We start from the raw sequence: 47,267 nt of genomic DNA on the forward strand, positions 1-47,267 counted from the left end.
ATTTTAGAATCAACTAGTTGTAAAGCATAAAGGGCTCTTAACTTATCTTCTACGCTTATCTCTTTGATTGTTGCCATATTTAAAAGTACTTAACTGGATTTGTATTTTCTTCTGATAAAATAATTCCACTCGAAAGCGAATTGGGTGCAAAATTAGTGATTTTTTCTTTAAGAAAATCAACTATGTAGTTTTTTGTAAATCTTTCGCTTTCAAAGTGGCCAATATCGGCCAAAAGCATTTGATTTTCAGCTTCATAAAACTGATGGTATTTCAAGTCGGCTGTCAAATAGGCATCGGCTCCCGACAGTTTTGCATTTTGAATCGCAAAACTACCACTTCCGCCTAAAACCGCCACTTTTTTGATAGGTTTTCCCATAAAAGCACTGTGTCGGATGCCACCACATTGCAGTTTGTCTTTTACCATTTGCAAAAATTCGGTTTCTGAAAGTGCCTTTTCTAATTCACCTATCCGTCCTAAGCCAATATTTTGGTGCTGGTTTTCTAACGAATAAATTTCGTAAGCAACTTCTTCATAGAGGTGATTGGCAAATAATGCTTTTAATACCTTGCTTTGTAAGTGCTTTTCAAAAGTAACTTCAATTTTTGTTTCGGCCGCTGTGACCAATTCAAAACGTTCGCCAATTACTGGATTTGATGCTTCATTACCTTTATAGGTTCCGATACCTGTTGATGAAAAGCTACAATCTGCATAGTTGCCGATAGTACCAGCGCCAGCTTCAAATAAGGCATTTCGAATTTTTTCGGCCTGATCCACAGGAGCATATGTTATCAATTTCTGAATATAATTAGGTTTTGGAAGCAATACTTTTGATTGTACAATTCCTAAGGCCTTACAAAAAATAGCATTGACGCCGTTTTGATGATTGTCTAATGCCGTGTGAACCGCATAAATTGCAATGTCATTTTTTATCGCTTTCATTACGACGCGTTCCACATAATTTTTACCGGTAATTTTTTTTATCCCCGAAAATAAGATGGGGTGAAAACTTACAACCAAATTGCATTTTTTGCGAATGGCTTCGTCAATGACACCTTCTAAGGCATCATGACATACTAAGATCCCTGAAATATCTGCAGCCGGATCTCCAACAAGTAGTCCCACATTGTCAAAATCTTCGGCATAACTTAAAGGCGCCATTTCTTCAAGTATAGAAAGTATTTGGGTAAGTTTCATAGGTTTAATTTAATAAATAACACCTACAAAAATAACGAATTACTCCTTAGAATTATGATCTTAAAGAACATAAACTTTATTTTACAGATATTTTATTATACTTTCGTGGTATGATTTGGTTACGAAAGATACTTTTTCCTTTAGCACTGTTGTATTGGTGTGTCACTTTTCTCCGAAATTGGCTCTACGACAAAGGCGTGCTTAAAAGCCATTCATTTGATATTCCTGTTATTATTGTTGGTAATTTAAGCGTTGGCGGCACTGGAAAAACCCCACAAATCGAATATTTGATCCGATTGCTGTCTGAGGATTATCAAGTAGCAGTTCTGAGTAGAGGATACAAGCGCAAGACAAAAGGGTTTCTTCTGGCGGATGAAACCGCAACAGCTGCTTCAATTGGCGATGAACCTTTTCAATTGCATACTAAATTTTCTAGGGTTCAAGTAGCTGTTGATGCGCAACGCAAAAACGGTATCCAACAACTCTTGCAAGTAGCGAAGCGACCGGATGTTATTTTATTAGACGACGCGTTCCAACACCGGAAAGTAAAGGCGGGCTTATCGATTTTACTTACCGCCTATGATGATTTGTTTTGTAAAGATTTTATTTTGCCCTACGGGAATTTAAGAGAATCGGCTTTAGGAAAAAAAAGAGCCGATATGATAATTGTCACTAAATGTCCCAGCAATTTGTCCGATCTTGCACAACAAGAAATCATCAAACAATTGCAGGTAACGCAACCGGTTTACTTTTCAACAATACATTATGACGATCATATAGTAAGTGCAGAAAACACTTGCAGTATATTAGAAATTCAACAGGAAAGTAAAGTCTTAGTGGCCGGTATTGCAAAGCCAAAATTATTTTTTGATTATATAAAAAAGGAACAAGACGAGTGCCTTACTTTTCCAGACCACCATCATTTTTCAATAACCGATTGTGAGAAAATTATAGCAAGTGCTCAAGGCAAAAAAATAGTGACTACTGAAAAAGATTTTGTGCGACTAAAAGGTTTGTTGCCTCCATCGCAATTGTATTATTTGCCTATTCGTACCATGTTTCTAAACGGAACTAATTTTGATACTACAATTAAAAATTATGTGGGAAAAAGTACAAGAAACGGTTAATTTTATCCAAGAGAAAACCAATTTTATTCCAGAATATGGTGTGATTTTAGGTTCAGGATTAGGCGGATTTACAGAAGATATTACCATAGAATATGTGTTGGACTATTCTGCCATTCCTAATTTTCCCGTTTCAACCGTACAAGGTCATAAAGGAGCATTAGTATTTGGACAGATTCAAGGTAAAAAAGTTGTTGCCATGCAAGGACGGTTTCATTATTATGAAGGCTATGATATGAAACAAGTAACGTTTCCGGTTCGTGTAATGAAGAGTCTTGGCGTACAAAAACTAATTGTTTCTAATGCTTCAGGTGGCGTTAATCCATTATATAAAGTTGGGGATGTCGTTGTGATCACCGATCACATCAATATGTTGCCAGAGCATCCTTTGCGCGGATACAATGACGAGCGTTTTGGTCCGCGATTTGTAAACATGAGTGCTCCCTATTCACTAGCTATGATTGATGAGGCTTTTGCTTTGGCTAAAGAATGGAATATAGTGTTACAAAAAGGGATTTACTTGGCGCTACAAGGACCAACATTTGAAACCCTTGCCGAATATAAAATGGTAAAAGCAATGGGTGCCGATTGTGTGGGAATGTCTACAGTTCCCGAAGTTATTGTTGCGCGACACATGGATATGGAGTGTTTCGGAATTTCGGTGATTACAGATATAGGCGATGAAGCCAATATCGATGAAGTGAATCACGAAGAAGTATTAGAAGCTGCAAAAAAAGCGGAACCCCAAGTTCGAAATTTAATTAAAAACCTTATTATTCGTTCGTAGCTAAATACGAAAGAATGACGTCATAAAAATAGTCTGGTTCAAACGGTTTTGTAATTACTTCATTCATTCCAAACGATAAAAGTGTTTCTTTATTTTCATTCAATGAAATGGCAGTTAGCGCAATAATTGGAGTTTTGCTATCAAATGTTCGAATGGCAGAAGTAGCTTCAGTGCCGCTAATACCGGGTAAATGAACATCCATCAATATAAGATCATACTGTTGTGTTCTAGTATTTTCGATAGCTTCTTCACCGCTATCTAATATCACACAGGATATTCCCTTTTTTTCTAACATTTTTTGGGTAATCATCTGGTTGATTTTGTTGTCTTCAACCAACAATACTATTTTTTTGTTACCGTCGGCAATACTTGCCTTGGGAGCAATTATTACTTCGCTTTTTTGTCCTTTTTCAAACAACAGTTCAAATGAAAATGTGCTTCCATTTCCACTTTCACTAGTTAAATGAATGGTGCTATCCATTAACTCTAGAATTTTTTTCACGATAGAAAGGCCTAATCCGGTACCGCCATAAGTTCGGTTAATTTCTACGGAGCCCTGACTAAAACTGTCAAAAATTGTTTTCTGTTTATCTAGAGGAATACCAATTCCGTTATCCTTGATTTCAAAATGCAATTTGATGTGATTTTGATCTTCATGAAGGTTTTTTATTGTAAACCATACGACGCCATTTTTACTAAATTTAATGGCATTATTCAATAAATTTATGACAATTTGAGAAAGTTTTGTGGGATCGCCCTTGAGATATTCTGAAATGTTTGAATCAATTTGTAAATGGCATTGGGTATTGTTTTCGTGAATGAATTCTTTGAATGATATGGTAATGTTTTCAATCAGTTCTTTCAAATTAAAATTGATGGTTTCAACTTGTATTTTATCTGATTCTAATCGGTTGATTTCCAAGATATCATTGATAAAATGCAATAAATAACTTCCCGAGAATTCTAGAGATTTTAAATAGTTCAATTGGCTCGCCTTGGGTTTTTCTTGCAACAACAAATAAGTAATTCCATTAATTGCATTCAATGGAGTCCTCAATTCATGACTCACCGTAGATAAAAATTCTGCTCGTGCTTTAGATGCTTGTTCGGCCTTTTCTTTTTCAAAAGTAAGTTCTTTGTTTTTTTCTTCTAACAGTTTATTAGAAGTGTTTCGAATTTTATTGTTTTTATAGAGTGAAAAACTCAACAACGACAAGATGGATATCAAGGCAATACTCAGAACAAAAATTAACTTTGAAAAGCGCAATGTTTTTTGTTGGCTTTGTTTTTCTTTATCCAATTGTTCAATTTTTTTTAATTGCTCATCAAACTGAATTTTATCAATCATATTTTCCGAGGCGTTGGAATAAAGATGCGTGTGAATGGAATCGGATAATTGGGTGTATTTTTTTAGAAAAACTAGGGACTGGTTTGTATTTTTCGTTTTTTCATACGCCACACTTAATTGTTTTAAGATGCGCTTCGTAATGCTGAAATCGGTTTTATTGGCAGCATTGGTTTGATGCGCTAATAAATAATAATTGATGGCTTTTTCATAATTTTCCTGTGCCATTTCAATCTCGCCCAATTGATAATAAGCTTCTATTTTTGTAGTAATGAACGAATCATCGGCGAGATTTTCAATTACCGATTGCAATATTGTAATGGCTATGACATATTGTTTTTTTTCTTTATTGATGATCCCTTTTTGTAGATTAATGAGTTCAATTGCTTCAGAAAAATTGAGCGTTTCGTATAGGGTGGATGCTTTTTCAAAATAGATTTCAGCAACTGCAATTTTATTTTTTTTCAAATAACATTTTCCTAAACCGTAATAGGCTAGTGCTAAATTTGCTGTAGGATTTTTTTTATCAAAAACATTAATTGCTCGAATGTAATTGTCTATTGAAAGTTCGTTTTTATCTACGTCATAGTAAACGTTCGCCAATTGTAAATAGCCAGCGCCTAATTTTGATTTTTGACCACTCTTTTTTGCAAGAGCAATGGCTTTTTCAGTAAAGAATAAGGCTTTGCTTACCGATTTTTTTTCTTCTTTATTAAAGAGTCCAATTTCGAGATAATAATCGGTGCTGTCATTAATCTTGGCTACTTCTTTGTATACAGATTGTGCGTAACTGCTGCCAGTTAATACCACTAAAAATAGTATAAATTGTTTGATCAAAAGGATATAAAATTAATATTACCCTTGCAATTTAAGTGTTTTGTGGCTAAAAAAAAAGTTTATTTTTTCGAAATAAAAGTAATCAAATCGATAATTCGCGAGGAATAGCCAATCTCATTATCATACCAGCCTACAATTTTTATCATTTTATCAATAACCGAAGTCAATTGGGCATCAAACACACAAGAATATGGATTTCCAATAATATCTACTGACACGATAGGGTCTTCTGTATAATCAAGAATTCCGTTTAAATGGGTTGCCGAAGCATTTTTAAAAGCCATATTGATTTCTGCTATGGTTACTTTTCGTTTTACGTTGAACGTAATGTCGGTAAGTGAGCCATCGGCAACGGGTACTCGAATCCCACATCCCCCAATTTTTCCCTCTAATGTTGGAAATATTTTTGTCAAGGCTTTGGCGGCTCCTGTAGTGGTAGGAACGATAGATTGTGCAGCACCTCGAGCTCTTCGTAAGTCTTTGTGCGGTTGATCGTGTAAGCTTTGATCAGTGGTGTAGGAGTGAACGGTAGTGATGTAGGCTTGTTCTATTTCACACAATTCCTGAATGACTTTAATCATTGGAGCGGCATTGTTTGTGGTGCAACTCGCATTTGATATAATGGTTTCGCTTCCGTTAAGGAGGTGCTCATTGACACCTAAAACTACGGTTTTGATGGTTTCAACTTCTGAAGGTGCAGATAGTATGACTTTTTTCGCACCAGCGGTAATATGCGCATGGATTTCTTCAAATGTTTTGTGCTTGCCCGTGGATTCGATAACGATATCTACGTTTGCCGTTTTCCAATCCAAATTTTTGATTTCGCTTTCATGAAAGAAAATATAGGATTTATTTTCGATGCTAATGCTGTGCTCTGTATAGGTAACCTTTTTATTTAAAACCCCGTGAATGCTATCATATTTTACCAAATGTGCCATTGTTTTGCAATCAGCAATATCATTTATAGCCACCACTTCTATGGTAGGATTATTTAACAACAATCGGAATACATTGCGTCCAATTCTTCCAAAACCATTAATAGCGATTCTTACTTTTGTTTCAGGTTTTATATTCATACGGTTGCTTTGCTCTGGTCAATGTTTATGTTTCAAGTTTCAAGTTGAAAAGTTAGTTTTATAAAACGTAATTATTAGAATTCGGGAATTAAAAACTTCCAGCACCCATCATCTAGCTTCCCGCTTAATGAATGTGTTTTTCCGCATGGTAAGACGAACGCACTAATGCACCACTTTCCACATGTCTAAAGCCTAATTCTTTTCCAATTTGTTCATATTTTGCAAACTGTTCGGGCGTAATGAATTCTTTTACCGGTAAATGTTTTTTACTGGGTTGCAAGTATTGCCCAATCGTTACAATATCTACTTTTGCATCTTTTAAATCATGCAACACTTGAATGACTTCTTCTTCCGTTTCACCTAAGCCCAACATGATCCCCGATTTTGTTCTATTAATACCTTGCTCTTTGAGATAGCGAAGTACTTCTAGACTTTTTTCATATTTTGCTTGAATACGTACTTCGCGCGTCAAACGTTTTACGGTTTCCATATTGTGTGAAACAACTTCAGGAGCTACTTCAATGATTCGGTCTAAATTTCGGGTATTTCCTTGAAAATCTGGAATTAAAGTTTCTAAGGTGGTGTTCGGGTTCATTCGGCGAATGGCTTTTACCGTTTCTGCCCAAATAATTGACCCCATATCTTTTAAATCATCACGGTCTACGCTGGTAATTACCGCATGTTTGATGTTCATTATTTTGATCGAACGCGCTACTTTTTCAGGTTCATCCCAATCCACTGTTTCAGGGCGACCGGTTTTTACGCCGCAAAAGCCACACGAACGCGTACAAATATTTCCTAAAATCATAAACGTTGCGGTTCCTTCACCCCAACATTCACCCATGTTAGGACAACTCCCCGAAGTACAAATCGTATTCAGTTTGTATTTATCTACTAAACCACGAAGTTCGGTGTATTTTTGACCGGTAGGCAATTTTACGCGCAACCATTTAGGTTTGGGAGCGGGTGGCGTTATCGATTCTAAAACAGTATTCATGTGCTTCAAATTTGAGCAACAAAGATACAATTAGAATTTTAGAATTTAGAAATATGAATTTAGAAAAAAATCAGATTAATAAAGTTTTATGATTTGTTGGAGAATTAAATAAGAAATGGTACTATTTTTTTTGAATAATCTCTGCCAACAATTTCTTAGCTCGAAGCAATTTTATTTTGATGTTGTTCAAAGGTTCGTCAATTTGATCGGCCATTTCTTGGTAACTCATTTCTTGGAAATAGCGCATTTGAATTACTTCTTGGTAGGCCGGTTTCAATTGTTTAATATATTGCAACAATTGGGCTAAATTTTGCTCGATAATTAATTCGTCTTCGGCAGAATTGGAATCGTCGGCTACAAAATATGCTTGTCGGTCGTTTTCATCGTTGAGGTCAACAAATAATGAGGATTTCTTTTTTCGAAGCAAATCGATGTGAACGTTCTTTGCAATGGCAATAAGCCACGTATTAAAACCATATTCTGGATTGTAGGTGGCAATTTTATCAAAAGCTTTGGCAAACGTTTCAATCACAATATCCTCCGTATCGGTTTCGTTTTCTGTACGTTTTAACATAAAGCCGTAAACTTCGTTCCAGAAAAAATCCAGCAAAAAAGTAAAGGCTACTTGATCGCCTTTTTTTGCCTGTTCAATATTTTTCTGAATAAAATTTGCGTTTATTTCCAATGTATTGGTTTTGAAATGATGTTTTTTACAAAGACATTTAGTTGTGTAAAAATAACAATTAATTCAATCAAGGGGTACCAATACAACACATCTTTTTCCTTTAATTTAGCTGCTGCATACCCAAGTGTGATCCAAGTAAATAAATAACGAAATACTACAATACTTATAATAACAATCCATTGGTATTGGAAAATGAGTAATACTATGGCCAACAAGAAAAAGCTGACTTGTGAAAACAAAAAAATCCCCAATTGAAATTTGTCAAATCCTTTGTAAAAATGAGCAGTAGCTGTGTTTCTTCTTTTTTGTTGTATCCAATCTTTGAAACGGGTTTTGGCTTCAGTGTAGGTAAAACTATCAGCGCTAAACAAGATTTCGGTATTGCTAGATGTGGCTGCTTGATTGATGAATAAGTCGTCATCTCCCGCACGAACTTTCATATGATCCATAAATCCACGTACGTTAAAAAACTCTGATTTTTTATAGGCTAAATTACGACCTATCCCCATATACGGTTTGCCTAATTTTGTCCAAGAAAAATATTGCGTAGCTGTAAGCAAGGCGTCGAAACGAATGATTTTATTTACGAATGAATTTTTTACTTTTTCATATGCACCATACCCTAATACAATGGTTTTCTCTTTGGTAAATTGACTGGATATTTGCAACAACCAATCAGTTGAAACCGGATAGCAATCGGCATCGGTAAAAACCAGGTACTCATTTTTTGCCGCTTTTATTCCGAGTGTTAACGCAAATTTTTTATTGCCCCAAAAAGCTTCGTTGTTTTGAACTTTTACTAATTTGACATTGGCGTATTGTTTTTCATAGCTTTCAAAAAGCTCTAAAGTTTCATCGCTTGAAGCATCGTCAATCAATACAATCTCATAATCGGGATAATTTTGCGATACAATAGTTGGAAAATATTTTTTGATATTTTCTTCTTCATTTTTAGCACAAATAATGATCGAAATGGGTAGTTTTTTTGGTGTTATGTTTTGTTTTTTAGCAAATGAAAAACGGCCAAAAATAAAGACATAATACACCAATTGTAGTAACGTAATTCCTATAAAAACAAGTAATAATATGAACAGCATAGAAATATATGTATCGGTTTTTAATATCCGGCAAAGGTAAATAATTAAATGAAATGGAGCAATTAAATAATGTTTACTTCAGCTTCGATGGCAATGCCAAATTGGTCTAAAATGGTTTGCTGAATCGTTCGCGAAAGCGCTACTAGTTCAGCACCGGTTGCCGTTCCATAATTAACCAATACCAAGGCTTGGTTTTTATGCACACCGGCATCACCAAAACGTTTGCCTTTAAATCCAGCTTGTTCGATTAACCAACCTGCCGGAACTTTTACACTGTTTTCCGAAACTACATAATGCGGCATATCAGGATGTATGGCTTTGGTTTTTTCGTAGGCTTCTTTAGAAATGACCGGGTTTTTAAAGAAACTGCCGCTGTTTCCTAATTCTTTGGGATCGGGTAGTTTGCTTTGTCGAATCGCAATTACGGCATTGCTAACGTCTTTAAGTGTTGGATTTTGTATGTTTTGTTTTGATAATTCGGTTTCAATTGCACCATAGGTGGTGGATACTTTGTGGTTCTTTTTGGTTAATTTAAAAAGTACCGCTGTGATTATGTATTGCTCTTTTAACTCATTTTTAAAAACACTTTCACGGTAATCAAATTGACATTGCGCATTGGTAAACGTTTCAATCTGTAAGGTTTTTCGATTCAATGCTTCGCATGAAAACAGCGTGTCTTTTATTTCTACACCATAAGCTCCAATGTTTTGAATGGGTGTTGTTCCCACGTTGCCTGGAATTAGCGACAGGTTTTCGATACCGCCAAAGTTTTGATCAATACACCAAAGCACAAATTCGTGCCAGTTTTCACCTGCTTGTGCTCTAACAATCACAAAATCTTCATTTTCTTCAATGATTTCTCGGCCTTTTAAATCTACATGAACGACTAACTTTTGGATATCTTGGGTAAGCAGCATGTTACTACCACCCCCTAAAATAAAGAGATCTTGTGCAGAAGTAACAACTTCTACTAAAGTATCAACAGTGTTTACTGCTATGAATTCTTTGGCTTTGGCATCTATCCCAAAAGTATTATAGTTTTTTAACGATTGATTCTGAATGATATTCATGGAATTAATGTAATAGGTGAAGGGTTAAAGATCTAGTTTAACTTAGTTAAAGGGCTTTTCTCAATTCTAGTTCGCTAACAAATTCACTTTTTTTGAAAGTCTCTTTGCCGTTTTTGTATACCAGTACAACAGGTAAACCTTGATATCCTAACGCATTGAATAGCGATTTGTTTTTGTCGGCATCTATACGATGAATAATCACTTTATCTGCCAATTCGGTGTTCATTTTTTCTAAATAAGGGGCCATTTTTTTACAAGGAGCACACCATTCTGCATAAAAATCAATTACCACCACTTTATCGGAAGTCAATAATTTAGCATATGCTTCTTTTGACATTCCTTTCCAAGTGGCATTTGCTTCTGGAAGAGTTTTACTCCATGCCAAATACCCGCCGTCTAATTCAAGTACTTCTTGAAAACCCATGGAATTTAATTTCGCAGCCGCTTTTTTACTTCTGCCGCCACTTAAGCAATAAACAAGTACAGGTTTTGTTTTGTCTAAAGCAGCAACTTTTGTGTCAAAATCATTTCCATTCCAATCAAAGTTTTGGGCATTTTTGATGTACCCTCCAGCATATTCACCTGGGGTTCTCACATCAATGAGTTGTACGTCTGGATTTTTTTCTAAGGCAGCATTAAATTCGGTTACAGTCACAATTTTAAAATCTTGACTTTTTGTACAACTGGTAGTGAATAGCAATAAAATTAATGTGCTGTAATGGATTAATTTTTTCATAAGGAAAATATTTTATAAGTTTTATGGGTTTGCTTTATAATTTCTTCGGTGCGTTCGGGATGGGTGTCTGAAATAAAAATTTGTCCAAAAATATCGTCGTTCACCATATCGATGATTTGTTGAACCCTGTAGGCATCCAATTTGTCAAAAATATCATCAAATAATAAAATAGGCAAGGTGTTGCTTTGATTTTTTACAAATTCAAATTGCGCGAGTTTTAATGCAATTAAAAACGACTTTTGTTGGCCTTGTGAACCAAATTTTTTTATTGGAAATCCATCAATTTCAAAAATCAAATCATCTTTATGAATGCCGGCACTTGTATAGTGGATCATTCTGTCCTTTGACAAGGTGTCGTCTAAAAGATGCAATAAGTCTTTGTCAAATAATTGGCTTTCATAATGCAACGCTATTTTTTCATTTCCACCCGAAATTGTCGCATGATGTTTTTCAAAAATAGGAACAAATTCAGCTAAAAATTGTTTCCTTTTTTCAAATATCAGTTGTCCTGAATGGCTCAGTTGCTCGTTGTAAATCGCTAAATTATCAGCATCAAAAGTCTGATTCAAGGCAAAATATTTGAGCAAAGCATTTCGTTGTGTGAGCGTTTTTTGGTACTGAATCAATACCTGCAAATAGTTAGCATCCAAAGTAGCGATAACACTGTCAATAAACTTTCGACGCGTTTCACTGCCTTCAACAATTAAATCAGTATCGGATGGCGAAATAATTACTAAGGGAATAAAACCAATATGTTCAGAAAGTTTTTCGTAGGCCTTTCCATTGCGTTTGATTGTTTTTTTTTGGCCTTTTTTTAAGCTACAAACGATTTTCTCATCTTTGTTGTTTTTTTCAATTAGGGCGTCAATGACAAAAAATTCTTCTCCGTGTTTTATGTTTTGAATGGCTAAGGGATTAAAATAACTTTTACCATATGCTAAATGATAAATGGCGTCCAATATGTTGGTTTTGCCTACTCCATTTTTGCCCACAAAACAATTAATTTTAGCCTCAAAATCAAATTCTATTTGGGCTAAATTTTTATAATTTAAAAGCGATAATTGTTTTAAAAACACTATATTGGTACTTTAATTGAAGGCTAAAAATAAGATATTTTACAAAAGTATATCGAATTTGTTAAAAATATCTACTAAAATGGTTTTTAATTTTAATAAAAATTATATTTTTGCACCTCATTAAATTTAATATAAATGGCAACATATAACAAAAGAGGATACAAAGCACCAAAACCAGAAGACGCTAAAGTTGAAAATGATTTTGAAGAAGTAATGGATGTTAGCGATAGTACAACCGCTGAAGTATTCAATACATTAGATGCAACCGCTTCTAGAACGGAAGACTGGGTAGCAAAAAATCAAAAATTGATTTTAACGGTTGTTGGAGTAATTGCTTTGGCAACTTTAGGATATGTTCTATACAGCAAATTTATTGTTGAGCCTAAAGAAGATAAAGCTACTAACGAAATTTTTCAATCGCAACAATATTTTCAACAAGCAGTTGATGCTACTACAAAACCAGATTCATTATACAATTTAGCACTTAAAGGTGGTGAAGGGAAATTAGGATTTGTTGGTATTGCTGAAGAATATGCGGGTACAGATGCTGGAAATTTAGCCAATTATTATGCAGGAATTTCGTATTTAAATATTGGAGATTATAAAAAAGCAATCACATATTTAGAAAAATTTAAATCAGAAGATGCGGTTTTAAAACCATTAGCTATTGGTGCTATCGGCGATGCGTTATCAGAATCGAATAAAGTTGACGATGCTATTGCTCACTATAAAAAAGCAGCTGAAGCGTTTGAAAATGATTTTACAACCCCACGTTTCATGTTCAAAGCAGCGCAATTATTATTAGCATCCGGTAAAAAAGCCGAAGCTAATGCATTGTTTGTAGCAATCAAAGAGAAATATGAAACTTCTAAAGAAGGTATGAATATTGAGGTCTTTATTGCGATGACTGAATAAGTATGGCAACAGAAAATAAAAATTTATCCAATTACGATAAAAACACAATCCCAAACGCGAAAGATTTTCGGTTTGGGATTGTTGTTTCAGAATGGAATGAGCAAATCACGGAAGGTTTGTTTCAAGGAGCCTATTCAACTTTAATCGACTGTGGGGCTCTGCCTGAAAATATTGTCAGATGGAATGTGCCGGGGAGTTTCGAATTGATTTTTGGGGCTCGACAAATGCACGAAAAATTAGACGTTGATGCCGTCATTGTGATGGGTTGTGTTATTAAAGGGGAAACCATGCATTTTGAATTTGTTTGTGAAGGGGTAACCCAAGGCATGAAAGATTTGAATTTGTTGTATGATGTGCCCACTATTTTTTGTGTACTAACCGATAATACATTACAACAATCTATTGATAGAAGTGGAGGTAAGCACGGAAACAAAGGAATTGAAGCTGCTGTCGCAGCATTAAAGATGATCGAATTGAATTCGAGTACGAACGCTTAAGACTTTTAAATACCCTAATAGGATTCACGGCAAGTCACTTTTTCGGTGAAAAGCTGTGAATTTTTTTATTTGACGCAATTTTGTTACTAACTTTTCTTTTTTTCCCATTTTATCGGCGTAAAAACCTGCATAAATTTTCATAAATTTGTAGCATAACCTAATACAATACCTCAGATTAATGTCGGGAATTATTCAATTATTACCGGATCACGTAGCCAATCAAATTGCGGCAGGAGAAGTGGTGCAACGACCAGCCTCTGTCGTTAAAGAATTATTGGAGAATGCTGTGGATGCCAAAGCGTCAGACATTAAGTTGATTGTTAAAGAAGCAGGAAAAACCTTGGTGCAAGTAATTGATAATGGACTAGGTATGAATACTACCGATGCCCGTTTGTGTTTTGAGCGCCACGCCACTTCTAAAATTCGTCAAGCTGAAGATTTATTTGATCTACACACCAAAGGTTTTCGTGGTGAAGCCTTGGCTTCTATTGCAGCTATTGCTCATGTAGAAATGAAGACCAAGCAAGATCAAGAAGAATTAGGAAATCATATTGTAATCGAAGGCAGTAAATTAACCACTCAAGAAGTAGCTGTTTTGCCAAAAGGAACTTCGTTTGCTGTAAAAAACTTGTTTTTTAATATTCCTGCCCGACGCAATTTTTTAAAATCGGAAACCGTTGAATTTCGTCATGTATTGGATGAGTTTCAACGCGTGGCTTTGGCCCATCCTTCTGTTTCATTTACCTTGATTCATAACGGGAGTGAATTGTATAATTTGCCCGGATCAAATATGCGACAACGAATTGTTGCTATTTTCGGTGGAAAAACCAATGAAAAATTGGTGCCCGTTTCGGAAGATACCGATCTTATAAAAATAAATGGTTTTGTTGGAAAACCTGAATTTGCGAAAAAAAGTAGAGGCGAACAGTTTTTTTTTGTTAACGATCGATACATAAAAAGTCCGTATTTGCATCATGCTATCATGAGTGCTTTTGAAGGCTTGTTGAAAGAAGGCAATCAACCCAGTTATTTCTTATACCTTCAAGTGCCTCCGCATACAATTGACATCAATATTCATCCCACAAAAACAGAAATCAAGTTTGATGATGAACATTCTTTATATGCTATATTGCGTTCGGCAGTGAAACACAGTTTAGGGCAATTTAATGTGGCCCCAATTCTCGATTTTGAGCGCGATTCAAACCTCGATACACCCTACCAATACAAAGATAAAACCGCTGATTTTCCTACCATTCAAGTGGATGCTGGATTCAATCCTTTTGCTGCAGATAAACCGTCTAAGTCGCTTTCTTCTTTTGGTAGTTATAGAAAAGAGGCGCCACAAGGCAATTGGGAGAGTTTGTACGTAGGGTTAAAACAGGATACGGAAGAAATTGCCTCCTTCTCGTTTGAAAGTACCGAAGTTACAGGTTCGTTGTTTGAAGAGGAAGCCCCTGAAACTACCGTTCATGCAACCTATCAAATTCACAAAAAATATATCGTGAGTGCGATCAAATCCGGGATGTTAGTGCTGGACCAAGGAAGAGCACACCAAAGGGTGTTATACGAACAATTTTTAACTAATATTACCATACAAAAAGCGTCGAGCCAACAGTTGTTGTTTCCATTGGAATTGTATTTTTCGGCAGACGAAATGCATATATTGCGAGAGATGCAGCCTACGCTGGAAAATACAGGATTTGTTTTTGATGGCTTTACCACTGATGCGGTTCAAATTTCAGGCTTACCGATCTTAATGGTTGATAGCGAAGTTTCTATTGTGTTGGAAGAAATCATCAATAACATACAAAATGAAATTCCAGAAAGTAGTTTTTCCCAAAGCGATACCATTGCCAAATCCATGGCAAAGAGTTTAGCCGTAAAAACCGGTACCTATTTGACCGATAAGGAACAAGAAAATTTGGTTAACTCCTTATTTGCTTGTAAAGAACCTACCATTTCTCCTTTTCAAAAACCCACTTTTATCACCTTTACGGTAGAAGATTTAGACAAACGATTTGCACTATGATGAACAATATGACCGATACTGTTAAACAGTTATTACTTTTAAATATTTTATTTTTTGTTGGGAGTTATTTTGTACCACAAGCTACCGATTTATTAGCGCTACATTATTTTGAAAGTGCTAAGTTTCAATTGTGGCAACCCCTTTCTCACATGTTTATGCACGGTAATCTCATGCATATTTTCTTCAATATGTTTGCATTAGTCTCTTTTGGAAGCGCTTTGGAGCATTTTTGGGGTCCTAAAAAGTTTTTATTCTTTTATTTTTCTTGTGGAATTGGTGCTGCTTTGATCCATTCAGGAGTAAACTATTATTATTTTCACGATGCTTTGAATACGTTAATGGCAAATGGATTTCAAAAAGCAGAAATTTTCAAAATACTTAACGAGGGTAAATTCATGACGTCTTGGCAAGCTGTATTGTCGCCCACAACTTTTGATGCTATGATTGGCGCTTTAACACCTACTGTTGGCGCTTCGGGCGCTATTTATGGTTTGTTAGTCGCCTTTGCCTTTATGTTTCCCAATGCTGAGTTGGCTTTGCTATTTATTCCAGTTCCAATAAAAGCGAAGTATTTTGTACCCGCAATTGTATTGTTAGACTTGTTTTCAGGGGTAACCGGGTATAGTATTTTTGGTGGAGGAATCGCTCATTTTGCGCACGTAGGTGGAGCTGCTGTTGGTTTTTTGATGATGTGGTATTGGAAGAAGAATCAATTCAATCAAAATCGTTGGGATCGATAGTTGAAAAATAACAACAAAGATATAATAGGATGAACATTTTAGACGATGTAAAATTACAATATAGAACAGGGGGAATGGTGCAAAAGTTACTCTTTTGGAACATTGGTCTTTTTGTATTGGCCACCCTCGTCGATGTTGGGTTGAAATTTTCAGGAGTTGCTTTTTCTTATTTTGATTATATCGCCTTATCTTCAAATACGGCAGTTTTTATGGCAAAGCCATGGACAATTTTGACCTTTAACTTTTTCCATGCGGGCGTTTTTCATTTGATTTTTAACGTGTTAATATTGCATTTCTCTGGACGATTGTTCAATACGTATTTTACGGATAAGCAATTATTTGGAGTGTATCTTCTGGGTGGAATTTTTTCTGGATTGACTTTTATTGCATTGTATTTTGTGTTGGGAAAAGTTTCGTTGTTAGTTGGCGCAAGCGGAGCTATTATGGCCCTTTTGATGGCCACTGCAACCTATGCCCCTTTTATGTTGTTGCGCATTCCACTCGTGGGAACTGTAAAACTATGGCATGTTGCTTTTTTTATCTTATTAATGGATTTGATTCAGTTGCCACTAGAAAATATGGGCGGTCATTTGGCTCATTTTGGAGGCGCTCTTTTTGGTTTTATGTATATAAAATTGTTGCAAAAAGGCGTGGATCTGACCAAACCGATTTCGGTATTTTTGGATCAGTTGGTAACGATAGCTAACCCAAAGCCCAAAACACCTTTTCGGAAAGTACATCGAAATACCGAAAAAAAATCGGTACATTCGTATGGTCAAAACAAAGACATGACCCAAAAACAAATTGACGAAATTTTAGATAAAATAAGTCAATCGGGTTATGATTGTTTGACAAAAGAGGAAAAAGAATTTTTATTTAAAGCAGGGAAATAAATACAATGCAGCAACAAAGTTGGTGGTCCAAATTCATTTTTTATTTGAATATAGTATTTACTGTAGCTACTTTCGTTGCTTATACTTTGCCTTTTTTAGCCCCAAAAGCTTTTCCTTTTTTAAGTGTGTTAACACTGGTGCTTCCTTTTTTCTTGATGATCAATTTTTTGTTTTTTCTTTATTGGTTGTTGCAATTAAAGCGTCAAATGTTGTTATCAGGAATACTATTATTATTGGGAATTTCTTTCTTAAATCGATTTTATAAATTTTCGGAAACCAATTTGCCGGAAGAGCCCACCGATATCAAATTGATGAGTTACAATGTACGTTTGTTCAATTTGTATGAATGGTTGCCCACCGATGATGTACCGTTTCAAATATCTAATTTATTACTCGACGAACAGCCCGATATTTTGTGTTTGCAGGATTATTCTCCTAATGAGGATGTCAATGTGAATATGTTTAAGTACAAAACATTAAAACTAGAAGGCGATCGTTTGAAATTTGGTCAGGCAATTTTTTCTAAATTTAGAATTGTTAATTCGGGCGAAATAGAATTTCCCAATTCCTATAACAGTGTTATTTATGCGGATATCGTAAAAGATAAGGATACCTTACGCGTATACAGCATGCATTTGGAATCGGTTAAAATTAGTGCAGATATCAATGAGGAAATGGATGAAAAGCGTTCAAAATTTATTTTCAATAATATCAGTAAGGCTTTCAGTCAACAACAAAATCAATCCGAATTAATTAAAGCCCATTGTGTGTCATGTCACTACCCAAAAATTATCTGTGGTGATATGAATAACAGTGCGTTTTCCTATGTGTATCGCACCATAAAAGGGGAATTAAAAGATGCATTTGAAGAAGCAGGATCCGGTTTTGGAAAATCGTATAATTACAAATATTATCCGGCTAGAATTGATTTTATTTTTGTAGAAAACACTATTGAAGTAAAACAATTTACGTCTTTGGATTACTTTATTCAAAGCGATCATTTTCCGCAAATGGCTCGTTTAAAAATTAATCCAACAACCAATTTATAACGTTTGTTTTTTCAAATAATCTACGGCATATCTCCCTTCATTGAATAAGAGGTCTAAAATGCTTAAATTATTTAAAAACCCTTGTTTTTCTTCAAATACTTGCGTGTAGGCTTCTATTTTTGTGGCGTCTTTTTTACCGTTTATTAAAGGTCTTAAATCGTTAAAATCAATGGCTTCATGGAAATATTCGACTGTTTCATTTGATGTTATGATTATTCCTAAGCTTTTGTTAACCAACTCAAAAATTTCTAAATTCAACTCCATTAAGAAATCATGTTTCTTTTCAAAAATGGGTCTAAAATCATCTTCAAAATATTCAAAGAATGGAGAAGTGCGATAAGCTGCTTCTAAGGATTTGAAATGATTTTTTTGCCAAGCAAAATCGTTTTCAATTCGAACATCTTTGTATTTCTGGTGTTTTTCCGGACTGTGCTTGATCGGTACATTGAGCAATTGAATGCCGTTTGGACTATAAATATACATCCGGTTTCGGTTGGTTTGTTTTTGGAAATTGTCTTCCATTTCAAACATAACCTTATCCGCTTGAACTAATGCAATGTAATGACTGATCGACGGGAAATAGCTTGGATGTATAAGGAGGTTCTTCATAAGTAATGCTATAAAAACATAAATTTCACTAATTAGATTTAGTTATACTAATTAGTGAAATTTTAATGTGTAGTAATTTAAGCTTCTTCGTCTTTCTTCTTTTTCTTGTTTCTAAAATAATCTATGGCAAAATACCCTGCTAAAGCAAACAAGAAATATTTAAAATACGATTGGGGTTGGCCCGTTCCGCTAACAGTAGTGAATAGGCGATCCCAACGGATGCTCCAGTTTTTTAATCCATCATTGATGCCATCAATACTCATCCAAATGAATATGGGTTTTCCAACAATGTGATCAGCGGGTACAAATCCCCAATAACGAGAGTCTAATGAATTATGGCGGTTGTCTCCCATCATCCAATAGTAATCTTGTTCAAATGTATAGGAAGTCGCCACTTTTCCATCAATTTTTATTTCGTTACCCGTAACGAGTAACTCTTTACCTTCGTACTCACTAATGATTTTTTTATAGAACGGAAGTGTTTCATTTGTAAGCGCTACAGTTTTACCCGCTTCAGGGATATAAATTGGACCTAAGTTGTCAACATTCCAGTTTTTAGAACCTGGAAAGATGGCGGGGTCTGTTTCTTTGTGGATGATACGTTCTACTTTAGTAATTCCAGGGATGTTTTTGATGCGCTCTACCGACTCTTGTGGTAGGGCACTAAATAGTAACGTGTCGTTTGCAATTTGACCAAAAGCATCTGTAATATGAAGTTCTTGTTTGATGTAATCCAAATTTACTTGGGTTTTTCCATCCCAAGCCACTTTGTACGAATATTGTGGTTTGGCTCTTTCTGGAAGAATCGATTCTTTACCATTGACAAAGACAATTCCATCTTTAATTTCAATTTTATCTCCAGGAATAGCCGTACAACGTTTTACATAATTTGTTTTTTTATCGATAGGCTTGTCGTACCTTTTGTCAGCTGCTTTATACATATGAAACAACGTATCTGCAGGCCAGTTGAAAACAACAATATCGTTGCGCTCAATTTTTTGCAAGGCTGGAAATCTAAAATAAGGGAGTTGTGGTTTTTGAGCATACGATTTTATTTTGACCACTGGGAGGGTATCATGCACCATAGGCGCAGCGATAGGTGTCAAAGGCGTTCTTGCTCCGTAATGAAATTTACTAACAAAAAGGAAGTCACCTACCAATAAGGATTTTTCTAACGAAGAAGTTGGAATCGTAAAAGGTTGTATAAAATACGTATGTACTAAGGTGGCTACTACAATTGCAAACGAAAGTGATCCTAACGTGTCCATTGTTTTATTTGGAGCTTTTAAGTCGCGTTTTTCACGATATGTAACGTCTTCGGTGTAATTTACATAGGCAATATAAAGGCCTAATGTAAACACTCCCAATAGCATATCAAGTGTCGATTTTTTTCCAAAGGTTCTCAATGTTTCTATCCAAATAATTGGAAATAAAAACAAGTTGATAACGGGTATAAATAGGAGTAGTACCCAATATTTTGGGCGATTGATGATTTGCATTAAAACTATGCCGTTATACACCGGAACAAAAGCTTCCCAAGCTTTTCTACCTGCTTTTACATATAATTTCCAAGTACTAATTCCGTGAAGTACTTGTGCGAATGCGATTAAAAGTAACCAACCTGTTGTTTCCATTTCAATATCGTTTAATGGTTATATTTGCTATTTTTGTTTATTTTTGGTCTAATCCCAATACGTCTTTCATGGTAAATACCCCTTTTTTGTCCACTAGCCATTCGGCGGCAATTACTGCTCCAAAAGCAAAACCTTCTCTACTGTGAGCAGTGTGTTTGATTTCGATTTGATCGACTTCACTATCATAAAAAACACTATGCGTTCCAGGAACAGTTTCAATGCGTTTGGCTTCAATATGAATTTCGTTACTTATAGGCGTTTCTAGCGTCCAATTGTTGTAATTGCTATGTTTAATTATATCTTCTGCCAAGGTTATAGCAGTTCCGCTGGGTGCATCCAGTTTTTGTATATGATGAATTTCCTCCATGGAAACACTGTACTGTTTCAAGTTGGCCATCATTTGGGCTAAATAAGCATTCAATTCAAAAAATACATTTACACCCAAACTAAAGTTGGAGCCATAAATAAAACTCCCATTTTTTGCTTTACACAAATCAACCATTTCTTGATAGCGATTTAGCCAACCGGTAGTTCCCGAAATTACTGGAATTCCTAGATGAAAACAGGTTGAAATATTTTCAACAGCACTACTAGGAATGCTAAAATCTATTGCTACGTCTGCCAAGCTTAAACTTTCAAATGAAATGTTTTTGTCTTTTCGTAACACAATTTCATGGCCACGTTCTAAAGCTATTCTTTCAATAACTTTTCCCATTTTCCCATAACCTAAAAGTGCTATTTTCATCTGAAATTTGTTGCTTTATTACAAAAATGTTACCTAATTATTTGTTAAAATTGATATGATAAGCTTACGCCATAATTGTATTTAAAATCCAAATCATTTTGTTTTAGATCCGGTTTTAAAGTCAAATTATCGTTAACATTGAATTGCATTAAATGGGCATCAACATTAGCATCGACAATATTCAGTATATAGAGTACACCCGTTATCAATGTTGATAAATCTCTATTTCTTTGGTGAAATTTTTGCCCGCGAATAATCCAATCGTTACTTTTTCCGCCATAAATAGGGTGGTTAGGGTCGGCTGTACCGGCCAATCGTTTTTTGTATTCATCGCGATACAGATGATATTTGTCTTGGTTCCAAGTGTAGGAATATAAACCAATGCCAAGACCAATGTATACAATTGGAATCTTCCAATACTTTTTGTTGTAGGCTTGTCCTAATCCTGGAAATACAGCCGAAAAAAAGGCAGCTTTTGCAGGCGCATTCGGATTGATTACCATTCGTGTAGTGTCTGCAGGGCGTAACGAAATTTCTTTCTGAGCCATTCCAAACATAGGAAACAACATCACGGTAAAAAGTAATATGTACGATAGCTTTTTCACTAAGCCTGAATTAATTTTAAGATGCGATTAAAGTCTTCTTCAGAGTGAAAGGGAATCGTAATTTTTCCTTTCCCATTTCCAGCTACTTTTACCTCAACTTTAGTTCCAAAATAAGTAGCAATTGCTTTTTTCTCGGTTTCTTTAATGTCAAAGGAAGTTCCTTTGCCTGACTTAGCGGCTTTTGGTTTTAAACTGTCTTGGTAACTTCTAACTAATGCTTCCGTTTCTCTAACCGATAGATTTTGCGTCACTACTTTGTGATAAATATCGCTTTGAATATCTTGATTTTCAATATTGATTAATGCTCTTCCGTGCCCCATAGAAATAAAGCCATCTCGCATTCCTGTTTGAATGATGGGGTCTAATTTCAATAAACGCAAATAATTAGTAATCGTAGAACGTTTTTTACCCACACGCTCACTCAATTCTTCTTGAGTAAGATTGATTTCTTCTATCAATCGTTGGTAGGATATCGCAACTTCAATTGGATCTAAGTCATGGCGTTGTATGTTTTCTACCAAAGCCATTACCAAAGATTCATTGTCGTTTGCTAAGCGAATGTAGGCAGGGATTGTTTTTAAGCCAATGAGTTTAGAAGCGCGCAAACGGCGTTCTCCTGAGATTAATTGATAGGTATTGAATTCTAATTTTCGAACCGTAATGGGTTGAATTACGCCTAATTCCTTAATTGATTTGGCTAATTCTTGTAAGGTATCTTCGTTAAAATTGGTCCGGGGTTGAAACGGATTAATTTCAATAGCTTCTATATCTAATTCAATAATATTTCCTACTACTTTATCAGCATTTTTATCCGAAGCCGATTTGATATCGTTTTCTGGATCTCTCAATAAAGCTGATAAACCTCTACCTAAGGCTTGTTTTTTTACCGCTTTTGTCATCTCTTTATTATTGATTTTTTTTAATGATTTCTTCTGCTAAATTCAAATAATTTGAAGCCCCTTTACTCGTGGCATCATAATTAATAATGCTTTCGCCAAAACTAGGTGCTTCACTCAATTTAACATTTCTATGAATTATCGTGTCAAAAACCATGTTGTTAAAATGTTTCTGAACTTCTTCTACTACTTGGTTGGATAAACGTAAGTGCGAATTGTACATGGTTAATAACAATCCTTCAATATCCAAACTAGGATTGTGAATTTTTTGAACACTTTTGATGGTATTTAATAATTTTCCTAAGCCTTCTAAGGCAAAATATTCACATTGTATAGGGATTACAACACTATCTGCAGCAGTTAATGCATTTAAAGTTAACAAACCAAGGGAAGGAGCGCAATCAATAATGATGTAATCGTATTTGTCTTTGATGCTTTCCAAAGCTTGCTTCAGCATGTATTCTCGATTTTCTTTATCCACCAATTCGATCTCGATGGCTACTAAATCAATATGAGCCGGAATAACGGATACATTAGGTGCAGAACAAGCAACAGTTGCTTCTTCGGGTGTAGCGCTGTGCTCTAATACTTGATAAGAACCAATTTCAACCCCTTCCACATCTATTCCTAAACCCGAACTCGCATTGGCTTGAGGGTCGGCATCGATTAAAAGCACCTTTTTTTCTAAAACACCAAGCGACGCTGCTAAGTTAACAGAGGTTGTTGTTTTGCCTACTCCACCTTTTTGATTGGCTATTGCAATGATTTTACCCATTTGATTATAAAAAAATTTAAGTCGTAAAAATACAATTAATTATCGTTTTTTCAAGGCAATTTTGTTAACAATGGGTTAAAGTTCTGTCGACTTCTTTTAATGCCTATAAAATAGGAATTTTAAAGATAAATTCTGCTTGGTACAGGTTGTATTAAAAAGAAAAAACACGAAAATTATTCGTGTTTTTTCTTTTATTTATCTCTTTTAGGAGTGTTTTTTTTAATGCGTTTGTCTTCTTTTTTTTCTTTAGCCGTTCTCAAAGGTTCTTTCTTTGCCGTTTTTTTTGCATCTTGACTTTTTGCCATAAGGTTTAGTTTTTCGTAAATGTAACATAAAAGACTATGCCGAATGATTTTGAACCTAATTATTTCAGTAAACCCAAGTGAATTCGATTAATCTTCCAATAAAACGTCTAAAATACTAATGGCGGCTTCACTAATTTTTGTTCCGGGTCCAAAAACCGCTACAGCACCGGCATCAAATAAAAATTGGTAGTCTTGTGCTGGGATTACGCCACCCACAATGACCATAATATCTTCTCGGCCATACTTTTTAAGTTCTGCTATAACTTGCGGAACTAAAGTTTTATGTCCCGCTGCTAAAGAAGATACACCCAGTATGTGCACGTCGTTTTCAACAGCTTGTTTTGCAGCTTCTTGCGGCGTTTGAAACAACGGACCAATGTCTACGTCAAAACCTACGTCGGCATACCCTGTTGCTACTACTTTCGCTCCGCGATCGTGGCCGTCTTGACCCATTTTTGCAATCATTATGCGAGGACGACGTCCTTCTTTCTTTGCGAAGGCATCGGCTAATTGTTTTGCTTTTTCAAAACTTTCATCGTTTTTTATTGCTGCACTGTACACGCCACTAACTGATTTAATTTGAGCTTTATATCGTCCAAAAACAACTTCTAAGGCATCACTAATTTCCCCTAATGTTGCTCTGTTTTTAGCTGCTTCTACGGCTAAAGATAGTAAATTTTCTGTATTGTTGTTTCCTTGTAAATGGGAAGTTGCACATTCTGTTAATTTTGTTAAACAAGCTGTAACTTTTGCATTATCACGAGTCGCTTTAATTTGTTCTAATCTTTCGATTTGTTGTTTGCGCACCATTTGGTTGTCTACATCCAAAATTTGAAGTGGATCTTCTTTTTCTAAACGGTATTTATTAACGCCAACAATGATGTCCTGACTGCTATCGATTCGAGCTTGTTTTCGAGCAGCAGCTTCTTCAATACGCAGTTTTGGAATACCTGCTTCGATGGCTTTGGTCATTCCGCCCAGTTGTTCTACTTCTTCGATTAAAGCCCAAGCTTTTTCGGCAATTTCTGCCGTTAAACGTTCTACATAATAACTCCCTGCCCAAGGATCAACCGTTTTGCAAATTTTGGTTTCTTCTTGTAAAAAAATCTGAGTATTTCGAGCTATTCGAGCCGAAAAATCGGTAGGTAAAGCAATCGCTTCATCTAAAGCATTAGTGTGTAACGATTGGGTTCCTCCAAAGGCGGCTGCGGCTGCTTCAATAGTTGTTCGTGCAACGTTATTAAACGGATCTTGCTCCGTTAAACTCCAACCCGAAGTTTGGCAATGCGTTCGTAAAGCTAATGATTTATCATCTTTAGGGTTGAATTGTTTTAATAGTTTTGCCCAAAGCATTCGTCCGGCACGCATTTTGGCAATTTCCATAAAGTGATTCATGCCAATTGCCCAGAAAAAGGACAGGCGAGGAGCGAACGAATCAATATCCATTCCAGCTGCTAAACCTGTGCGGATGTATTCTAAACCATCTGCTAAAGTGTATGCCAACTCAATATCGGCTGTAGCTCCCGCTTCTTGCATGTGGTAACCCGAAATCGAAATCGAGTTGAATTTCGGCATATTTTTACTCGTATATTCAAAAATATCGGCAATAATTTTCATCGAAGGCGTAGGTGGATAAATGTAGGTATTGCGCACCATGAATTCCTTCAAAATATCATTCTGTATTGTTCCAGACAACAGGTTTGGAGCAACGCCTTGTTCTTCTGCTGCCACAATGTAGAAAGCCATAATGGGTAAAACGGCACCGTTCATGGTCATTGAAACCGACATTTCATCCAAAGGAATTTGGTCGAAAAGCACTTTCATGTCTTCCACCGAGTCTATGGCTACTCCTGCTTTTCCTACATCACCAACCACTCGTTCGTGGTCTGAGTCGTAACCTCTGTGTGTGGCTAAATCGAAGGCAACGGATAACCCTTTTTGTCCAGCGGCTAAATTTCTTCTGTAAAATGCATTGCTTTCTTCAGCAGTAGAAAATCCTGCATATTGACGGATGGTCCAAGGACGACGCACGTACATAGTAGCGTAAGGTCCGCGTAAATTAGGTGCAAAACCAGCTCCAAAACCAAGATGTTCTAGATTAGAAATATCATCTTTGGTGTATAATGGTTTTAACTCGATGTTTTCGGCGGTAGTGAAATGGTTAAAATTAGTGCTGTTCCCTTTTCTCTTTTCCCTTTTCCCTATTTGTAAATGTTGGATATTTTTTCTCATGCTTATTGCTCTTGAGATAATCGTTCTTGTTCTACTTTTTCAGCCAAGCGTTTTTCGATAATTGGAGTGATTAATGTTTTTCTGGCGTTTTGCTTTACGAAAGGAAACAATTCCAAATCGTGTTTCATGTGATCGTTTTTGTTGGGATACTTATTCGTTCCTAATAAAACTTCATGGCCTGAATCGAATAATTCTTGTTCTTTTTGAGCATTTTCGTTTATTTTTCGCTGAATCGTTCCTTCAATTAATTGCGAAATCAATCCGCCATTTTTTTCTATGTCTTTGAATAATTCTAAAGCTTTTTCAGCCAATTGCTCCGTTACGGTTTCAATGTAGTACGCTCCATCAGCTGGATTAGTTACTTTGTCGAAATAACTTTCATTTTTTAATATTAACAATTGGTTCCGAGCAATACGATCACCAAACTCGTTGTCTTTGTGGTATAAGGCGTCATAAGGTAAATTGGCAACCGCATCTGCACCTCCTAGTATGGCCGACATGCATTCAGTAGTCGTGCGCAACATGTTAACGTTGTAATCGTATAATGTTTTGTTACGTTTTGTTGGTGTAGCGATGATATGGCAATCAAAATTATGACTGTATTCTGATGCTAACGTGTTGAATAAAATTCGTAGCGCTCTCAATTTAGCGATTTCAAAAAAGTAATTCGTTCCTACAGCAACTTCAATCGTAATGGGGTGGTTAATGGCTGAAATTCTATTGAAATATTCGTTGGCATGCGCTAAGGTATACGCCAATTGTTGTACGATGTTAGCGCCTGCATTTTGATATATTCCACTTGAAATAACTAAGAAAGGATTCTTAGTATTGGAAGCAATTGTCTGTAATTTTTCAACATCTTTATCAAGATTCTCAAACCAATTTCCATCTTTTTCCAATTGCCCAATGGGGTCAATAAGGATGGAAACACCTGCTTGAGAGTTCGAAGTAAATGTATTGATTTTGTTCACGAAATCGATAGAGAGAAAAGGCAAATGAAAATAATATGTTGTGTTTTCCAATGGAAGTCCCCGCATGAGTTCTTCAATTGAAATTAGATCATTTTCCAAGGTGAATCGGATACTTTCTGCGCCTCTTTTTAAGGTGTCGAGTGCTCGTGCATTTGATTTTTGAATATCGTGGACAAATATATTTTGAATGATGGAAAAAGGCTTATCGGGTGCATCAGCCTCAATTTTTGAGGAGGTTTCATCGTAATGATAAAACGGTTTTACTTTGATTCCTTCTGGACTTTCCCAAACTAGCGTTTCATTGTAATCGGCGCCTTTGAGTTCAAATTGAATTTGTTGTTTCCATTGTTTTGTAGAAATTGGATCAAATTCGGTAAATAAATTAGTAGTAGACACGATTGCGTTCTTTAATTAATACTGTTGGCTTTATCTGATTTTTTATTGTCTTCATATTCAATGATATAAATGTCTTCATTTTCGCGTTTCATGTAATATTTTTCACGTGCAAATTTTTCGACTCTATCATCATTTTTTAAATGCTTAATGCTGGCGCTGTCTTTTTTTATTTCAGCTTTATAATAGTCAATATTGTCTTCTATTTCATCAATCTCTTGATTCAAGACACGATGTTCTAAATAGGAATAATTATCCAAAAACAACATCCAAATCACAAAGAAAATGAGTACTAAAATGTAGCGGTTAGCGATCATTTTTAGAAACGGATATTTGACAATAAGATTCTTCAATTTGTTCATTATACCAGTCTTTGGTTAATTACGGCGCGAACTACATCTATTGCTACAGTATTGTATTTGTCGTTTGGTATGATAATGTCGGCAAACGCTTTTGTAGGCTCAATAAATTGTTCGTGCATCGGTTTTAGTGTCGTTTGGTAACGATTCAATACTTCTTCCATATCGCGACCTCGTTCGGCAATATCACGTTTTAAACGACGAATTAGGCGTTCGTCGGAATCAGCATGAACATATATTTTGATATCAAACAATTCTCTCAATTCAGGGTTGGTTAATATCAAAATCCCTTCTACAATCATAACTTTTCGCGGGTGTGTAACTACTTTATCTTCAGTTCTGTCATGTGTTACAAAGGAATAAACCGGTTGGTCTATGGTTTTACCTGCTTTTAAATCTTTCAAATGATTGACTAGTAATTCAAAATCAATGGCTCGTGGATGATCAAAATTAATTTTTGTACGTTCCTCATACGATAAGTGATGTGTTTCTTTATAGTACGAATCTTGTGAAATAATTCCCACTTCTGTTTCGGGTAATTGATTCATAATTTGATGTACTACTGTGGTTTTTCCACTACCTGTTCCTCCGGCAATTCCGATAATAAGCATAAATGATATCGTATTGATTGTTTTAGCAAAAATAGAAATAATATTCTATGTGTTTTTTGTTTTGATAAGAAAGTTTTACCAAATTGTGCTAATTAAGTATGGTTTTAAAAGAATTGAGATGCATTAAATCGAGATAATTTTAGCATGAATCAAAATAAAATATAATTATTTTAAAAACCTATTTAAATATTTGGGATAATGGATTTAAATAGTATATTTGCATCCTCATTTACGGGGTGTAGCGTAGCCCGGTTATCGCGCCTGCTTTGGGAGCAGGAGGCCGCAGGTTCGAATCCTGCCACCCCGACAAAAAACCTTCTTGTGTTCAGGAAGGTTTTTTTTTGGTCAAAAATGAATAAGTTATTAAAAAATCTAACCTGATTTTAAGAAATAATTTTAATTAAAAACTTACATTTGCTACTCTTTAAAGAATACTATTATGTCAGATACAATTGAAAAAGTAAAATGTTTAATTATAGGCTCGGGTCCAGCAGGATATACAGCTGCTATATACGCGGCAAGAGCAAATATGAATCCTGTATTATATCAAGGTTCGCAACCTGGTGGACAATTGACTACCACAAATGAAGTTGAAAATTTTCCAGGTTATCCGGAAGGTGTTACTGGGCCTGAAATGATGGTGCAATTACAAGTGCAAGCGCAACGATTTGGTTCGGATGTTCGTGACGGATGGGTAACCAAAGTTGATTTTTCTGGCCCTACTCACAAAATTTGGGTTAATGATACCAAAGAAATTCATGCCGAAACCATTATTATTTCTACTGGAGCATCGGCTAAATACTTAGGATTAGAATCAGAACAACATTACTTAAAATTAGGTGGTGGGGTTTCCGCTTGTGCGGTTTGTGATGGATTTTTCTACAGAAATCAAGAAGTTGTTATCGTAGGGGCAGGAGATAGTGCTTGTGAAGAAGCGCATTATCTTTCTAAATTATGTAAAAAAGTTACGATGTTAGTGCGTAGTGATAAATTTAGAGCATCTAAAATTATGGCTGAACGTGTTCAAAAAACGGAAAATATTGAAATATTAATGAATACTGAAACCGATGAAGTATTGGGGGATGGACAAGTGGTAACAGGAGTTCGTGCCAAAAACAGAACAACAGGTGCTTTGACTGAAATTGCGGCTACTGGTTTCTTCGTAGCTATTGGACATAAACCTAATACTGATATTTTTGCCGAATTTATAACATTGGATGAGACGGGTTACATTGTTAATGTTCCAGGTAGTTCGAAAACCAATGTTCCAGGTATATTTGTTGCCGGTGATGCGGCAGACCATGTATACCGTCAAGCGATTACTGCAGCTGGAACAGGATGTATGGCTGCATTAGATGCAGAGCGTTATATTGCCTCTAAAGAATAAGTTTATAAATCCATAAAAAAATCCGACAATTGTCGGATTTTTTTATGGATTTATTTTTCTTTTTTATGGAGCGTTGCGTTGTTTGCGAGTTTTTTAATCGTAATTTTTTGTTCTCCCCAGAGCTCAACAAAGGATTTTCCTGCTGCAGCGATTGAGATAGCAATACTACTATTGATTTCACATTTTGCAGTACCATCTGTTTCCAATTCTACTGTACCTATCACAAATTTAGGAGCCGTCAATTGACTCGAATTGTCCAATCTCATTTTAGCATTTGTTGTACTTCCTTCAATAGTTGCTATACTTTTTTGATACATATCTATCTTACATTCTAGTGAAGTAATCAAACCTTTTAAACGACTATTTTTACTGAGTTCTAAATTCGTACTTTCAGCATTTACATTAATCTCTGCTTCCGCCTTATCGTCTAGCATCAAGGCAAAATAATTTGATTTTATATTTAAGAATGATTTTGAGTTGTGATAGTTTTTAATGGTAATTTTATCAAGCTCAATAGCCGCAAGTGCTTTTATTTCTGCATCGTTTCGAGCCGTAATAAGTTGTAAATCATTTGAATAATTGATTCGAATAGCAAATTTTTTAAAAGCTGTCGGTTCTTTTAATGCATTAATTTTTAGTGCATTTCCAGAAACTTCATAATTGATTATTTCGTGTAAATTATCATCGGCCTCAATTTCAATGGAAGTTTTGTCTCCTTTGACTAAAAAAATTTCAAAATTATCTCCTACTTCGATGGTTTCAAAGTTGGAAATTTCTTTGATGGCTACGGTTACGATTTTAGAACCTTTAATTTTTTCCTTTTTTTGTCCAAAAGAAAAGGAAGTTACAATTAAAGCAACTACTAATAAAGCGATTTTTTTTGACATTTTTTGTGAATATTAATAGAGCAAATATAAATAAAAACATCGGTAAATATACCGATGTTTTTATTTTGTATTTAAAAGATAGATTCTATCAATTGGGTAATAAAGGCAAATACAAATTCGATAATTTGAATAACTAGTTTTATCATAGGGTTGAATTTAGTTTTTTATCTGATTTGAGATTGTAAAATTAATTTTTTTTGTCCTTTGGGTTGTTAATTATATACTAATTATTTGTTAAATTAACTTGTTAATGAAGCAGTTACTGAGTTAGTTCTCAGAAATGCTGCCGCCCGAGCTTTCTGTTTTTATAAGCGTTTTTGGAACTTGATAATAGGAAATTGAACTTCCACTTGAAGCCGTACCTTTTAATTTAATAATGGGTTTAACTTTTGTAAAACTCCCACTAGAAGCATCGGCAACTATTTCATTAGCAGCTAATTGTTTGGCATCGATGTCGCTTCCGCTGGAAGAAGAAGTCTCTAGAAAAAGTGCTTTACCAGAGACAGTTAAACGGCTGCCACTTGATGCATCACAATTTACTTTTTCATATTCTATGACGGCTTCCATTTCGCCACCACTACTTGTATTCAAGGAAAGTGATGCTCCTTTTAATGTGTTCTTCGAATGTATTGTGGATCCACTAGAGGCTTCGAGGCTACTAATTGATGGCATTTTTATATTGACATTAATTGGAGAATCAGTGTTGATGCTGCCTTCCACTTCAATATACAAGGTACCATTTTTTACTTTTGTTGTAACGTACTGTTGTATGTTGTTATCAGTTTCGACTTCAACAGATGCGGTTGATTCTTGTGCAACAATTACACTGACTCCAGAACCTGAAACAATTGCGGTAAAAGATTCTTCTATGTTTCTTTTTTCTTTGGTTATGTTTCCACTGCCTTTAATTCCTGTAAATCGGTCACTGCATGACAGTAGTGAAATGCTTACCAGCAGTACGAGTAGTTTAATTGTGGTTTTCATATTATTTTTTTGATTTGGTTTCTGTTTTCTTTTGTGTTTCTTCAATGGCTATTGTTTCATTGATTTTTTTCTTTACTAAAACACCATTTTCATTATATATAATGGTTGCAGTGGAATCATTTTCTATTTCATTAGACTCCACATCGAGGTGTTCGTTTTCAGAAATTGGGCAGTTCAAACATTTAACCTTTTCGGAATCGACTCTATAAATATAATCTGAAGAACTGTAATGAAGATTAAAAAAATCATCATTTGAAGTGTCATAAGTGTAAAAGTTTTTATCGGTTTTAAAGTGGGTTCCTTTAGGTAAATATAAATATATCGCTATTTCTTGTCCTCGATATTGATCTTTAACATCCGCAATAAGATAGTTGTCTAGTTGCAATACATTGCCATCAATTTTAAAATTGTATTTAATTTTTTCAGCTCTTTTTCTTGCGTCATCTGCAGATTTGCCCTTGGCTAATTTTTCTACTTGTAAATACGCAATGCTCGATTCTGTTTCTATAATTTCAATAGAAATGTCGTTTGAATAGATGATTTCTTCATTTTTTTCATTTTGGGTGATTCTAAAATCCGTTTCATGGAAAACGTTTTTCGAATAGAAATCATTGTTTTTGAACTTAATCAATAATGTATCGCTTGGATTTAAAAGTATGTCTTGTTTTTGTACAGATTTTCCTTCAAAGGCCAATTGAGCGGCTTCGTTGATGCCTAAAGAGATGGCTATTCCAAATGCAATAATCCATGTAGCAAGTAAGGGGTATTTGGCAATGGCACCAATCGATTTCATGTGATTTACCAATAATTTTAAGCCCAAAAGAAGGATGAAAAAGAACGGAATTCCAAACACAAACAGAAATATTATACCTTGAATCCAGATGGGTGTTTCTAGGCCAATTGGTGTTTTTACATGGTTTAATATAAAATTATCAGGCATGTTCGCAGAAAAAATCATGAATACACTGGCTACACAAAATGCAACCAAAGCAATGGAACTAAATAACACTATTATTCCTCCAATAAATTTAGTGAAAACATGAAATAACCTTGTAAATAATTTGCCCACAGAAGAACTCGTTTTGTGAATTCCTTGACGGGTATTTTCGGCAAAATTTTTGGAATTTAGCTTGTCAAATTTATCTGCAATTTCATCAATTCCTTCTTTTACTTTTCGTTCAATATTGGAAATTGTAATGGGTTCGCCCTTCATTTCTAGTTTTTGAGATGTGGTTATGGCTTCCGGAATGATGATGATCAAGACTAAATAAATCAAAATAGGACTTCCAAAGCCTGCAACAACAATAATTACAAAAAGTAAGCGAATCCAAACGGGGTCGATTGTGAAATAATGTCCAAATCCTGAGGCCACTCCTCCAATGATACTGTTTTCCTTATCTCGGTATAATTTTTTAGCTTTTGAAGGTATGCTATAATCAATAGGTTGTGCCGTTTCTTGGTCAATTTTATAGTCTTCGGGTTGTCCCATGATGCTAATTACCGCATCAATTTCTACTAAGCCAATGACTTGTTTGTCGTTCTGGATGCGTTCTTGAAATAATTCGGCAATCCGACTTTCAATGTCTTTCATAATTTCTTCTCTACCTTCCATTGAGAGAGAACGTTTTACCGCATCAAAATAACGCGATAATTTTTGATAGGCATCTTCATCAATATGGAAGAACATTCCACCTAAATTTATACTTATTGTTTTGTTCATGTCGCTTAGTTTTGATTGGTTATTATGTTTACGGCATCGGCTAGTTCTTTCCATGTGCCGTTTAATTCTTGTAAAAATTCTTTTCCTTCATCGGTTAATCCGTAATACTTTCTGGGCGGACCCGATGAAGATTCCTCCCATCGATACGTTAACAAACCATCGTTTTTAAGTCGTGTTAATAAAGGATACACCGTTCCTTCAACGACCAGTAATTTTGCGTTTTTTAGCGTATCCAGAATTTCAGAAGTGTAGGCATCTTTTTCTTTTAGTACCGATAAGATGCAAAATTCTAAAACGCCTTTACGCATTTGCGCTTTTGTGTTTTCAATATTCATACTTTATTTGTTTATTAGTAAGGATTCAATATTGATGCAGTTTTTTTTAACAAAAATACATAACCTATTAATTTCTTATACAAAGATAAGTCTAATGAAAGGTATTGTGTTACGCATAGTACTAATATTTAACATAAAATTAACATTTAACACTATTTGAGTCCAGTCGTACTATTTTGTATCTTTACCCATAAATTATACTATTCATGGAGTTTACACCTGCAAAACTGAATCTTTTTTCTTTTTTTAAATTACCGGCAGCTTTTTGGTCGGGCGTTCGTGTTCGATCGATTTCGAATACATCTTGTGAGGTAACGGTCAAACACCGTTGGTTCAATCAAAATCCGTTTCAATCCATGTATTTTGCGGTGCAAGCTATGGCGGCCGAAATGACAACGGGTGTATTAGTCATGCTCCACATCAAAGCGAGTGGAAAGAATGTTTCCATGTTGGTGGCGCAAAATAAAAGTGTATTTACCAAGAAAGCTACTGGGAGAATTACGTTTGTATGCTCACAAGGTGATGCCATTAAAGCTGCTATAAATGAAGCCATAGCTTCCAAGGAAGGAAAAACCATTTGGTTAACATCTATTGGGAAAAATGCAAATGGCGAACAAGTTTCTGAAATGCAATTTGAATGGACATTGAAGGTAAGATCCTAAAAATAAACATGAAACTATTCCTAAACATTCGTTAATTTCTTTCATACCTTATCAATTGATTGTAACTTTGAGAAAAAGGAAATAAGATGACTATTTTAGTTACAGGTGCGACGGGTTTAGTAGGACAAGAATTAGTAGGGTTGTTGTTGCAAAATGGACACACGGTCCATTATTTGTCAACTTCGAGAACTAAGTTAGTTACTACGCCACATTACAAAGGTTATTATTGGAATCCAAAAACAGCCGAAATAGATGTTGCAGCATTTGATGGTGTAGTAACTATTGTTCATTTAGCGGGAGCAAGTGTTGCCCAAAGATGGACGGCAGGCTATAAAGAAGAAATTATTCAAAGTCGCGTACTTTCAACGCAGTTATTGTACAAAACACTCCATCAAATTTCGCACAATGTAATACAAATTGTTGCCGCTTCTGCTGTCGGTATTTACCCCAATAGTCTGACCTCAATTTATCATGAGACGGACTTAGATATAGATGATTCTTTTTTAGGCAATGTAGTCAAACGATGGGAAAATGAAGTAAGTCAGTTTGAAAAACTAGAGTTGGTCGTAACAAAAATTAGAATAGGTATTGTATTGGCTAAAAATGGAGGTGCGCTGCAAGAAATGGCAAAACCAATTCGCTTCGGTTTTGGTGCTGCTTTTGGTTCGGGAAAACAATACCAGTCATGGATACACATTCACGACCTAGCTGCTGTTTTTTATTTTGTGATCCAAAACAAGTTGGCAGGAGTGTACAACGGTGTTTCTCCCTATCCTGTTACCAATGAAGATCTTACCAAAGCAATTGCAAAAACACTCGAAAAACCTTTATTTCTTCCAAATGTTCCTCAGTTTGTAATGAAATTGATATTGGGAGAAATGCACGAAATACTATTTTCAAGCCAACATGTGAGCAGCAGAAAATTATTGGATGAGAATTTCCAGTTTAAGTATGCATCTCTAGACAAAGCACTTTTGGATCTCTTAAAATAAAATTTTTGATTTATTTTACTGACAATTTGACATTTTTAAACATTTGGCAATACATTTGCATTTCCATTTACTAAAGTAAAAATGTTTAAAAAAATAGTTAAAAATATGAGTCAGGAAAGTACTGAAAACATCGAAAAGGAGAACATTAATGAAGAAAATGTTTCAGAAAATCAAGGAATTCCAACCCCTGAATTATCTCTAGAAGAACAACTACAAGAAGAATTGAGCAACGAGAAGGATAAATTTTTGCGACTTTTTGCTGAATTTGAAAATTACAAAAGAAGAACAACCAAAGAGCGTATCGATTTATTTAAAACCGCTAATCAAGAAGTTTTGCAAGCCATGCTTCCTGTTTTAGATGATTTTGATAGAGCATGGGTCCAAGTATCCAAATCAGAAGATGAAGCTTTAGTGACAGGTGTTCAATTGATTCACGATAAATTGCGATCTATCTTAGTGTCTAAAGGATTGGAAGAAGTAGAAGTGAAAACAGGTGACGTTTTTAATGCTGATTTTGCCGAAGCCATAACTCAAATTCCTGCTCCAAATGATAAGATGAAAGGGAAAATAGTAGATGTTATTGAAAAAGGATATAAATTAGGAGATAAAATTATCCGTTTTCCTAAAGTGGTAATCGGTCAGTAAAAACGCGATTACAGCGATTTAAATCTTATATATTTTAAAATGAAAAAGGACTTTTACGAAATATTAGGCATTTCCAAAAATGCAACTGCAGATGAAATAAAAAAAGCCTACAGAAAGAAGGCAATTGAATTTCATCCTGATAAAAATCCAGGTAATAAAGAAGCTGAAGAAAAGTTTAAAGAAGCCGCAGAAGCTTATGAAGTGTTGAGCGATCCTAATAAGAAAGCAAAATACGATCAATATGGGCATCAGGCTTTTGATGGTGGTGGTTTTGGTGGTGGTCATCACATGAATATGGATGATATCTTCAGTCAATTTGGGGATATTTTTGGTGGTGCTTTTGGCGGCGGTGGATTTTCAGGTTTTGGCGGTGGTGGGGGTCAACGTCGTGTAAAAGGAAGTAATCTTCGCATCAAAGTGAAGTTAACTTTAGAAGAAATCGCCAACGGTGTAGAGAAGAAAGTGAAAGTAAAACGAAAAGTTCAAGCTAAAGGCGTAACGTATCGTACGTGTCCTACTTGTAACGGTTCGGGTCAAATAATGAAGATTGCCAATACCATTTTAGGAAGAATGCAAACGGCAACTACTTGTCACATCTGTAGTGGTTCGGGCCAAATTTTAGATCAAAAACCAGCCGGAGCCGATGCGCAAGGGATGTTGTTAGATGACGATACGGTTTCAATCAAAATTCCAGCGGGAGTAGTTGATGGTATGCAATTGAAGGTAGCTAATAAAGGAAACGAAGCACCCGGTAGTACTAGTATTCCTGGGGATTTAATAGTAGCCATTGAAGAAATCGAGCACGAATTTTTAAAACGCGAAGGTGAAAATCTTCATTATGATCTATACATAAGTGTTGCCGAAGCAGCTCTTGGGGTTTCAAAAGATATTGAAACCGTTTCGGGTAAAGTACGTATCAAATTAGAAGAAGGGATTCAGTCGGGTAAAATTTTACGATTAAAAGGCAAAGGAATTCCAAGTTTAAATTCGTATGGAAACGGAGATTTACTCGTTCATGTGAATGTTTGGACGCCTAAAAATTTAAATAGCGAACAAAAACAATTTTTTGAAAGAATGTTAACCGATGAAAATTTTATTCCTAAACCAGAAAAATCAGATAAATCTTTTTTTGAAAAAGTAAAAGATATGTTTTCATAATTAATATGATAAAAAAGCAGTGCTCTTTTTGGTAACTCTTGAGCATTTCTAAATTATAAAAAATCCCCATCCATTTGTAATAAAGGGTGGGTTTTTTTGTAACAATAATGGGGTTACTACTACTAATTATAGAATAAAAATCACAATTGTATGGGCACTATTTTAGAAGTACAAAATGTAGTGAAACAATATGGCGATTATACCGCTTTGAATAACGTTTCATTACAGGTTCCTTCCGGAAGTATTTACGGACTTTTAGGACCTAATGGCGCAGGGAAAACTTCCCTAATTCGTATCATCAACCAAATCACCATGCCCGATAGCGGTTCGGTTTTGTTAGATGGTGAGCCCTTAAAACCCGAACATGTTAAGTATATTGGCTACATGCCCGAAGAACGCGGTTTGTACAAAACCATGAAAGTAGGGGAACAGTGTTTGTATTTGGCCCAACTCAAAGGCATGCCTCTTTCGGAAGCAAAAAAACAGCTAAAATATTGGTTTGAAAAATTTCAAATTGAAGGTTGGTGGGATAAAAAAATCCAAGAATTGTCAAAAGGAATGGCACAAAAAATTCAGTTTATTGTTACCATATTGCACGAACCTAAATTATTAATACTCGACGAGCCTTTTTCGGGTTTTGATCCTGTGAATGCTAACTTGATTAAAGACGAAATCATTGAATTGAATAAAAAAGGGACATCTATTATTTTCTCTACCCATCGCATGGAGTCGGTGGAAGAGATGTGTGATTACATTGCGTTGATCCATAAATCCAACAAATTAATTGAAGGCAAATTGGAAGATGTAAAGCGTCAATTCCGTTCCAATACGTTTCAAGTGGGCATATTGACAAAGGATGTAGAAGGTTTGATGGTGCAATTGACTCAAAAATTTACGCTTGGTACAACCCATTTCAAATCGTTAAATGATGATTTAAAATTAGAAGTGCAATTGGGATCACATGCCTCAAATGAATTGCTTTCTATTTTGACTGCTTTTGGGCAAGTAACCCATTTTGTTGAAAAAATACCGAGTGTTAACGATATATTTATTCAAACTGTAAGTAATTAATTATGAGTATTTTATCCTTAATCATAAAAAGAGAGTTTATAGCCAAAGTACGCAATAAATCTTTCATTGTAATGACTTTTTTAAGTCCGCTCTTATTTGTTGGAATGGCACTTCTCGTTGCATTTTTATCTACGATGAATAAAGATTCGGTAACCCAAATCGCCCTTCATGATCAATCGGGTTTGTTGAAAAAAGAGTTTAAAAGCGACAAGTTCACGCACTATACCGATTTGTCAGCGATGCCTTTGCAAACTGCAAAAGATACTGCTTTAGCAAGCTTCGAAGGATTAATTTATATTCCTAAAGTAGCCAAAGTACAAGAGTTAAAAGAGAAAGTAGTATATATCTCTGAAGACAGTCCGAGTTTAGAATTCATCAGTGATGTTGAAGAAGTAATTGATTCGGTCATCACACAAGATAATTTAAAAGAATTGGGTTTTGATGCACAAAAAATTGAAGCAGCAAAAGCTGATGCTGCCTTACAACTGGCAAAATTTTCTGGTGAAGAAAGTTTGAAAGGCTTGAATGAAATAAAAGTGGCTATTGGGGGACTTTTCGGTTATTTAATCATGATGTTTATTGTGATTTATGGTAATTTTGTAATGCGAAGTGTCATTGAAGAAAAGACATCAAGAATTATCGAAATCATCATTTCATCAGTGAAACCCTATCAATTGATGATGGGGAAAATTATTGGAAACTCATTAGCAGGTATCTTACAGTTTCTCATATGGGCCATCGTGGGTACATTGTTGTTTTTTATGGCCTCTACATTTTTCGGAATGCAAATGGGTGCCAACACTAGCGTTTCTCCCGAAATGGTTGAAGCCGCAACGGCTAACGTTGATAAGATGGGGAAATTTCAAATGTATATTAATGAAATTTCAAACCTTCCATTAACCACCTTAATCATAGCATTTATAATCTATTTTATTGGAGGTTATTTTTTATACAGCTCATTGTATGCGGCAATTGGAGCAGCAGTAGATTCTGAAACGGATTCACAACAATTTTTATTACCAATCATTATGCCGTTAATTTTAGGGGTATATATCGGATTTTTTACAGTAATTAACGATCCACATGGTACGGTTGCAACCGTTTTCTCCATCATTCCCTTTACATCGCCTATCGTAATGTTAATGCGAATTCCTTTTGGTGTGCCTTGGTGGCAATTGACCCTTTCTATTTTATTATTGTTTGGAACATTTATTTTTGTAGTCTGGTTTGCGGCAAAAATCTACCGAGTAGGGATATTAATGTACGGCAAGAAGCCTACATGGAAAGAACTTTATAAATGGTTGAAATATTAAAAAGTATCTAGAGGGTTCAATATATTAGTCATACATTTGCCTTAGTTTTATCACCCCAATTAGTAATGAGTAAAATCCTAATCATAGAAGACGAAGCTGCTATTCGAAGAGTATTATTAAAAATACTTTCCGAAGAAAATGTTACGTATCAAGTAGATGAGGCCGAAGATGGAGTACAAGGTATTGAAAAAGTCAAAAGTGAAGACTATGATTTAATTTTGTGTGATATCAAAATGCCAAAAATGGATGGTGTTGAGGTATTAGAAGCCGTAAAAAAAATCAAACCAGAAATTCCAATGGTGATGATTTCAGGTCATGGAGACCTAGAAACCGCCATTAATACCATGCGATTGGGTGCTTTTGATTACATTTCAAAACCACCCGATTTGAATCGCTTATTGAATACGGTGCGCAATGCCTTGGATCGAAAACAATTAGTAGTTGAGAACAAAATCTTGAAACAGAAATTTTCTAAAAACTATGAAATGATTGGCGGTAGTGATGCCATCAAGCATATAAAATCCATGATTGATAAAGTGGCTCAAACCGACGCAAGAGTATTGATCACAGGTCCTAATGGAACAGGTAAAGAACTAGTTGCCCACCAATTGCATGAGAAAAGTGAGCGTGCTTCAGCACCAATAATTGAAGTTAATTGTGCTGCTATACCTTCAGAACTCATAGAAAGCGAATTGTTTGGTCATGTAAAAGGCGCTTTCACTTCGGCAGTTAAAGACCGAGCTGGAAAATTTGAATCGGCCGATGGGGGTACAATTTTTTTAGATGAGATTGGCGATATGAGTTTATCGGCGCAAGCAAAAGTATTGCGAGCCCTTCAAGAAAATGTCATTCAACGAGTAGGAGCCGACAAGGATATTAAAGTGAATGTTCGCGTTGTAGCAGCCACAAATAAAGATTTAAAAAAAGAAATTGAAGCCGGAAGATTTCGGGAAGATTTATACCATCGATTAGCGGTGATCCTTATTAAAGTACCGTCATTAAACGAGCGAAGAGAAGATATTCCCGCATTGATCGTGCATTTTGCATCCAAAATTTCACTCGAGCAAGGAACAGGTGTAAAGCACTTTTCAAAAGCGGCCCTTCAATTGTTACAAGAATACGATTGGACAGGAAATATTAGGGAGTTACGAAATGTTGTAGAGCGTTTAATAATATTAGGCGGTTCAGAGATTTCAGAACAAGACGTGAAATTATTCGCGAGTAAATAAAATAATGCTTTAAGCATTAGGCAATAGGCATTAAGTTGCTTGTGGCTTAAAGCTTATGGCTTAGAGCTGTAAAAAAATGCAATTAAAAAAAATACATCCAAGCCTTCAAAATGCATTGATTGAAAATGCATTCATTGAGGCCAATGACATGCAACAAGAAACCTTTTCTACCATAAAAAGCGGCGTAGATGCGGTCATTCAATCCCCTAAAAAGAGCGGAAAAACGACAACCATTTTGATGAACGTTATTCAGCGCATGGAAAAGCCTGTTGGCGAAAGTACGCGTGCCTTGGTTTTGGTTCAAGACAAGGAAAAAGTATTGGAAGCGTTGGAAATATTCAAAAAAATGAATCACTACACTAATCTGCGTGTTTTCGGAGTGCATGAAAAAGGAGATATGGATTACGACAAAAATCAAATTTCTTTGGGAATGGACGTTTTGATTGGAACCCCCATACGCATCAATGAAATGTTTTCATCGGCTGGTTTCAATATGAATACAATTAAAATGTTTGTGGTGGATGATGTTGAGGAAATGTTGCGCAAACGTGAAGACTCGATTATACAGCGCCTTTCTATGAGTGCCGAAAAAACTCAACGCTTGTTTTTTTGTTCGCAAATTACAGAGCGTGTAGAAATATTAGCCGATCGAATTATGATCGAACCGCTTTTTTTTGAAATGGAAGATTAAATAAATTAAGTATGGGAATAATGAAGGTTTTTTCGGGTAGTGAAATTCTAGCCGACACATTGAAATTAAAAATTGAAGAAGTTGGTGTTGAAGTTGTTAAAAAAGACAACTTGCAATCGGCTCGTTTGGCTGGTTTTGGGAATACCGATTTGGCGGTTGAGCTTTTTGTTGACGAACGGTATTATGGAAAAATAAGCCCTGTTTTAGAAGAATTTAGAATGAGCTTGTAAATATACAGTGAAAAAAAAGCTCCTAAAATAGGAGCTTTTTTTTAATCCAATTGGTCTAAACCTCTTTTCTTGATTAGGGGCGTTACATTAGGTGCTGCACCTCTAAATAATTTATAAAGTACCATTGGGTCTTCGGTACCACCTTTTTCTAATATGTTTTTTCGAAACGAAAGTGCTTTTACTGAATTAAATAACCCCGATGTTTTAAATACTTCAAAGGCATCAGTATCTAATACACCAGACCAAATATAACTGTAATATCCAGCAGAATAACCACCGGCAAATATATGGTTAAAATAGGTGCTACGGTATCTTGGAATGATGGTAGAAGGTAAATTAATTTTAGCCATAACTTCTTTTTCAAAAGTTTCTGCATTTGAAAGAATAGCTGATTTTTGAGTATGGTAGGCCATATCTAAAAGGGAAGCAGCTAAATATTCAGTTGTGATAAAACCTTGGTCAAAAGTGCCCGCTTTTTGCATTTTTTCAATTAAATCGTCTGGAATAATGGTGCCAGTATTGTAATGTTTGGCATACATTTTTAAAACTTCGGGTTCTGCAGCCCAGTTTTCCATAATCTGTGAAGGCAACTCGACAAAGTCTCTTGGTACACTCGTTCCGGCTAAACTTTCATAGGTAACATTGGACAACAAACCATGTAATGCGTGTCCAAATTCGTGAAAGAAGGTACTTACTTCATCAAAAGTAAGTAATGCAGGAGCATTCGCTGTGGGTTTTGTGAAATTACATACAATAGAAACTACAGGTGTTATTCTTTTTCCGTTTTCCATTTTTTGATTGCGGTAAGAGGTCATCCAAGCTCCTCCTCGTTTTGATGCTCTTGGGTGAAAATCCATATACAAAATACCAATATGTGTCCCATCGGCTTCGGTTACCTCCCATACAGTGACATCATTATGGTATTTAGGAACATCATTCAGGGCTTTGAACTGCAACCCGTATAATTTTTTACAAACGGTAAATATGCCTTCTCTAGTTTTCTCAATACTAAAATAAGGTTTCATTTCTTGCTCGTCTAAATTGAAGCGCTCTTTTCTTATCTTTTCGGTATAAAATCTCCAATCATAAGGCATAACGGGACCATTAATTCCATCCTTTTTCATTAAGTCTTCAATATCTGCAGCTTCTTTAGTGGCCATTTTCAATGCCGGCGTCCATAAATCATTTAATAATTTAGTGGCCGTTTCTGGATTTTTAGCCATTGATTTTTCTAATACATAATCGGCATGAGAAGCATAACCAAGTAATCGCGCTTTCTCTCCTCTTAAATTGGCTATTTTTATAGCTAATGCATTGTTGTCATTTTCATTTCCATTATTGGCACGCATTTGATAAGCATTCCATATTTCTTGACGCAATTTTCTATTCGAACTGTATTGCAGAAAGGGCATAACACTAGAGTTGGACAATGTAAAAACCCATTTACCTTCTTTTCCTCTTGCTTTTGCATCAGCTGCTGCGGACTCAATAAGTGCTGTTGGTAATCCAGCTAAATCATTTTTGTTTGAAATTACTAATTCATAAGCATTCGTTTCAGCTAAAATATTTTGACCATATTTTAAAGTTGCAACGGCCATCTCTGAATTAATTTCTCTCAATCTGGTCTTGAATTTTTCAGACAAGTTGGCGCCACTTCGCACAAAATTTTTATATAAGTTTTCTAAAATTTTTGTTTGCTCTTGCGTTAATTTTAAATTCTTCTGCTCATCCCACACCGTTTTTACTCTTTGAAACAAGACTTCATTTAGATTTATATTGTCATTATGAGCCGATAATTTTGGCGCTATTTCTTTAGCAATAGCTTGAATGTCTTCATTGGTATTTGCGCTATTTAAATTGTAGAAGACAGTGCTCACTTTAGCCAGTAATTTTCCTGAATTTTCCATGGCTAAAACCGTATTTTCAAAAGTTGGTTTTTCCGGATTTGAAAGTATAGCGTTTATTTCAGATTCCTGTTGTTTGATTCCTTCTAAAAGTGCTGGCTTGAAATGTTCATTCTTGATCAAGTGAAAGGGAGGTACTTGATAAGGAGTTGAATAGGCTTCAAAAAATGGATTCATAGTCGTGTTATTTTTATCCTGTGCGTGAACAGAACTAGCAATTGTAATTGCTGATAATAAAAGAATGGATTTAAGATTCATGCGTTTGAAATTTAATTGTAAAAATATACGTTTTAAACTTTGCAACCAAAACTAAAGTATGTTTTGTGAAATCTTTAAGTTGACTTCTCATATCTGGATTTATAATCTATCTTTGCACCTTTCAAATTTTTAGTAGAAAGACCTTTTACTTTTTACTTTTAACCTTTTACTTTAAAAAATGATTACAGTTAACGACATAGCCGTAGAATTTGGCGGAACAACGCTTTTTAGCGAAGTAACTTTTGCCATCAATGAAAATGATAAAATTGCCTTAATGGGTAAAAATGGGGCTGGAAAATCAACATTATTGAAAATTGTTGCGGGTCAAAGCAAACCGACTCGCGGTGTAATTTCGGCGCCAAGTGATGCTGTTATTGCTTATTTACCTCAGCATTTGCTTACTTCAGACGATTGTACGGTGATGGAAGAAACTTCTAAAGCCTTTGCTGAGGTATTAGATATGAAGAAAGAAATTGATGTCATCAACGAACAATTGACAATTCGTACCGATTATGAAAGTGATGAATACATGAAATTAATCGAACGTGTTTCTGAATTGTCGGAGAAATTTTATTCCATTGAAGAAGTAAATTATGAAGCCGAGGTTGAAAAAGTTTTGAAAGGACTCGGTTTTGAACGCGAAGATTTTACGCGACAAACATCTGAATTTTCTGGAGGTTGGAGAATGCGCATCGAATTGGCAAAAATTTTGTTGAAAAAACCTGATTTAATTTTGCTCGATGAGCCTACCAATCACATGGACATCGAGAGTATTCAGTGGTTAGAGGATTTCTTGATCAACCAGGCAAAAGCAGTAATGGTAATTTCACATGATAAAACTTTTGTAGACAATATCACCAATCGCACCATTGAAGTTACCATGGGACGCATTTATGATTACAAAGCCGTATATTCTGAGTATTTAGAGTTGCGAAAAGACCGAAGAATACACCAACAAAAAGCCTACGACGAACAACAGAAATTTATAGCCGAAAATCAGGCGTTTATTGATCGTTTTAGAGGGACATTTTCCAAAACAGAATCGGTACAATCGCGAGTAAAAATGTTGGAAAAAATTGTTCCCATTGAAGTGGATGAAGTGGATACTTCAGCTTTAAAATTAAAATTTCCGCCATCTCCTCGATCGGGTCAATATCCTGTGGTGGTTGAAGGTTTGTCAAAATCATATGGTGATCATGTGGTTTTTAAAAATGCCAATATGGTAATCGAGAGAGGTCAAAAAGTTGCTTTGGTGGGTAAAAATGGAGAGGGTAAATCAACCATGATTAAAGCCATTATGGGTGAAATTGATTTTGAAGGAAAATTAGAGGTTGGTCACAACGCTCAAATTGGCTATTTTGCTCAAAATCAAGCTTCTTTATTGGATGGTGAGTTGACTATTTTTGAGACCATCGACCAAATTGCAGTGGGTGATGTGCGCACCAAGATTAAAGATTTATTGGGAGCATTCATGTTTAAAGGTGATGATATTCAAAAGAAAGTAAAAGTCCTTTCGGGAGGTGAAAAAACACGTTTGGCTATGATCAAATTATTGTTGGAGCCCGTGAATGTTTTGATTTTGGATGAGCCTACTAATCACTTAGATATGAAAACCAAAGACATCATAAAAGATGCTTTACGCGATTTTGACGGCACCTTACTATTGGTTTCTCACGATCGGGATTTCTTAGACGGATTGGCGCAAAAAGTATTCGAATTTGGGCACAAACGCGTCAAAGAACATTTTGAAGATATCAAAGGATTCTTAGCGCATAAAAAAATGGAATCTTTAAAGGAAATCGAAAAATAATACAGTTATTTTAGTACAGTTAATTTATAAATTTTAGCTTCTATATTTTCGGTATCATTGTCTTCACAAAGCAAAAATTCAATTTCGCTTTCCGATTCATTATACAACGTAATGCCTTCAAATTTCTGGTCTTCCGATATGAGGTGTACCTCGATGACTTCAAATGTTGGCGCGTGCATTATGCCTAAAATGCTGCCCAGAACCACTCCGTCGTCATAAGTGGAATCTGTTTTTTCGGCACTCGCTAGAAAATAAATGGTTTCTCCAACTAATATCGCATCGGTAAATGTGGTTTCCACATCATCTAGTGAAGGCAATGCCACAGGAATAAACTGTAGGGCATCTTCGTGTTGGTTAGGAATTATAAAAATACCATTTTTTGCATTTTTTGAATTACCTCTTTGAAAAAGTAACATCGTATTGTGCGCGTAAATGGCTCCTTCTATATTCAATTGCTGATCGGATAAAGATCCTACGTCACTTAATTTTTGGTATAATGTACTTAAATCTTGTGATTGTAAGGTATCGTTTTCCAGATGCAAAGTAAACATAGTATTGCGTTGAGGAGTTGAACCTGATCCTAATAATAGCAGTTGGTTGCCATGCTGTGTTATACTTTCTAAGTCGAGCTTTTCTGCTTTAGTTGTATTTTCTTTAGCATCTTTAAGTAAAGGAAACTTAAGTAATATTTCTTTTTCAAGATCGTATTGGTATAAAAAACTACTAGAATCGGATATAATGAACAAGACATTTTGCGTGTATAACAATCCTGACGGGGCTGCTATACCTTTAATTGTACAATGGTTATTAAGATTGATTTTTTTCATATTTTTGCACAATAAATACTAGCGATATTTAAAGTTTATAAAAATAGTATTTTTTCATAAAAAATTGACTTAAGTTTACAACTTTTGTAGTATTAATTAGGTGCTGCTATAATAATAAAAATGGATGAAAATATATACTAAAACAGGAGATTCTGGAACTACAGCTCTTTTTGGTGGAACACGCGTGTCTAAACACCATATTCGAATAGAAAGTTATGGCACAGTTGATGAATTGAATTCGCATATTGGCTTAATTCGGGATCAAGATATAAACCATTCGTATAAAGAAGTGCTGGTAGAAGTTCAAGACCGATTATTTACTGTAGGCGCTATTCTGGCAACTCCTCCCGAAAAAGAGAAATTAAAAAACGGACAATCTCGCCTTCAAAATTTAGGGATTATTGCTTCAGATATTGAATATCTTGAGAATCAGATTGACCAAATGGAAGAGGCTCTACCACCAATGACACATTTTGTATTGCCCGGTGGTCATACAACGGTGTCATATTGTCATATTGCACGCTGTGTTTGTAGAAGAGCAGAACGTTTAGCGGTTCATTTAAATGACATGGAGCCGACAGATGAAAAGGTAATTACTTATTTAAACCGCCTTTCTGACTATCTTTTTGTCTTGGCACGAAAGTTGTCTCTAGACTTAAATGCCGATGAAGTAAAATGGATTCCAAGAAAGTAGAAAGTACTCTTAAATTCTGCCTATTTTGACTGAAATTTTAATTCGGAAATTGACGTTCTTAAATATTTTAAAAAAAAGTAAAAAAAAACTTGACTTTTTAAGTAATAAATTTATTTTTGCATAAACTTAAATCGATAAAAAGATGTATTGGACATTAGAATTAGCATCCTACTTGAGTGATGCGCCT

45 protein-coding genes and 1 tRNA gene are annotated in these 47,267 nt (G+C 35.3%); 21 read left to right on the top strand and 25 right to left on the bottom strand.

Translation table 11 applies throughout. The features are described 5' to 3' along the window. Positions 1-79: 79 nt before the first annotated feature. Complete coding sequence (locus tag ACIQ6Z_RS00220; RefSeq protein WP_396208935.1) at positions 80-1,195, bottom strand: Nif3-like dinuclear metal center hexameric protein; 1,116 nt, start codon at positions 1,193-1,195, stop codon at positions 80-82. A gap of 110 nt (positions 1,196-1,305) precedes the next feature. Between ACIQ6Z_RS00220 and lpxK the strand changes: the two genes are divergently transcribed. Both lpxK and ACIQ6Z_RS00230 read left to right on the top strand, forming a co-directional pair. Continuing rightward, on the top strand, positions 1,306-2,322 hold the full coding sequence (gene lpxK, locus ACIQ6Z_RS00225; protein ID WP_396208936.1) for a tetraacyldisaccharide 4'-kinase: 1,017 nt from the start codon (positions 1,306-1,308) through the stop codon (positions 2,320-2,322). Next, on the top strand, positions 2,294-3,106 hold the full coding sequence (locus ACIQ6Z_RS00230; RefSeq protein WP_396208937.1) for a purine-nucleoside phosphorylase: 813 nt from the start codon (positions 2,294-2,296) through the stop codon (positions 3,104-3,106). The genes lpxK and ACIQ6Z_RS00230 overlap by 29 nt, the downstream gene beginning before the upstream one ends. On the opposite strand, the gene ACIQ6Z_RS00235 is transcribed toward ACIQ6Z_RS00230, so the two are convergent. The 8 genes from ACIQ6Z_RS00235 to recF form a co-directional block, all read right to left on the bottom strand. Continuing rightward, positions 3,093-5,288, bottom strand: coding sequence for an ATP-binding protein (locus ACIQ6Z_RS00235; protein WP_396208938.1), 2,196 nt, complete (start codon positions 5,286-5,288; stop codon positions 3,093-3,095). The two genes, ACIQ6Z_RS00230 and ACIQ6Z_RS00235, sit on opposite strands and share 14 nt — an antisense overlap. Before the next feature lie 59 nt (positions 5,289-5,347). Beyond that, the gene (gap, locus tag ACIQ6Z_RS00240) at positions 5,348-6,364 is read right to left on the bottom strand and encodes a type I glyceraldehyde-3-phosphate dehydrogenase (RefSeq protein WP_396208939.1); all 1,017 of its coding nucleotides are present in this window, start codon (positions 6,362-6,364) and stop codon (positions 5,348-5,350) included. 124 nt (positions 6,365-6,488) lie between these two features. Beyond that, positions 6,489-7,361 carry a lipoyl synthase gene (lipA, locus tag ACIQ6Z_RS00245; protein WP_396208940.1) on the bottom strand — a complete coding sequence of 291 codons (873 nt, stop codon included), beginning with the start codon at positions 7,359-7,361 and terminating at the stop codon, positions 6,489-6,491. Between the two features lie 121 nt (positions 7,362-7,482). Then, positions 7,483-8,046, bottom strand: a complete 564-nt coding sequence (locus ACIQ6Z_RS00250) for an RNA polymerase sigma factor (RefSeq protein WP_396208941.1) — start codon at positions 8,044-8,046, stop codon at positions 7,483-7,485. Next, positions 8,037-9,143: a glycosyltransferase gene (locus ACIQ6Z_RS00255; RefSeq protein WP_396208942.1), complete on the bottom strand. Its 1,107-nt coding sequence runs from the start codon at positions 9,141-9,143 to the stop codon at positions 8,037-8,039. Before ACIQ6Z_RS00255 ends, ACIQ6Z_RS00250 begins: the two co-directional genes overlap by 10 nt. 62 nt (positions 9,144-9,205) lie before the next feature. Then, positions 9,206-10,213, bottom strand: coding sequence for a UDP-N-acetylmuramate dehydrogenase (gene murB / locus ACIQ6Z_RS00260; RefSeq protein ID WP_396208943.1), 1,008 nt, complete (start codon positions 10,211-10,213; stop codon positions 9,206-9,208). A gap of 46 nt (positions 10,214-10,259) precedes the next feature. After that, the gene (locus tag ACIQ6Z_RS00265; protein ID WP_396208944.1) at positions 10,260-10,949 is read right to left on the bottom strand and encodes a thioredoxin domain-containing protein; all 690 of its coding nucleotides are present in this window, start codon (positions 10,947-10,949) and stop codon (positions 10,260-10,262) included. After that, positions 10,946-12,025 carry a DNA replication/repair protein RecF gene (gene recF / locus ACIQ6Z_RS00270; protein ID WP_396208945.1) on the bottom strand — a complete coding sequence of 360 codons (1,080 nt, stop codon included), beginning with the start codon at positions 12,023-12,025 and terminating at the stop codon, positions 10,946-10,948. Before recF ends, ACIQ6Z_RS00265 begins: the two co-directional genes overlap by 4 nt. 135 nt (positions 12,026-12,160) lie before the next feature. Between recF and ACIQ6Z_RS00275 the strand changes: the two genes are divergently transcribed. The 6 genes from ACIQ6Z_RS00275 to ACIQ6Z_RS00300 all read left to right on the top strand — a co-directional run bounded on the left by ACIQ6Z_RS00275 (position 12,161) and on the right by ACIQ6Z_RS00300 (position 18,148). Continuing rightward, positions 12,161-12,940 carry a tol-pal system YbgF family protein gene (locus ACIQ6Z_RS00275; RefSeq protein WP_396208946.1) on the top strand — a complete coding sequence of 260 codons (780 nt, stop codon included), beginning with the start codon at positions 12,161-12,163 and terminating at the stop codon, positions 12,938-12,940. Positions 12,941-12,942: 2 nt separating this feature from the next. Then, positions 12,943-13,437, top strand: a complete 495-nt coding sequence (gene ribH, locus ACIQ6Z_RS00280; RefSeq protein WP_396208947.1) for a 6,7-dimethyl-8-ribityllumazine synthase — start codon at positions 12,943-12,945, stop codon at positions 13,435-13,437. A gap of 178 nt (positions 13,438-13,615) precedes the next feature. Then, positions 13,616-15,466, top strand: coding sequence for a DNA mismatch repair endonuclease MutL (mutL, locus tag ACIQ6Z_RS00285; protein ID WP_396208948.1), 1,851 nt, complete (start codon positions 13,616-13,618; stop codon positions 15,464-15,466). Next, on the top strand, positions 15,466-16,206 hold the full coding sequence (locus ACIQ6Z_RS00290; protein ID WP_396208978.1) for a rhomboid family intramembrane serine protease: 741 nt from the start codon (positions 15,466-15,468) through the stop codon (positions 16,204-16,206). The genes mutL and ACIQ6Z_RS00290 overlap by 1 nt, the downstream gene beginning before the upstream one ends. A gap of 29 nt (positions 16,207-16,235) precedes the next feature. Beyond that, positions 16,236-17,099: a rhomboid family intramembrane serine protease gene (locus ACIQ6Z_RS00295; RefSeq protein WP_396208949.1), complete on the top strand. Its 864-nt coding sequence runs from the start codon at positions 16,236-16,238 to the stop codon at positions 17,097-17,099. Between the two features lie 5 nt (positions 17,100-17,104). Beyond that, positions 17,105-18,148 (top strand): endonuclease/exonuclease/phosphatase family protein, encoded by a 1,044-nt coding sequence (locus tag ACIQ6Z_RS00300; protein ID WP_396208950.1) that lies wholly within the window; start codon positions 17,105-17,107, stop codon positions 18,146-18,148. Here the strand turns inward: ACIQ6Z_RS00300 and ACIQ6Z_RS00305 are convergent. The 10 genes from ACIQ6Z_RS00305 to udk all read right to left on the bottom strand — a co-directional run bounded on the left by ACIQ6Z_RS00305 (position 18,143) and on the right by udk (position 28,283). Next, positions 18,143-18,757, bottom strand: coding sequence for a WbqC family protein (locus ACIQ6Z_RS00305; RefSeq protein WP_396208951.1), 615 nt, complete (start codon positions 18,755-18,757; stop codon positions 18,143-18,145). The genes ACIQ6Z_RS00300 and ACIQ6Z_RS00305 overlap by 6 nt on opposite strands. A gap of 77 nt (positions 18,758-18,834) precedes the next feature. After that, complete coding sequence (lepB, locus tag ACIQ6Z_RS00310) at positions 18,835-20,391, bottom strand: signal peptidase I (RefSeq protein ID WP_396208952.1); 1,557 nt, start codon at positions 20,389-20,391, stop codon at positions 18,835-18,837. Between the two features lie 37 nt (positions 20,392-20,428). Continuing rightward, the gene (gene dapB, locus ACIQ6Z_RS00315; protein WP_396208953.1) at positions 20,429-21,136 is read right to left on the bottom strand and encodes a 4-hydroxy-tetrahydrodipicolinate reductase; all 708 of its coding nucleotides are present in this window, start codon (positions 21,134-21,136) and stop codon (positions 20,429-20,431) included. A gap of 44 nt (positions 21,137-21,180) precedes the next feature. Further along, positions 21,181-21,741 (bottom strand): DUF5683 domain-containing protein, encoded by a 561-nt coding sequence (locus ACIQ6Z_RS00320; RefSeq protein WP_396208954.1) that lies wholly within the window; start codon positions 21,739-21,741, stop codon positions 21,181-21,183. Then, entirely contained in the window at positions 21,741-22,640 is a 900-nt protein-coding gene (locus ACIQ6Z_RS00325) for a ParB/RepB/Spo0J family partition protein (RefSeq protein WP_396208955.1), read from the bottom strand. Before ACIQ6Z_RS00325 ends, ACIQ6Z_RS00320 begins: the two co-directional genes overlap by 1 nt. A gap of 7 nt (positions 22,641-22,647) precedes the next feature. Then, a complete protein-coding gene (locus ACIQ6Z_RS00330; RefSeq protein WP_396208956.1) occupies positions 22,648-23,412 on the bottom strand; it encodes a ParA family protein in 765 nt (254 codons plus the stop codon). A 392-nt stretch (positions 23,413-23,804) separates the two neighbouring features. After that, on the bottom strand, positions 23,805-25,949 hold the full coding sequence (scpA, locus tag ACIQ6Z_RS00335) for a methylmalonyl-CoA mutase (protein WP_396208957.1): 2,145 nt from the start codon (positions 25,947-25,949) through the stop codon (positions 23,805-23,807). A gap of 2 nt (positions 25,950-25,951) precedes the next feature. Continuing rightward, positions 25,952-27,316 carry a methylmalonyl-CoA mutase subunit beta gene (locus ACIQ6Z_RS00340; RefSeq protein ID WP_396208958.1) on the bottom strand — a complete coding sequence of 455 codons (1,365 nt, stop codon included), beginning with the start codon at positions 27,314-27,316 and terminating at the stop codon, positions 25,952-25,954. Positions 27,317-27,327: 11 nt separating this feature from the next. Beyond that, the gene (locus ACIQ6Z_RS00345; RefSeq protein ID WP_396208959.1) at positions 27,328-27,675 is read right to left on the bottom strand and encodes a septum formation initiator family protein; all 348 of its coding nucleotides are present in this window, start codon (positions 27,673-27,675) and stop codon (positions 27,328-27,330) included. After that, complete coding sequence (gene udk / locus ACIQ6Z_RS00350) at positions 27,675-28,283, bottom strand: uridine kinase (protein ID WP_396208960.1); 609 nt, start codon at positions 28,281-28,283, stop codon at positions 27,675-27,677. Before udk ends, ACIQ6Z_RS00345 begins: the two co-directional genes overlap by 1 nt. Positions 28,284-28,515: 232 nt before the next feature. Here udk and ACIQ6Z_RS00355 point away from each other — a divergent pair. Beyond that, positions 28,516-28,590, top strand: a tRNA-Pro gene (locus tag ACIQ6Z_RS00355). Between the two features lie 132 nt (positions 28,591-28,722). After that, a complete protein-coding gene (trxB, locus tag ACIQ6Z_RS00360) occupies positions 28,723-29,670 on the top strand; it encodes a thioredoxin-disulfide reductase (protein ID WP_396208961.1) in 948 nt (315 codons plus the stop codon). A 50-nt stretch (positions 29,671-29,720) separates the two neighbouring features. Here the strand turns inward: trxB and ACIQ6Z_RS00365 are convergent, their stop codons facing one another. From ACIQ6Z_RS00365 to ACIQ6Z_RS00380, 4 genes are all read right to left on the bottom strand, one after another. After that, positions 29,721-30,557 (bottom strand): GIN domain-containing protein, encoded by an 837-nt coding sequence (locus ACIQ6Z_RS00365; protein ID WP_396208962.1) that lies wholly within the window; start codon positions 30,555-30,557, stop codon positions 29,721-29,723. A gap of 267 nt (positions 30,558-30,824) precedes the next feature. Continuing rightward, entirely contained in the window at positions 30,825-31,541 is a 717-nt protein-coding gene (locus tag ACIQ6Z_RS00370; RefSeq protein WP_396208963.1) for a head GIN domain-containing protein, read from the bottom strand. 1 nt (position 31,542) lies between these two features. Next, entirely contained in the window at positions 31,543-33,261 is a 1,719-nt protein-coding gene (locus ACIQ6Z_RS00375; RefSeq protein ID WP_396208964.1) for a PspC domain-containing protein, read from the bottom strand. A 5-nt stretch (positions 33,262-33,266) separates the two neighbouring features. Next, positions 33,267-33,596, bottom strand: coding sequence for a PadR family transcriptional regulator (locus tag ACIQ6Z_RS00380; protein ID WP_396196797.1), 330 nt, complete (start codon positions 33,594-33,596; stop codon positions 33,267-33,269). A gap of 206 nt (positions 33,597-33,802) precedes the next feature. On the opposite strand from ACIQ6Z_RS00380, the gene ACIQ6Z_RS00385 reads away from it, so the two are divergent. The 9 genes from ACIQ6Z_RS00385 to ACIQ6Z_RS00425 all read left to right on the top strand — a co-directional run bounded on the left by ACIQ6Z_RS00385 (position 33,803) and on the right by ACIQ6Z_RS00425 (position 41,587). Then, on the top strand, positions 33,803-34,258 hold the full coding sequence (locus tag ACIQ6Z_RS00385) for a DUF4442 domain-containing protein (protein ID WP_396208965.1): 456 nt from the start codon (positions 33,803-33,805) through the stop codon (positions 34,256-34,258). Between the two features lie 86 nt (positions 34,259-34,344). After that, the gene (locus ACIQ6Z_RS00390) at positions 34,345-35,250 is read left to right on the top strand and encodes a TIGR01777 family oxidoreductase (protein ID WP_396208966.1); all 906 of its coding nucleotides are present in this window, start codon (positions 34,345-34,347) and stop codon (positions 35,248-35,250) included. 81 nt (positions 35,251-35,331) lie between these two features. Beyond that, on the top strand, positions 35,332-35,895 hold the full coding sequence (locus ACIQ6Z_RS00395; protein WP_396208967.1) for a nucleotide exchange factor GrpE: 564 nt from the start codon (positions 35,332-35,334) through the stop codon (positions 35,893-35,895). Between the two features lie 39 nt (positions 35,896-35,934). Next, on the top strand, positions 35,935-37,053 hold the full coding sequence (dnaJ, locus tag ACIQ6Z_RS00400) for a molecular chaperone DnaJ (protein WP_396208968.1): 1,119 nt from the start codon (positions 35,935-35,937) through the stop codon (positions 37,051-37,053). A 150-nt stretch (positions 37,054-37,203) separates the two neighbouring features. Beyond that, a complete protein-coding gene (locus ACIQ6Z_RS00405) occupies positions 37,204-38,124 on the top strand; it encodes an ABC transporter ATP-binding protein (RefSeq protein ID WP_396208969.1) in 921 nt (306 codons plus the stop codon). 2 nt (positions 38,125-38,126) lie between these two features. Beyond that, a complete protein-coding gene (locus tag ACIQ6Z_RS00410) occupies positions 38,127-39,437 on the top strand; it encodes an ABC transporter permease (protein ID WP_396208970.1) in 1,311 nt (436 codons plus the stop codon). A gap of 65 nt (positions 39,438-39,502) precedes the next feature. After that, positions 39,503-40,666 (top strand): sigma-54-dependent transcriptional regulator, encoded by a 1,164-nt coding sequence (locus ACIQ6Z_RS00415; protein WP_396208971.1) that lies wholly within the window; start codon positions 39,503-39,505, stop codon positions 40,664-40,666. Between the two features lie 76 nt (positions 40,667-40,742). Continuing rightward, positions 40,743-41,357 carry a DEAD/DEAH box helicase gene (locus ACIQ6Z_RS00420; RefSeq protein WP_396208972.1) on the top strand — a complete coding sequence of 205 codons (615 nt, stop codon included), beginning with the start codon at positions 40,743-40,745 and terminating at the stop codon, positions 41,355-41,357. An 11-nt stretch (positions 41,358-41,368) separates the two neighbouring features. Further along, positions 41,369-41,587 (top strand): DUF2007 domain-containing protein, encoded by a 219-nt coding sequence (locus ACIQ6Z_RS00425; RefSeq protein ID WP_396208973.1) that lies wholly within the window; start codon positions 41,369-41,371, stop codon positions 41,585-41,587. Positions 41,588-41,628: 41 nt separating this feature from the next. On the opposite strand, the gene ACIQ6Z_RS00430 is transcribed toward ACIQ6Z_RS00425, so the two are convergent. After that, complete coding sequence (locus ACIQ6Z_RS00430; protein WP_396208974.1) at positions 41,629-43,749, bottom strand: M3 family metallopeptidase; 2,121 nt, start codon at positions 43,747-43,749, stop codon at positions 41,629-41,631. 178 nt (positions 43,750-43,927) lie between these two features. Here ACIQ6Z_RS00430 and ACIQ6Z_RS00435 point away from each other — a divergent pair, with 178 nt between their 5' ends. Next, the gene (locus ACIQ6Z_RS00435) at positions 43,928-45,559 is read left to right on the top strand and encodes an ABC-F family ATP-binding cassette domain-containing protein (RefSeq protein WP_396208975.1); all 1,632 of its coding nucleotides are present in this window, start codon (positions 43,928-43,930) and stop codon (positions 45,557-45,559) included. Positions 45,560-45,564: 5 nt separating this feature from the next. Here ACIQ6Z_RS00435 and ACIQ6Z_RS00440 read toward each other — a convergent pair whose 3' ends face one another. Further along, positions 45,565-46,386, bottom strand: a complete 822-nt coding sequence (locus ACIQ6Z_RS00440; protein ID WP_396208976.1) for a DUF6929 family protein — start codon at positions 46,384-46,386, stop codon at positions 45,565-45,567. Between the two features lie 124 nt (positions 46,387-46,510). On the opposite strand from ACIQ6Z_RS00440, the gene ACIQ6Z_RS00445 reads away from it, so the two are divergent. After that, entirely contained in the window at positions 46,511-47,080 is a 570-nt protein-coding gene (locus ACIQ6Z_RS00445; protein WP_396208977.1) for a cob(I)yrinic acid a,c-diamide adenosyltransferase, read from the top strand. Positions 47,081-47,267: the final 187 nt, after the last annotated feature.

The sequence above is a fragment of the Flavobacterium sp. genome, assembly GCF_044376915.1.
GTDB lineage: Bacteria > Bacteroidota > Bacteroidia > Flavobacteriales > Flavobacteriaceae > Flavobacterium.

Coding starts and splice junctions, on each gene's coding strand:
- ACIQ6Z_RS00220 (WP_396208935.1), bottom strand. CDS start 1,195: ATGAAACTTACCCAAATACTTTCTATACTTGAAGAAATGGCGCCTTTA.
- lpxK (WP_396208936.1), top strand. CDS start 1,306: ATGATTTGGTTACGAAAGATACTTTTTCCTTTAGCACTGTTGTATTGG.
- ACIQ6Z_RS00230 (WP_396208937.1), top strand. CDS start 2,294: ATGTGGGAAAAAGTACAAGAAACGGTTAATTTTATCCAAGAGAAAACC.
- gap (WP_396208939.1), bottom strand. CDS start 6,364: ATGAATATAAAACCTGAAACAAAAGTAAGAATCGCTATTAATGGTTTT.
- lipA (WP_396208940.1), bottom strand. CDS start 7,361: ATGAATACTGTTTTAGAATCGATAACGCCACCCGCTCCCAAACCTAAA.
- ACIQ6Z_RS00255 (WP_396208942.1), bottom strand. CDS start 9,143: ATGCTGTTCATATTATTACTTGTTTTTATAGGAATTACGTTACTACAA.
- murB (WP_396208943.1), bottom strand. CDS start 10,213: ATGAATATCATTCAGAATCAATCGTTAAAAAACTATAATACTTTTGGG.
- ACIQ6Z_RS00265 (WP_396208944.1), bottom strand. CDS start 10,949: ATGAAAAAATTAATCCATTACAGCACATTAATTTTATTGCTATTCACT.
- ACIQ6Z_RS00275 (WP_396208946.1), top strand. CDS start 12,161: ATGGCAACATATAACAAAAGAGGATACAAAGCACCAAAACCAGAAGAC.
- ribH (WP_396208947.1), top strand. CDS start 12,943: ATGGCAACAGAAAATAAAAATTTATCCAATTACGATAAAAACACAATC.
- mutL (WP_396208948.1), top strand. CDS start 13,616: ATGTCGGGAATTATTCAATTATTACCGGATCACGTAGCCAATCAAATT.
- ACIQ6Z_RS00290 (WP_396208978.1), top strand. CDS start 15,466: ATGAACAATATGACCGATACTGTTAAACAGTTATTACTTTTAAATATT.
- ACIQ6Z_RS00295 (WP_396208949.1), top strand. CDS start 16,236: ATGAACATTTTAGACGATGTAAAATTACAATATAGAACAGGGGGAATG.
- ACIQ6Z_RS00300 (WP_396208950.1), top strand. CDS start 17,105: ATGCAGCAACAAAGTTGGTGGTCCAAATTCATTTTTTATTTGAATATA.
- ACIQ6Z_RS00305 (WP_396208951.1), bottom strand. CDS start 18,757: ATGAAGAACCTCCTTATACATCCAAGCTATTTCCCGTCGATCAGTCAT.
- lepB (WP_396208952.1), bottom strand. CDS start 20,391: ATGGAAACAACAGGTTGGTTACTTTTAATCGCATTCGCACAAGTACTT.
- dapB (WP_396208953.1), bottom strand. CDS start 21,136: ATGAAAATAGCACTTTTAGGTTATGGGAAAATGGGAAAAGTTATTGAA.
- ACIQ6Z_RS00325 (WP_396208955.1), bottom strand. CDS start 22,640: ATGACAAAAGCGGTAAAAAAACAAGCCTTAGGTAGAGGTTTATCAGCT.
- ACIQ6Z_RS00330 (WP_396208956.1), bottom strand. CDS start 23,412: ATGGGTAAAATCATTGCAATAGCCAATCAAAAAGGTGGAGTAGGCAAA.
- scpA (WP_396208957.1), bottom strand. CDS start 25,949: ATGAGAAAAAATATCCAACATTTACAAATAGGGAAAAGGGAAAAGAGA.
- ACIQ6Z_RS00345 (WP_396208959.1), bottom strand. CDS start 27,675: ATGAACAAATTGAAGAATCTTATTGTCAAATATCCGTTTCTAAAAATG.
- udk (WP_396208960.1), bottom strand. CDS start 28,283: ATGCTTATTATCGGAATTGCCGGAGGAACAGGTAGTGGAAAAACCACA.
- trxB (WP_396208961.1), top strand. CDS start 28,723: ATGTCAGATACAATTGAAAAAGTAAAATGTTTAATTATAGGCTCGGGT.
- ACIQ6Z_RS00365 (WP_396208962.1), bottom strand. CDS start 30,557: ATGTCAAAAAAAATCGCTTTATTAGTAGTTGCTTTAATTGTAACTTCC.
- ACIQ6Z_RS00370 (WP_396208963.1), bottom strand. CDS start 31,541: ATGAAAACCACAATTAAACTACTCGTACTGCTGGTAAGCATTTCACTA.
- ACIQ6Z_RS00375 (WP_396208964.1), bottom strand. CDS start 33,261: ATGAACAAAACAATAAGTATAAATTTAGGTGGAATGTTCTTCCATATT.
- ACIQ6Z_RS00380 (WP_396196797.1), bottom strand. CDS start 33,596: ATGAATATTGAAAACACAAAAGCGCAAATGCGTAAAGGCGTTTTAGAA.
- ACIQ6Z_RS00385 (WP_396208965.1), top strand. CDS start 33,803: ATGGAGTTTACACCTGCAAAACTGAATCTTTTTTCTTTTTTTAAATTA.
- ACIQ6Z_RS00390 (WP_396208966.1), top strand. CDS start 34,345: ATGACTATTTTAGTTACAGGTGCGACGGGTTTAGTAGGACAAGAATTA.
- ACIQ6Z_RS00395 (WP_396208967.1), top strand. CDS start 35,332: ATGTTTAAAAAAATAGTTAAAAATATGAGTCAGGAAAGTACTGAAAAC.
- dnaJ (WP_396208968.1), top strand. CDS start 35,935: ATGAAAAAGGACTTTTACGAAATATTAGGCATTTCCAAAAATGCAACT.
- ACIQ6Z_RS00405 (WP_396208969.1), top strand. CDS start 37,204: ATGGGCACTATTTTAGAAGTACAAAATGTAGTGAAACAATATGGCGAT.
- ACIQ6Z_RS00410 (WP_396208970.1), top strand. CDS start 38,127: ATGAGTATTTTATCCTTAATCATAAAAAGAGAGTTTATAGCCAAAGTA.
- ACIQ6Z_RS00415 (WP_396208971.1), top strand. CDS start 39,503: ATGAGTAAAATCCTAATCATAGAAGACGAAGCTGCTATTCGAAGAGTA.
- ACIQ6Z_RS00420 (WP_396208972.1), top strand. CDS start 40,743: ATGCAATTAAAAAAAATACATCCAAGCCTTCAAAATGCATTGATTGAA.
- ACIQ6Z_RS00425 (WP_396208973.1), top strand. CDS start 41,369: ATGGGAATAATGAAGGTTTTTTCGGGTAGTGAAATTCTAGCCGACACA.
- ACIQ6Z_RS00430 (WP_396208974.1), bottom strand. CDS start 43,749: ATGAATCTTAAATCCATTCTTTTATTATCAGCAATTACAATTGCTAGT.
- ACIQ6Z_RS00435 (WP_396208975.1), top strand. CDS start 43,928: ATGATTACAGTTAACGACATAGCCGTAGAATTTGGCGGAACAACGCTT.
- ACIQ6Z_RS00440 (WP_396208976.1), bottom strand. CDS start 46,386: ATGAAAAAAATCAATCTTAATAACCATTGTACAATTAAAGGTATAGCA.
- ACIQ6Z_RS00445 (WP_396208977.1), top strand. CDS start 46,511: ATGAAAATATATACTAAAACAGGAGATTCTGGAACTACAGCTCTTTTT.